At 44.7% G+C, this 57671-nt stretch carries 38 protein-coding genes and 1 tRNA gene (1 of these 39 running past the window's edge); 29 read left to right on the top strand and 10 right to left on the bottom strand.

The annotated features are described in order from the left end of the window. Positions 1-906, top strand: the 3' portion of a protein-coding gene (locus INF28_RS01540; RefSeq protein ID WP_226391714.1) for a glycoside hydrolase family 31 protein. Its footprint begins 621 nt before the window's first position; only the last 906 of its 1527 coding nucleotides appear in the window; its start codon lies beyond the left edge, outside the window; the stop codon is at positions 904-906. A 162-nt stretch (positions 907-1068) separates the two neighbouring features. Here INF28_RS01540 and INF28_RS01535 read toward each other — a convergent pair. Then, a tRNA-Trp gene (locus INF28_RS01535) sits at positions 1069-1144 on the bottom strand. 44 nt (positions 1145-1188) lie between these two features. After that, complete coding sequence (locus INF28_RS01530; protein WP_226391713.1) at positions 1189-2619, bottom strand: hypothetical protein; 1431 nt, start codon at positions 2617-2619, stop codon at positions 1189-1191. 791 nt (positions 2620-3410) lie between these two features. Between INF28_RS01530 and INF28_RS01525 the strand changes: the two genes are divergently transcribed. The 5 genes from INF28_RS01525 (at position 3411) to INF28_RS01505 (ending at position 11887) form a co-directional block, all read left to right on the top strand. Beyond that, positions 3411-6545, top strand: a complete 3135-nt coding sequence (locus INF28_RS01525) for an S-layer homology domain-containing protein (RefSeq protein ID WP_226391712.1) — start codon at positions 3411-3413, stop codon at positions 6543-6545. Positions 6546-6777: 232 nt separating this feature from the next. Further along, positions 6778-7164, top strand: a complete 387-nt coding sequence (locus tag INF28_RS01520; RefSeq protein ID WP_226391711.1) for a BlaI/MecI/CopY family transcriptional regulator — start codon at positions 6778-6780, stop codon at positions 7162-7164. After that, positions 7164-9383: a M56 family metallopeptidase gene (locus INF28_RS01515; protein WP_226391710.1), complete on the top strand. Its 2220-nt coding sequence runs from the start codon at positions 7164-7166 to the stop codon at positions 9381-9383. Before INF28_RS01520 ends, INF28_RS01515 begins: the two co-directional genes overlap by 1 nt. 61 nt (positions 9384-9444) lie before the next feature. Beyond that, a complete protein-coding gene (locus tag INF28_RS01510; protein ID WP_226391709.1) occupies positions 9445-10608 on the top strand; it encodes an S-layer homology domain-containing protein in 1164 nt (387 codons plus the stop codon). Between the two features lie 91 nt (positions 10609-10699). Then, complete coding sequence (locus INF28_RS01505; RefSeq protein ID WP_226391708.1) at positions 10700-11887, top strand: hypothetical protein; 1188 nt, start codon at positions 10700-10702, stop codon at positions 11885-11887. Positions 11888-12044: 157 nt separating this feature from the next. Here the strand turns inward: INF28_RS01505 and INF28_RS01500 are convergent, their stop codons facing one another. The 5 genes from INF28_RS01500 to argH all read right to left on the bottom strand — a co-directional run bounded on the left by INF28_RS01500 (position 12045) and on the right by argH (position 16226). After that, positions 12045-13124, bottom strand: a complete 1080-nt coding sequence (locus tag INF28_RS01500; RefSeq protein ID WP_226391707.1) for a PRK06851 family protein — start codon at positions 13122-13124, stop codon at positions 12045-12047. A gap of 135 nt (positions 13125-13259) precedes the next feature. Then, positions 13260-13715, bottom strand: a complete 456-nt coding sequence (locus tag INF28_RS01495) for a hypothetical protein (protein WP_226391706.1) — start codon at positions 13713-13715, stop codon at positions 13260-13262. A 37-nt stretch (positions 13716-13752) separates the two neighbouring features. Then, positions 13753-13986 carry a helix-turn-helix transcriptional regulator gene (locus tag INF28_RS01490; protein WP_226391705.1) on the bottom strand — a complete coding sequence of 78 codons (234 nt, stop codon included), beginning with the start codon at positions 13984-13986 and terminating at the stop codon, positions 13753-13755. Between the two features lie 133 nt (positions 13987-14119). Then, positions 14120-14770 carry a fructose-6-phosphate aldolase gene (gene fsa, locus INF28_RS01485; protein WP_226391704.1) on the bottom strand — a complete coding sequence of 217 codons (651 nt, stop codon included), beginning with the start codon at positions 14768-14770 and terminating at the stop codon, positions 14120-14122. Positions 14771-14852: 82 nt separating this feature from the next. Continuing rightward, complete coding sequence (gene argH / locus INF28_RS01480) at positions 14853-16226, bottom strand: argininosuccinate lyase (RefSeq protein ID WP_226391703.1); 1374 nt, start codon at positions 16224-16226, stop codon at positions 14853-14855. 150 nt (positions 16227-16376) lie between these two features. Here argH and INF28_RS01475 point away from each other — a divergent pair, with 150 nt between their 5' ends. From INF28_RS01475 to INF28_RS01370, 22 genes are all read left to right on the top strand, one after another. After that, entirely contained in the window at positions 16377-17249 is an 873-nt protein-coding gene (locus INF28_RS01475; RefSeq protein WP_226391702.1) for a methylenetetrahydrofolate reductase, read from the top strand. Positions 17250-17329: 80 nt separating this feature from the next. After that, on the top strand, positions 17330-18460 hold the full coding sequence (gene dnaN / locus INF28_RS01470; protein WP_226391701.1) for a DNA polymerase III subunit beta: 1131 nt from the start codon (positions 17330-17332) through the stop codon (positions 18458-18460). Continuing rightward, positions 18460-19560 carry a DNA replication/repair protein RecF gene (gene recF, locus INF28_RS01465; protein ID WP_226391700.1) on the top strand — a complete coding sequence of 367 codons (1101 nt, stop codon included), beginning with the start codon at positions 18460-18462 and terminating at the stop codon, positions 19558-19560. The genes dnaN and recF overlap by 1 nt, the downstream gene beginning before the upstream one ends. A gap of 18 nt (positions 19561-19578) precedes the next feature. Then, positions 19579-19833 carry an extracellular matrix regulator RemB gene (remB, locus tag INF28_RS01460; protein WP_226391699.1) on the top strand — a complete coding sequence of 85 codons (255 nt, stop codon included), beginning with the start codon at positions 19579-19581 and terminating at the stop codon, positions 19831-19833. A gap of 77 nt (positions 19834-19910) precedes the next feature. Further along, positions 19911-21842: a DNA topoisomerase (ATP-hydrolyzing) subunit B gene (gene gyrB, locus INF28_RS01455; protein ID WP_226391827.1), complete on the top strand. Its 1932-nt coding sequence runs from the start codon at positions 19911-19913 to the stop codon at positions 21840-21842. A gap of 20 nt (positions 21843-21862) precedes the next feature. After that, on the top strand, positions 21863-22486 hold the full coding sequence (locus tag INF28_RS01450) for a hypothetical protein (protein WP_226391698.1): 624 nt from the start codon (positions 21863-21865) through the stop codon (positions 22484-22486). Positions 22487-22637: 151 nt separating this feature from the next. Beyond that, positions 22638-22805 carry a DUF362 domain-containing protein gene (locus INF28_RS01445; RefSeq protein ID WP_226391697.1) on the top strand — a complete coding sequence of 56 codons (168 nt, stop codon included), beginning with the start codon at positions 22638-22640 and terminating at the stop codon, positions 22803-22805. 109 nt (positions 22806-22914) lie between these two features. Continuing rightward, positions 22915-23628, top strand: coding sequence for a 16S rRNA (guanine(527)-N(7))-methyltransferase RsmG (rsmG, locus tag INF28_RS01440; RefSeq protein WP_226391696.1), 714 nt, complete (start codon positions 22915-22917; stop codon positions 23626-23628). 462 nt (positions 23629-24090) lie between these two features. Continuing rightward, the gene (locus INF28_RS01435; protein ID WP_226391695.1) at positions 24091-25635 is read left to right on the top strand and encodes an extracellular solute-binding protein; all 1545 of its coding nucleotides are present in this window, start codon (positions 24091-24093) and stop codon (positions 25633-25635) included. A 47-nt stretch (positions 25636-25682) separates the two neighbouring features. After that, positions 25683-26627 (top strand): ABC transporter permease, encoded by a 945-nt coding sequence (locus tag INF28_RS01430; protein WP_226391694.1) that lies wholly within the window; start codon positions 25683-25685, stop codon positions 26625-26627. A 13-nt stretch (positions 26628-26640) separates the two neighbouring features. Continuing rightward, a complete protein-coding gene (locus tag INF28_RS01425) occupies positions 26641-27537 on the top strand; it encodes a carbohydrate ABC transporter permease (RefSeq protein WP_226391693.1) in 897 nt (298 codons plus the stop codon). A 17-nt stretch (positions 27538-27554) separates the two neighbouring features. Continuing rightward, positions 27555-29216, top strand: a complete 1662-nt coding sequence (locus INF28_RS01420) for an S-layer homology domain-containing protein (protein WP_226391692.1) — start codon at positions 27555-27557, stop codon at positions 29214-29216. 15 nt (positions 29217-29231) lie between these two features. Beyond that, on the top strand, positions 29232-31874 hold the full coding sequence (locus INF28_RS01415) for an S-layer homology domain-containing protein (protein WP_226391691.1): 2643 nt from the start codon (positions 29232-29234) through the stop codon (positions 31872-31874). A 14-nt stretch (positions 31875-31888) separates the two neighbouring features. After that, complete coding sequence (locus INF28_RS01410) at positions 31889-36247, top strand: discoidin domain-containing protein (RefSeq protein ID WP_226391690.1); 4359 nt, start codon at positions 31889-31891, stop codon at positions 36245-36247. Next, positions 36237-40295 carry a sialate O-acetylesterase gene (locus INF28_RS01405; RefSeq protein ID WP_226391689.1) on the top strand — a complete coding sequence of 1353 codons (4059 nt, stop codon included), beginning with the start codon at positions 36237-36239 and terminating at the stop codon, positions 40293-40295. The genes INF28_RS01410 and INF28_RS01405 overlap by 11 nt, the downstream gene beginning before the upstream one ends. 69 nt (positions 40296-40364) lie before the next feature. Beyond that, entirely contained in the window at positions 40365-43862 is a 3498-nt protein-coding gene (locus INF28_RS01400) for a polysaccharide deacetylase family protein (RefSeq protein ID WP_226391688.1), read from the top strand. Between the two features lie 26 nt (positions 43863-43888). Further along, a complete protein-coding gene (locus INF28_RS01395) occupies positions 43889-46138 on the top strand; it encodes a hypothetical protein (protein ID WP_226391687.1) in 2250 nt (749 codons plus the stop codon). A gap of 48 nt (positions 46139-46186) precedes the next feature. Next, positions 46187-46396, top strand: coding sequence for a hypothetical protein (locus INF28_RS01390; protein ID WP_226391686.1), 210 nt, complete (start codon positions 46187-46189; stop codon positions 46394-46396). A gap of 85 nt (positions 46397-46481) precedes the next feature. Beyond that, positions 46482-47570: a glycoside hydrolase family 88/105 protein gene (locus tag INF28_RS01385; RefSeq protein WP_226391685.1), complete on the top strand. Its 1089-nt coding sequence runs from the start codon at positions 46482-46484 to the stop codon at positions 47568-47570. Between the two features lie 48 nt (positions 47571-47618). Continuing rightward, on the top strand, positions 47619-49928 hold the full coding sequence (locus tag INF28_RS01380; protein ID WP_226391684.1) for a helix-turn-helix domain-containing protein: 2310 nt from the start codon (positions 47619-47621) through the stop codon (positions 49926-49928). Then, the gene (locus INF28_RS01375) at positions 49928-53920 is read left to right on the top strand and encodes a heparinase II/III domain-containing protein (protein ID WP_226391683.1); all 3993 of its coding nucleotides are present in this window, start codon (positions 49928-49930) and stop codon (positions 53918-53920) included. Before INF28_RS01380 ends, INF28_RS01375 begins: the two co-directional genes overlap by 1 nt. Positions 53921-54016: 96 nt before the next feature. After that, entirely contained in the window at positions 54017-55315 is a 1299-nt protein-coding gene (locus tag INF28_RS01370) for an FAD-dependent oxidoreductase (RefSeq protein WP_318961697.1), read from the top strand. Between the two features lie 207 nt (positions 55316-55522). On the opposite strand, the gene INF28_RS01365 is transcribed toward INF28_RS01370, so the two are convergent. The 3 genes from INF28_RS01365 to INF28_RS01355 all read right to left on the bottom strand — a co-directional run bounded on the left by INF28_RS01365 (position 55523) and on the right by INF28_RS01355 (position 56938). Continuing rightward, positions 55523-55735 (bottom strand): hypothetical protein, encoded by a 213-nt coding sequence (locus tag INF28_RS01365; RefSeq protein WP_226391682.1) that lies wholly within the window; start codon positions 55733-55735, stop codon positions 55523-55525. A gap of 88 nt (positions 55736-55823) precedes the next feature. Continuing rightward, positions 55824-56369: a flavodoxin family protein gene (locus INF28_RS01360; RefSeq protein ID WP_226391681.1), complete on the bottom strand. Its 546-nt coding sequence runs from the start codon at positions 56367-56369 to the stop codon at positions 55824-55826. A gap of 23 nt (positions 56370-56392) precedes the next feature. Next, entirely contained in the window at positions 56393-56938 is a 546-nt protein-coding gene (locus tag INF28_RS01355) for a flavodoxin family protein (RefSeq protein WP_226391680.1), read from the bottom strand. A gap of 145 nt (positions 56939-57083) precedes the next feature. Between INF28_RS01355 and INF28_RS01350 the strand changes: the two genes are divergently transcribed. Continuing rightward, positions 57084-57416: a winged helix-turn-helix transcriptional regulator gene (locus tag INF28_RS01350; protein ID WP_226391679.1), complete on the top strand. Its 333-nt coding sequence runs from the start codon at positions 57084-57086 to the stop codon at positions 57414-57416. Positions 57417-57671 lie beyond the last annotated feature (255 nt).

Below are 57671 nucleotides of genomic sequence, written 5' to 3'. Positions count from 1 at the left end.
CGGGAAAAAGACATTTTGGTAAAAGACAGCAGCGGACGGATTGCCATACGGGAGTGGTGGAATGGCTATTCCTGTGTGCTGGATTTATCAAACGAAAGGGCCTGCGCCTGGTTTCGGGAAAAATTGGAAGGCGTAATGGAAAAATACGGAGTAGATGGCTTTAAGTTTGATTCGGGAGGTGCATATTTGTACCGGAGAGAGGATCAGACGGCGATCGAGCAGGAGCCGTGCGGCCATACCCGGTCTTTTGACCGGCTCTGCGGACAGTTCGGGTATAATGAACTGCGAAGCGTATGGGACTGCGGAGGAAGGCCGATTGTATGCCGTTTGCAGGATAAGGTGCCGTCATGGGAGCACGAGGAGGGGATTGCCTCACTGATCCCCAATATGCTTTTGCAGGGACTATTGGGATATTATTACGGCTGTCCGGATATGATAGGCGGCGGGAACTATGCGTACTTTGGAGAAAAAGGAGAGGAATTTGACGAGGAGCTGTATCTGCGGTGGCTGGAAGCAAGTGTTTTGTGCCCGATGATGCAGTTTTCCATATCTCCAAAAAGGGTGTTGTCAGAGCAAGGCTTTGAAACGGCATGGAAGGTTACACAGCTGCATCAGGAATATGCGGGAAAAATCATAGAGCTGGCAAAGCAGGCGTCTGTGACCGGAGAGCCGATTATGCGGTATATGGAATACGAATTTCCGGGAGAGGGGCTGGAAACGGTGACGGATCAGTTTATGCTGGGATCTGACCTGCTTGTGGCGCCGGTCCTGAAAAAAGGGGCGGTAAGCCGGAAGGTAAGACTGCCTGCGGGCAGATGGAAGTACGGAAAACAGGTGTTTGCCGGCCCTGCGGTTGTTACGGCGGAGGCTCCCCTGGGAACCCTCCCTGTTTTTCAAAAACTGTAAGCGGAGAAAAAGCAAACAAAAAAGCCACCCTACGGGTGACCGATTTTCTATAGGGCTCCCGCAAAAGCTCTGCTTTTGCGGGAAGAAGGAGGAATGACGGAACGTATGACTGATTTTTCCTTGAAAAAGAAAAATCGGAATGGAGCGAAGTCCATTCCGACGTGGCAGGGGTAGAGAGACTCGAACTCCCGGCACGCGGTTTTGGAGACCGCTGCTCTACCAACTGAGCTATACCCCTTTATTACAAAGCAAGAATTATTTTACCATGGTATATAGATTTTGTCAAGTATTTTTTTCTAAAGGGGAATCAATTTCAAAGCGAATTTTGCGAGCTGCGCGGAGCATGCCGAGTGTTCCCCAGTAAAGGAGAAGGGTTCTGGGGGCAAATAAGGTAGATTCCAGCATGGAAGATACGGAAATACCGATAAGGGTGGCAAAACCGGCGGCAAAATAGATTTTGTATTTTTTAGGGGCGGTAAACAGGGATGTTAGGGCAGAGTGGGCCAACCGCAGAATATAGGTCAGAAAAACGACTAAAATTAAGGCTCCGGCATCAAGAAGCAGAGTAAAATAGACGGGGCTGATTGAAATATGCGCAACGTCAGGAAGCCAGTCCTGGGCTTGGGCAGAAAACGCTGTCGAGTGGTAAATGTCTAAGAAAACATCACGGTTAACCCCGAAGCCATTGAGCCAAAAATTTCGGAATGCAGCAGCCAGATTGGCGAAAAAACTGCCATAGCTACCGGAATGTTGCCACATTTGAGAAAGATTTGTTAGTGCAGTTCGGGTCATTACTGGACCAAGAAACAGCAAAAAAGGCAGATAGCGGAAATCGAGAAAAAGCACCAAAAGAAGAAGTTCTACGGAAAATCCGATAAAAGCCGCTTTGGATTGTGTGGCGGTGATGGTGGTAAAAGCCTGAAGGAGCAAAAGAATAATATAAAGCGCTCTGCGGCTTTTAGAAGAAAATGTTAAAGGGAAAATAAAGGCAAAGGGAAAGAGCAGCAGTATTATTTCTCCAAAGGAAACACCGTCTTTTAGCGTGGCATGGGCCGGAAAGGTATAGGGAAAACGGAGTAGAAGCCCTAAAGCGCACAGAGTACAGAGAAGCAGATAAAAGCAGGCAAGTATACTGTTAAAATCCTTTTCTGAGCGGACGGAAAAGGAAATAAGAAAAAAGAAGGAAATTCCAAGCAAAAGACTGGTCATAGAGCGGGCGGCTTGATAAGGTACGGCAAGAACCAGAAGCCCCCAAAACAGCAAAAGAATCAGACTAACCAGCGCAAATGCAATGCCAGAACGGTTTTGAGCATGGTGCGCAAAATAAAACAGAGAAAGTAAGAAAAAGCTGGTTGTGGCAAACGTATCGGACCATATGGTATAAGGAATAAATAGCATTGCGGCCAGGAAAAGTCCCGGGAAAAAGCTGTTCCAAGGTAAAAGCGGCTGAGGAATCATATTGCCAAGCCGTCGCAGTCCGTGGGTAATGCCGGTGTAAAAGGCGCTGGAATACCATGCATTTGTAAGGTGTGTGGGATCGATTAAATATTGTACTGGTCTGCTTTCAATAATATAGCGGTTAATCCATGTTTTGCACTGCCATAAAAAGCTGGTTAATACGGCAGTTTTTACGGTGGAAAACAAACGGGCAGAAATAAAGGAAAAAATAGTAAAAAGAAAGCTTTCTTTCCAAATTTGAAGAAGTTTTTTCATTCTAATCTCCTTTCTGCCGTAGTGATTGGCTTAAATCGTGGTAAATGTTTTATTATTCTAATAAAATATATGAAAAAATGCAGTTATCAAAACATATTATAAATAGATTCTGCATCTCAAATTTTTTTATACCTCAGAAAAGGAATTGCTTCCTTATATTATATACATATATAGTACAAGATATGGTAACACGCAGAGCCTGCTATGCCATATGTGGGGATAGAGAGGAAAATATTGCAAAACCCTTTTCATAAAATGCAATTCCAGCAGAAAGAATGCAAAAAAGGGGAACTTGTATCAAGGTTATATCGTCAAAATAAATGAAAGCGTAAAACGGATAAGGCAGGAGCTTTTGGTAAAGTTTGTGCAAGCTGATGAGAAACTAAGAGTAGCATAGCACAAAGTTCACAAAAAAGCAAATATTTTTTACGAAGTACTTGACAGAAGGCATAGACGGTATTAAAATGTAGGAATGAAATTAGGATATTACAAACTTTAGAATACATGATTGCAAAAGCTTTGATGTCCTTGCCCGAATTTACGTATTTGCGTGGGAAAAAGGTCGCAAAACGGGAGGGAATGGCAATGTAAATATTTGGTTACTTTGTTACAAAAGTATTAAAATTAAAATTAATTGTTGACATTTAACCCGTTTTAGTGATATAATCTGAACTAAGTTAGTGACTTTATGCCGATTTCCGGATGGAGTCTCTGGCTTCTGCGGTGCCGGGTGAGCCGCAGGTGTAACAATGCAAAAAAATTAAAATTTATATTTTAAGGAGGATTTGAGAATGAGAAATCTCAAAAAGGTAATTGCTTTAGTAGCAGTATTTGCTATGCTGATCAGTACTGTTAGCATCGCTGCTTTCGCTGATACATTTACCGATGTAGCAACGACTGACAATTATGCTGAAGCAATCGAAACGTTAAGTGCGATCGGCATCCTGACAGGTGATGACGAGAACAACGACGGACAGATGGAATTCAGACCTGAAGATACCATCACGAGAGCAGAGGTAACTGCAATCATCTCCAGAATTCAGGGCATGAACAGCGCAGCACAGACCAACACTGTGTTCAACGATGTTCCTTCTGATCACTGGGCTTCCGGTTACATTGCACAGGCTTCCGGCCAGGGTATTGTAAACGGATATGGTGACGGCAACTTTGGTCCTGATGATTCCGTTAAGTATGAAGAAATGATCAAAATGCTGATGGAGACCCTGGGCTACAATCCTTATGCAACAGATAACGGCGGATATCCGACCGGTTATATTACCGCTGCACAGAGATATGGCGTTCTGGAGAACGTTGTAGGCGGCGGAGTTGGCACTGAGGCTCCCAGAGGCATGGTTGCACAGATGGTATACAATGCTATCGACACACCTTTGATGGACAAATATACCTATGGTAAAGATGCTTCTTATGTAATCTATGACAATCTGGATACTTACGGTTATCAGACTCTTCTGACCCGTGACCTGAAGATGATCAAGGTTACTGGTAAAGTTGTTGCAAACAGCTACACCGATTTGACTACTGGTTCTACTTCTGTAGATACTTCTATGGATAAGACCATTGCTGTAAGAGTGGATAACACCACCAACAACTATAACTATGGTTTGGAAGATTACCTGCCTGTAAGAATGAGCGATGGCACCGAGTCTTATCGTTCTCTGAGCATTTATCAGGGCGATGTAGACGCTGATGGATATCTTGGTTATGCTGTATCTCTGTATGCAAGTGAATCCAGCACCAACGATGAGTACACCCTGGTAGCAATTACTCAGAACAGCAGCAGAAACACCAGCGTAAGCTTTACTTTGGATCAGTACTATGATTACGAAGTAGAATCTGGATCTTCCAGCACCAGCAGCAAGAGCACTCTGCGTTATCTGAAGAATGATACCGACAGAAACGCAACCAGACTGAACATTCAGGCTAACCCGACCGTTATTTACAATGGTGTTGCAGGTGTAGCTCTGGAGAACTTCTTCAATGATAAAGTTATTTCTGAAGACACTTCCTTCAGCGGTAAAGTTACCGTTATGGACACCGATGACATTTCTGGTTACGATGTAGTTGTGATCGAAATTGGTGTAAGTGCAGTTGTAAGTGATATTAATACCCGTGATGAAGTTAATTTCATGAACGGTGTTAAATTCCCTGAAATTACAGGTCTTACAACCAAATCTGAAACTTTGAAAAAGCTGTCCTTTGATGCAGAGGATACCAATGTTTTGGTTAATCTGACCAAGAACGGCGAGCCGTATGATTATCAGGAACTGAAAGAATGGGATGTTTTGACCGTTCTGTGGAATGGTGCAGAGGAAGTTTACAACGTAAGAGTTCTTGACTCTGACAAAGCGCTGGTATCCAGCATCACAAGTGAGAGAGCTACCTCCAATGGCGGTAAGGAATTCATGATTGATGGTACCTGGTATGAAGAAGCTGCAGACTGCTACTACAGCGGCAGCAAGCTTGAGCCTGGCGTAAGCGGTAAATTCTTTATTGATGAGTATGGCAAGATTGTTGCTTTGGACAAGAGCATTCAGCCTGAAAATGCAGGCGCTGTTCCCACTGACAACTATGCATATGTAATCAATGCTGCAACCGAATCCAACTCTTGGAATCAGTCCAGCATCAGAATTCAGTTGCTTGACAAGAGCGGTCAGGTTTACGAGGCATATCTGGCTAACAATGCACAGATTCAGAATCCGTCTGATGAAGTTAGATCTATCCTTAGCATTGCAGCTGATGACGATAAGTACTCTTTGAAGATTGATGAACTGACCACAGATGTTGCTGAGAAGTTTGCAAAAGCACTGGTTAACCAGATGGTTACCTATGCTGCAAACAGCAGTGGTGAAGTTAGAACGATCGTAATGCCTTTGGCAAGCGGTGCTTCTGAATTTAGCTATGCAACCAATGACGGCGCGAAGGGCTTCACCGCAGAATATGATGAAGATACCATGAGCTTGGGTAAGGTATTTGTAACTGAAGATACCTATGTATTCTACATCAAGGGTGACGGCGTAACTGTAACCTATGGTGAGAGCGGAAATGTTGCTGACAAGACCAAATCTTCTGTTGTTAAAGCAACTCAGCTGCCTGGCGGCGTAACCTATGGTAACATTGTTGCATTTACTGATGATATTGATAACGACTATGCAAGCGTTGTTGTTCTGATGAACGAAGATGGTGGTACTTCACCTGCTACTAACGTTGCAGTTATTAACAGCATTGGTACTTCCTATGATGAGTACAATGATCAGGTTTACACTGTAGAGTTCTATATGAACGGCGAACTGATGAACGCTACTACTGTGGCTGACATTGATAACGAAGACGCTATTGCGAGTGCAAAACGCGGCGATGTATTTAAGTTCACCATGGATGGCGACACCATCACCAACCTCAGACCGTATCTGGTATTTGCAAGAGGAACCTCTAACAGACCGTTTGACAAGGATGCAACTTCAATTCCTTCTATCGCAACGTTAGAGCAGCCGGCAAGCACCAGCGATGAGGAGATCTTCTTCGGTGCCGTTACCAGTGTTCCGAGAGGCAACAGCAGCATTACACTGGCTCTGTATGACACTGAGACCAAGGCCTTTGACTTTGAGAATACTCAGCTTGTAAAAGAGTTTACCGGCACGAACGTATACGTATACGATCCGATGCTTCGTGAATCCAACAGCCTGGATTATGGTTCTTTAGGCGACGCTGAAGTTGTTGATAAGGAACTGGGCGAGATTGGATACAATGTAGTATTTGAAGATTCTACGGATGATGTTCTGACTCCTGCATTTGGTATGCTGGATTATGTATTCGCAAGATACTACAACAACAGAGCTGCTGATATTGTAGTTTACAAGAACTATGACTTTGGTTCCTATGGATTCGAAGAAGTAGCTGGCGAATAAGAACTTTTTAAAGAGAGACCTTCGGGTCTCTCTTTTTTTTGCAATTATTATTGACTGTTTGGCTTTATAACAAGAAGTGTAGGTAAATTTGAAAATGAAATGTTGGGGCAAGCAAGCGGCAAAAGTAACTGCTTGCTGCTTTTTTATTAAAAAATAATAAAAAATAGATTGACATTTATTGTCTACTATGGTAGACTATTATTGTCTACAACTGTAGAACGAAATACAGAGGGTGATTATTTTGGATAAACCATTGCTTACGTTTGGGGAATCAGAGTTGGAGATCATGAAAGCGGTTTGGAAGGCAAAAGCAGCCTTAAGTGCATCCCAGATAGGCGAGATGGTCAAAGAAAGGGGATGGAAACGGACGACCGTTGCCACATTTCTGGCCCGCCTGGTGGAAAAAGGTGCGTTGAAAAGTGAGAAAATTGGAAAGGCATTACATTATACAGCGCTGGTTTCTGCAAAGGAATACAGAAGGGCACAAGTGAAAATGTTGCTAAAAAATGTGTTTGATGGTTCGGCTCAGGCGCTGATTGCTTCTCTTTTTGAAGAAAAATCTTTGACGGACAAGGAGCTTCAAGAATTGCAGGCTATTTTGAAAGATAAGGAGGGATAATGGTGCTGGTACAGATTGTAAAAGCGCTTTTGATTCCTTCTTTGGCAGGAACGGTGTTGACTGGAATCCTTATTCTTTTCCGACCTTTGACTAAAAAATATTTTAGTGCTGCCTGGCACTATTATATTTGGCTTGCGGTGTTGTTGGTTATGATTTTGCCAATAAGGGTCGACATTTCCCAAAGGGAAGAAACAACGTTATTGTTAAACCAGCAGCAAATTCAGGAGACGCAATTAAAAAAGCAAGAAAGGTCGCAAGCAGCAATAGAGGAGAACACGGTGTTTCAGCAAAGGGGGGGTGACAAACCGGTTTCTCAAAATCACATCGGCCTTTTGAAACAAACCGTGTCCAGCAAAATACAGATGCTTTCCTGGGTATGGCTGACAGGTATGCTGTTTTCCTTCTTGTTTACCATGGCGGCTTATCTGAAACTGATGAAAAAAATACAAAAGGCATCGGTTTCCGCTCCGGATAAAATAGAAATAGAAAAATACATCAAAAGAAAGATATCAATTCGCATTTGCGAAAGCCTGTCCTCTCCATTTCTTATGGGAATTTTTCGTCCGGTACTGGTATTGCCGGCGCAAACATTGACTGCGGTACAGCTGGATCATATTCTGCGGCATGAGCTCACCCATCTAAAGCGGCATGATCTTCTTTGTAAATGGTTTGTCATGATAGTTCGGTGCCTACACTGGTTTAATCCTGCCATCTATTATATTGCGCGGCAAATTAACGAGGAATGTGAGATATCCTGCGATTTGACTGTAGTACAGGAGATGAATCAGGAAGAGAGAAAAAGCTATATCAATACCATTCTCTCTCTGCTTTCGGATGCTAAGACAAAAAGAATCTCTTTGACCACCGGCATGACGGGAAATATAAAAGCATTAAAAAGGAGGTTTACCATGATAAAAAATAGAAAACATACCAGTAAGTTGATGACAGCGTTTTCTGTCTTTGCCGCGGCGGTTTTGGTGTCCGTTTCCGTGTTTGCAAGTGGTGTTTTAACGAATTTTATGGAAAAGAGCAATACCATTACAATTTTTTGTGGTGAAAAAGAAATAGCGCTTTCCAATCAGCCTTTTATGGAAAATAAGCAAATTTATGTACCTCTGCGGGAAGTGTGTGAGAGAACCCAGAAAGATGCGGCGATAAGCTGGGACAATGGCGTGGTGGAACTGGCGCTTGGTGACAATGTTTACCGTCTTTCTATTGGAGAAAACACCATTTGGTCCGTTGCTGAAAACGGCACAGGTTCCGTTCTTTCCCAGGAGGTTTCTGCACCTCCTGTTTTGGCTGATTCTCTGACGTATCTTCCCATTGGAAGTCTAAATACCATTTTTTATGGTAAGGAAGATCCGGGTGCCGATGGATTTCATTATGTCATGTATGATCAAAATGGGACAGAAATAGGAAAAAATGGTTACTGTTTGTATTTTGTGACAGATAATACTACTTCTTATGCGTTGAAAATTCCTGTTAGTTGGATAGGAAAGTATGTGGTGCAGGAAACAGGGGACACGGTTGCCTTTTTGCATAAAGCAACCTATGAAAAATATGGAGAAGGGTCAGGCACACTATTTTACCTCCTGCGAAGTACAAGTGGACTCAATGATGATATAGGAAATCAAGTTTTGCTTTTGGAAAACAACGGCATAAGCTGGATTTTTGGAACCCCCACCGATGTGCAGTATCCCATATGGAATGATAGAGATGAAGCGGACGTTGTGATTGCGGCGGAATATGAAGCGATGCAGAAAGACCTTGCTTTTATCAAAGACAGCTTTTCTGTTGCCGGCGCTGTAAGCGGTCCTTTTTCTGCTGAGGAGGTGGCAGAGGCAAGGGCTGTCGTGGAGGAATACTTTCGTGCGGGAAACGCCAAGGACAGACAGGCCATTTTTGATTGTATGACCCAAGCGGATGCGCCTTATATTCAAACGGCAAGCGACGACAAATCGTGGGTCACTGTTAAGGAAATTCGATACGATCCATACGACGCCGGAAGAGAAGAATATGTCATATATGGCAGAGGGACTGTCACAAATACAAGTCTTGCTGATGTCATTGTTTTCCGGGTGGATTATGATGTAAGCTTTCCCGAGGGAACAAAGCCGGAAGAAATAGGAGCGTGGCAGGAAGCGTACCGGGATTGGAAAATGATTTTGATTCGGGATGGCAAAGACGGTAAATGGCTGATTGACGATCAGGGGTATTAAAATTGAAAAAGGGACAGAATCCTGCTATACTGAATACAAATTAAAGAAAAGAAGGGTTTTTATGAAAAAATTGTTATCTATACTTTTGTCAGCGACGTTGTTTTTGTCTATGCCTGCCGGCGTTGTGGCAGAAGATACAGAAATAGAGGTCATGTCTGACTGGGCGGTAGAAAGTGTCAATCAGGCAGAAGCGTTGGGGATTACCGAGGCGGATAAAAACTATGATTTTACTGCGCCCATTACCCGTGAGGATTTTTGTGAATTGATTTTTAACACTATTATTGCTGCGCAGGGGCATTTTACTGTGACAGAAATCCCGGTTCCCTTTGTGGATACGGATAATTATAAAGTGAAAACGTTGTACCAGCTGGGTGTGATCAACGGCAAGTCGGAGACTGCGTTTGCGCCGGGCGATCTGCTCACCCGGGAAGAAGCGGCCGTTATGATCATCCGCATGATCAATACTGTTATGCCCATGGCGGCAACCGAGATGTACTTTGATTATGACGACATGGATCAGGTTTCAGACTGGGCCTTAGAGGCGGTGCAGGTGATCAGCAATCTGGGTTTTATGCAGGGCGTGGGGGAAAATCGGTTTGCGCCGCAGGAAACCTATACTGCAGAGCAGTCCATTGTCACTTTGGTACGGATTTATGACGCCACTCGTAAAATATATGAATACGAAACCCCTCTTGGAACCATTACTACGGACGTGGATTGTCAATCTGCTTCCAACTGGGCGATTGAAACAGAAGCGAGAATAGATTTGGTGCAAGATACGGGGAATTTTGAAGCAACGCATGTGATGATTGAAAAGCCAGTCAAGGCGTTTACCAACCAGTTAAGTACGGTATGTATTAGCTTTGATGATTTTGCCGAACTTTTCGGGGGTACTTGGACCATAGCAGACAACCGGTTTGCCTTTACCTACGACACGGAAACGATGCCTGAGGTAGTTCCGTATGTGCCTTTGGAAACGCCGGATGGGGCGGAATGGCCGAATAAGACCGAGGCCGTAGATTGTATTTATTTTGGATATTTTTCCGACCATATTCCTATTATCATAAACGGAGAAGAAAGAACCGTTCATGGTCAGGATGGCGGCAAAGTCTTTGATTCCGGTATTACCATGTATGAAAATACCCTTTATATTCCGGTACAGATGGTGGCAGAGCTGATGGGATATGACATTGCCTCTTTGGATGTTTTTTTAAACGAATCATGATGAACAAATGATAGAAAGGAGAAACAGTGTGTCGGGTCTTTTGAACAAACGCTGGCGGTTTTTGATTTTTTATAAAAGGGGTGAGCATTTCATGAAAAAGATATTATCGGCATTATTGATGTTTCTTTTGTTGTTACTTCCTGTATGTTTTGTAGCAGCAGAAGAAAGCTGCGGTTACATTTATTCCACGGATATTTTGACCTTTGTAAACGGCGCGCCCATAGAGGGGTATAATATCGGCGGCAGAACGGTTGTCATTGCGGAGGATCTGGAAGATCAGGATTATGGCTTTACCTGTGATTATAATGAAGATGCCAGAAGCCTGTCTTTGTATTCCATGTTCCGCAAACCAGTCGATGCAAAAGAAGAAATTGTCCGGGACATGCCGGGCAGAATTGTGGGTGAAATTTATCCCACGGATATTACTGTGACCTATAACGGCATTCCGGTGACGGGTTACAATTTGGGCGGCCGTACTGCTGTCTGTCTGGAGGAGTTGGGAGATTTGACCGACAGTCCCAATGCGGAGTATGGGTATTCTAAGTATCTTGGAAAATATTTATGGGATGGGGAAAACCGAACGCTGTCCTATGACAGTTATTTTTCGAATGCACGGCAGGTTCTTTTTGCGGATGACATGACACGGTTAGAATATACTTTTGCGGATAATGTGCTTTATATCTGGCCCAATGATATGAAGTATGCGGCGCAGTTTGTTTCTGCCTGCGGGGAAGAACACCGTCCCTGTGCGGATAAAAGCGTGGGAGATCCTTATGCGTATTCGGAGACATTTGCAAAAAGCAGATATTGTATCCAGCCCTTGTATCTCAGCATTGATGGCCAAAAGCAAGAGATCGGAACCGTGGTTTCTGTTTATGTTCCCGAAGCAGATACAAATAGGACCTATTTGACGTTCTCGGATGCAGACAAAGCCGCAGAAAAAATCAAAAGCGTAAGAATGCCCCAGAAAACCTATCAGGAGGCCTATGCATATTTTACAGATCGATTTCAGGTGGTAGATAAAATAGAAAAGCCGCCCTATACCGCTATGGTTTTAAAAGAGGAAGACGGTGGGCCGTTTATTGTGATCTTAAATCAAAACGGCGGATATGTTTGTTTTTATGATTATACCAAGGAGCCACAGAAAACACTGACCATCAAGTGGGATACCGAAACGGAAAATGCCATTTGGATAGGGATGTATCCTGAAGTAGATCCGCATGGGCAGGTTTCCACATTGCATAGCGTTTGGGAGATGGGCTGGCTTCATTTTGATTAAAGAGAGATAAAAAATACTTTCGGAAAAGCCTCCGAAAGTATTTTTTGTTTCATGCATTCCGCATTTTCCGCAGCTACCAGTGTGGGATTGGGGTTGTTCATCTCTTCCCAAAAGCACCTGTTAGTCTTTTTTAGAAATCTTATTCAGAGATAACGAATTATAACAACCCCATATCCTCCATCAGGTCTGCAGTGATTTGCTCTATTATGGAGAAGTCCACTGCCCCGATATAGATTTCTTCCAACCGGTCGTGCAATGTTTTAATTTCCTTTAAAAGCCCTCTGGCTTTTCGGATTTTATCTTCATATTCCCCGTCAAGACGCTCTAAATCGCTGGCATAGCGTTCATCTGTTCCGGGCCGGACCGCTTCCTGATAAAGATCAATGAGTATGTCGCCTTCCCGGCATGGGAAAATTTCGTGGGGCGCCGTGGCATCAAAAATACAAGCCTTTCGCTCCCGCAGAATGACCATGTCCAGACTGTCTGCGTCAAACGCGCAGTGGTACAATTCCGTATCAATTTTTTCTTGTTGAGCGGCCTCCGCAATGGTTTTCATTAAAGTAGATTTTCCGGTGCCCGGTCTGCCTTTGATAAAATATCGGGCAGCGATGGGTTCCGTCAATGCTTCCAAGAAATTGATTGAGCCCTTAGGCGCCAATGCGCCAAAAAAGCGGTCTGTTGACGCTCCTGTTCCGCTTCCCGGACCAATAATTTCTTCTGCCAGGGATTCGGCAATCTCATTAATGCGTGCAAAATTTGTGTTTTCTATGTAAATATCCTCGATTTTGTCATGAATTGTCTTACCCTCTGCCAATAGGCGGTAAATCCGGTCATAGCGTTTTGCAATTTGTTCTTTTAAAGAAAAGATTTCTTTTTTGCGGCTTGCCAGCATTCCGCTATCCCAGGCAACGCCTAAGTTAACATATTCTTCGACTGCACCGGGGGCAGAAGGTTCTAAAACATGAGGAGCTGTGCCGTCTGCCACGGCCGTTTTTCTGCCGCTGAGAACAATGCCATCTAGTGACTGCGGGTCAGAACTGCAGTAAATCCGTTCGGTAATTTCCCCTTTTTTTCGTGCGGCTTCCCCAATCTTTTTCATTAAAGTCGACTTTCCGGTTCCAGGGCCGCCTTTTAAAATGTAAACCCGGTCCATTTTTGCCATGGCTTGGGGAAAATAACTGACAAACCCCTGAGCGGCATTGGCGCAGACAAAATATTCACGAATCTCTTTGGTCATACAATCACCCTTTCCTGATTTTCTCTGCTTTATCCTATGCTTTTTTCTTTGGGCTGGTGCGTGTCCCAGGCAACAAAAAAACAGCGGTACGGTGTCTTTGGGGCACCATATCGCTGTGCTTGCAGATAAAAATTATTAATGAAAACGGCTGTATATCAAGTATACTGTCATTTTTAAAATAATGGCCGCGATAAGTATGGTAACAGAAACATAAAAGGCCGGCATATTTAAAAGCGCGGTGGTGACGGTAATAAAAAGCAAAAGAAAGAAAAGAATATCAAATACAATCCCGCCGCTTTTATCATGTAAATATTGATTTCGTTCATCTTGTTCTAAAAGCATTTGTTCCTTCAAGAGTAGACTGTTTTTCAATAGTTTTTTCCAATAAATCATTCTGCAAATGACATAAATCAAACCTCCAAAAAAGATAAGTCTGCTGGAAATACTGGCAAAACTTGTCATCTTTCTTGCGTCTCCGCCTATTTCGCCCATGACAACCATATAGATGAGCATAGCAATGATAAGGAGCCATAATATGCGGATACGCCCCTTGATTTTGTCTGTATAGCTTTGTTGGTTCCAAGGTTTCATAGTTATCCCTCCGCGCTATGTTTTCATAAAAATAAAGTTATGATAAATTCTCATACCTTTTATCATCCATTTCTTTATTTTCTTTTAAGCAACATAATTCCTCAATGGTTACATCAAAAACTTTGGCCATACGATAGGCTAACATCAAAGACGGGCTGTATTGTTCTTTTTCAATTGAAATAATGGTGCGGGAGGAAACATGAACGAAATCAGCTAATTGCTGTTGTGTCATATTTGCCGCTGTCCGCAGTTCTTTGACCTTTGTTTTCATAATGCCCTCCTTTGATATGAAGCTAACTTCATGTTAACACTCTTTTATCCTTTTGTCAAGAAAAAAAGGACGGTATGACCGATAAAGCATACCGTCCTTTTATTTCATTTTTTCCGCCGTGTTTTCTGGCTATTTATTTCTGTACGCTTTCCCAGTCTTTCAGAAAGCGCTCTATTCCGATATCGGTCAGCGGGTGCTTGGTCATCTGCATGATTACCTTATAGGGTACGGTGGCAATGTCCGCACCCAAGCGGGCTGCGTCGATCACATGAATTGGGGTGCGAATGCTGGCTGCAATAATTTCGGTTTCAATGGCGTGCATTTTAAAAATATCGGTGATTTCTTTAATCAGGTTCATGCCGTCCTGGCCGATGTCGTCAAGCCGTCCCAAAAACGGGCTGACATAGGTGGCGCCTGCGCGAGCCGCCAGGAGTGCCTGTGCCGCTGAAAAAACCAGGGTCACATTGGTTTTGATCCCCTTTGCGGTTAGCTGTTTGACTGCCGCCAGACCTGCCGGAAGCATGGGAATTTTAATGACCAGATTGGGATTGTTGATTTTCCCTACCAAATCCAGCGCCTCTTTAACCATACCCTCTGTTTCCAGGCTGATCACTTCCGCGCTAATGGGGCCGTCCACAATGGAGGTAATCTCTTTGACGACCTCAATAAAATCCCTGCCTTCCTTTGCAATCAGGGACGGATTGGTGGTTACGCCGCAGATCACACCCATATCGTTGGCCTTTCTGATCTCGTCTACATTTGCTGTGTCAATAAACAGTTTCATTGTGTGAATCTCTCCTTATTTTATGTAGTATATATGTGTTGTATTGTGAAAGAAAAATCTTTCATATATTTTTTTGCGTATATTATGCTTCTTCTTTTTGATAGGCCTCAATGGCGGCCTTTACGGTTTCTGCTGCCGGCCCGCCGGGCAGTTTCCGTTGGCTGACGCAGGTGTGAAGGGAAACCGCGTCATAAAAATCTTCTTCTATCAGAGGGGAAAATGCTTTCAGCTCCTGTATGGACAATGCGTCAATGACGGTATCTTTTTCAATGCAGTAAGCAACCATCTTTCCGACTGCCGCGTGGGCGTCACGGAAAGGAAGACCTTTTTTTACCAAATAGTCCGCCGCATCGGTGGCGTTGGTAAATCCCCCTTTGGCGCCGCGGAGCATGTTATCTTTTTTCACCCGCATGGTGGCAAGCATTTTCTCGAATACTGGCAGACACATTTTAACCGTATCCACTGCATCAAAAATCTGTTCCTTATCTTCCTGCATATCTTTGTTATAGGCAAGAGGCAGACCTTTCATCATGGTCAGAAGTCCAGTCAGTGCGCCGTAAACCCTGCCGGTTTTTCCCCGTACCAGTTCGGCTACGTCCGGGTTCTTCTTCTGTGGCATAATGCTGGAGCCAGTGCTGTAGGCATCGTCCAGTTCAATAAAGCCAAATTCATGGGAGCTCCAAAGGATAATTTCCTCTGAAAACCGGCTCAGGTGCATCATGATGGCAGAAAGGTCAAAGGCCAGCTCACAGACAAAATCCCGGTCGGAAACCCCGTCCAGACTGTTTTTGGTAATGTCGTCAAATCCCAGCTTTTCTGCCACAAATGCCCGGTCCAAAGGATAAGTAGTACCTGCCAGCGCACCGCTCCCAAGAGGCATAATATTAAGCCTTTTGCGGCAGTCAGAAAGCCGCATTCCGTCCCGGCGCAGCATTTCATAATATGCCATGACATGGTGGGCCAAGGTAATGGGCTGGGCTTTTTGTAAATGGGTATATCCCGGCATTACTGTGGTCAGGTTTTCCTGCGCAATGGTAAGCAGGGTCTTGCGCAGAGCTTTGAGCAGGGCGGATATTTCGTCAATCTCATGACGCAGATACATACGGATATCCAGCGCCACCTGATCATTTCGGCTTCTGCCGGTATGGAGACGCTTACCTACATCCCCGATACGGGAGATCAGAATGGTCTCGATATTCATATGAATATCTTCTGCGTCAATTTGAAACTCTATTTTTCCGTCCTCAATATCCTGCCGGATTTCTCCCAGTGTTTTTACAATCAGAGCCGCGTCTTCTTTTGGAATTATCCCTTGACGACCCAGCATCTCTGCATGGGCCTGACTGCCCTCAATGTCCTGGGCATACATCCGGGCATCAAACCGGATGGAGGAATTAAAATCGTCTACCAGTGCATCAGTGGCCTTAGAAAACCGGCCGCCCCATAGTTTTGCCATAATTTTCTTCTCCTTGTGTTTTACATTCCTATTTTTTTATTATACCACGTTTTATCGTACAAGGCAATAGGAACGCAAGAAAAGACTTGCGAAAAAAATGCAGAATATGTTATAATATACAAAAAAACAGGAGCAAGGAGAGAAGAAGAAATGAAAATCAGCAAGCTGCTGCATGATAAAGAAGTAACCGTATCTTGTGAGCTGTTTCCGCCGAAACAGGGAACCGAACTGGAAAAAGCCAAAACCGTAGTGAGGGATATGGCGGCGCTAAAACCGGATTTTATGAGTGTGACCTATGGCGCAGGCGGCACTAACAGCCTTTTTGCCGCAGAAATCGCTGACGAAATTCAAAATGGCAATGGGGTAACTGCCTTGGCGCATTTGACCTGTATCGCCGCAGAACGCCCGCAGGTGCTGGAGACCCTTGGCCGCCTCCGGCAGATGGGAATTGAAAATATTTTGGCGCTTCGAGGGGATCTGCCTGCCGCAGAAGGGATTTCGCTTTCCTCCTGTTATCATCATGCCAGTGACTTGATGAAGGAAATCCGGGATTTTGGCGGATTTTGTATTGGTGGCGCCTGCTATCCGGAATGTCATCCGGAATCGAAATCCTTTGATGAGGATTTAGACAGCCTGAAGAGAAAAGAAGAAAGCGGCTGTGATTTTTTGACCACACAGATGTTTTTTGATAACGATATTCTTTATAACTTTTTATATCGGCTTTTGCGGGCGGAAATCCGTATTCCCGTGATTGCCGGGATTATGCCGGTGACCAATGCCAAGCAGATCCGGCGCATCACCACTTTGTCGGGAACCCTTTTGCCCCGTCGGTTTCGTATGATTGTGGATCGCTTTGCTGACGATCCTGCTTCCATGAAAGAGGCGGGCATTGCCTATGCCACGGAACAGATTATTGACCTTTTGGCAAACGGTGTCAACCATGTTCATATCTACACCATGAACCGGCCGGATATTGCCGGTTCGATTCTGAAAAACCTGTCTTGCATTATTGGAAAATCTTAAAAATCTCTTGCTAATTAATATGCGATATGGTATAATAATAAGGTTAGAGGAATCGTAAAATTTTCCCGTTAGAGACTACAATGAAGGAGAAATTTTCCATGAAAATCCTGTGTGAATGTGACAGATTGAACGAAGCAATTTCAGCGGTGTCCAGGGCGGTTTCTGGGCACAGCAGCTTAGGCGTGCTGGAGGGTATTTATTTTCGTGCCGAAGCAGATGGAACGGTTACCTTGATTGGCAATGACCTTGAAATCGGCATTGAAGCCAAGATTCAGGCTTCTGTTTCCGAGCCCGGCGAAGTGGTGCTTAACGCCAAGCTTATCGGCAGTATTATCCGGACTCTGCCGGCGGATCAGGTTAGCATTGAAGTGAACGAAAAAAACCTGGCATTGATTCGCAGCGGTGCATCCCGGTTTGAAATTGCCGGTTTGCCGGCGTCAGAATTTCCAGATCTTCCGCTGGTGGAATCGGAATATTCTATTGGCATTCCAGGAAATCTTCTCAAAGAGATGATTTCGCGTACCATCTTTGCCGTTGCTGTCACTGATAATAATCCCATTTTAACCGGCTGCCTTTTGGAAATCGAAAAGACTGGGCTTACCATGGTGGCGCTGGACGGTTATCGGCTGGCTTTGCGCCGGGCGGCTATGGAAAATGATTTTGAAGAAAAACGGATGGTAATTCCGGCCAAATCCTTGAGTGAACTGGCCCGAATCCTTGGCGATACCGAAGAAGAGGTGCGGGTGAATGCCACCAGCAGGCATGCTATTTTTATGTTTAGCAATTACCGTTTGGTCACCCGGTTGATTGAGGGCAATTATATTAATTACCGCAGCGTGATCCCGGCGGATTATGACATTGAACTGCTCTGTCCCTCTCATAAGATGGCAGAGTCCCTTCAGAGGGTATCTTTGATCATTTTAAATGATGTGGTAAAAAGCCCGGTAAAGTTCCGGATTGAAGATGGGAACATTAATATTTCCTGTGCTACCTCCGCAGGGTCTGTGGATGACAATATTCCGGTTAATATCAAAGACGCGGCGCTGGAAATTGGTTTTTATCATCGGTATCTTACCGAGGCGTTCCGGGTGATTGATACAGAAGAGGTTTGCATGCGCTTTAAAGCGGCCACCAGCCCGCTTGTGATTCTGCCGCCGGAGGGCGATGATTTTCTCTATCTCGTTTTGCCGCTGCGGCTGCGGGCGGAATAATGCTGGCGCATCGGCTTGTCCTGGAAAATTTCAGAAATTATACCGCACAGGAATTGGAATTTTGTCCCGGCGTGAACATTATATATGGGGACAATGCCCAGGGGAAAACGAATATTTTGGAAGCCGTGTATCTTTTCTCTATGGGAAAGGGCTTCCGAGCAAAGAAAGATGCTGAACTGGTGCAGCACGGCAGGGAGGAAGCCCGTGCCGCTTTGACATTTTCCGATGCCGGAAGGGACTGGGAGGCGGAGATTCGCCTTTTCCGTTCACGAAGGAAAGCAATTTCTGTCAATGAGGTGCCCATTCGATTGACCAGCGAATTGATTGGACGGTTCCGGGTGATCTATTTTGGTCCGGAATATCTTGGCCTCATCAAAGAAGGCCCCCGTCAGCGCCGGCGTAATACAGATATTTTGATCAGTCAGTTGCGCCCCCGTTATTTTTCGGCGCTTTCTGATGTAAAAAAAATTATAGACAGTAAAAATGCGCTTTTGAAGATGGAACGTCCCAACAAAGCCATGCTGGAAATTCTCAACGAAAAATTGGCGTCTATTTCCGGCGAATTGATCGCCTGGCGCAGTCAGTACATTCAGAAACTGAACCAGTACGCTGCGGCTTTGCAGAACGAGATTTCCGGTGGCAGTGAAACGTTGTCTATGGAATATTTGTCCTGCATTGGCGCTGCAGATGGTTTGAGTGCAGAGGAGATTACACAAAAGCTCCGGCAGCGGCTGGAAAATGTGGAGAGAAGAGAATTGGAAAACCGGGAAACCGCGGTGGGTCCGCATCGGGAGGATATTGCTTATTTGATTAACGGCCGGGAGGCCAAAAGCTTTGCGTCGCAGGGACAGCAGAAAACCATTGTGCTGTCACAAAAGCTCAGTGAAGTGGCCTTGATGCGGGAAGAAACCGGGGAAGCGCCTGTTTTGCTTCTTGACGATATTATGAGTGAGCTGGACCGTAAACGGCAAAGCTTTGTGCTAAGTCATATCCGGGATATGCAGATTTTTATTACCTGCACGGATACAGAAGGATTTGCACTTCGGGAAGATACCCGGCTTTTGAAAGTGGAAAATGGAACGGTTAAAATCGTTTCTTAAAATGCAGGAGGAATCTTTATGTATCTGCACCTTGGCAGAGATACCGTAGTCAATACCAAAAATATCATTGCCATTTTGGACTTGGAGAGTACATCCATGTCCAAAAGTACGAGAAATTTTTTGAAAATAGTAGAGGAAGAGGGCTTTGTCCGAAATGTTTCGGAAGAAATCCCCCGAACCGTGGTTTTGTGTGAGATAGACGGTCAGTCTGTGGTCTATATTACAAATATCTCATCAAAAGCGTTGGCGGGGCGGACAGAGCGCTGGGCGTAAGAAGAAAGGTGGAAAAAATGGCACAGGATTACAGTACAGAAGAAAACAGCAGGGAGATCCCGCTGACAGAAGGACACATGACCAGCGTACCAGTAGACACGGAATATGATGAAAACCAGATTCAGGTACTGGAAGGCCTGGAAGCGGTGCGGAAACGTCCTGGTATGTATATTGGCTCTACAAGCAGCCGTGGCCTTCATCATCTGGTGTATGAAATTGTGGATAACGCCATTGATGAAGCACTGGCAGGCTATTGTACCCGGATTGAGGTAGTGATTGAAAAGGATAATTCCATTACGGTTACGGATAACGGCCGTGGTATTCCAGTAGGGATTCACCCTAAGGAAGGGGTTCCGGCGGTAGAGCTGGTATTTACCAAACTGCACGCGGGTGGTAAGTTCGGCGGCGGCGGATATAAGGTATCCGGCGGTCTGCACGGCGTGGGTGCATCGGTGGTGAACGCGCTTTCCGAATTTTTAGAGGTGGAAATTGCCAACGGCGAGCATATTTATTACCAGCGTTATGAACGGGGAAACCGCTGCTCAGAATTACAGCAAATTGGGGATACGGCTAAAACTGGAACCCGGGTGCATTTTAAGCCAGACGGTCAGATTTTTGAAGATTTGGTTTATCAGTTTGATACCCTTTTGCTGCGGCTGCGGGAACAAGCCTTTTTAAATGCCGGAATCCGTATTGTGTTAAAGGATGACCGGGATGACGCGCCGGAAAACCATAAAGAAGTAGACTTAAGATATGAAGGCGGCATCAAGGAATTTGTTCAATATGAAAACCGCAACAAAGAGCCTCTGCATCCGGATGTGATTTATGTCAATGCTGTACGGGAAAACTGTGAGGCTGAGGTGGCCATGCAGTATAACGACGGCTACAGTGAAAATATTATCAGCTTTGCCAACAACATCAGCACAACTGAAGGCGGTACCCATGAAACCGGGTTTAAAGCCGCACTGACGAAGGTGATCAACGACTACGCCAGAAAATACGGGTTCTTAAAGGAAAACGACGACAATTTAAAGGGCGAAGATGTGCGGGAAGGTCTTACTGCGATTATCAGCGTAAAGGTAACCGAAGCGCAGTTTGAAGGCCAAACCAAGACCAAGCTTGGCAACAGCGAAATGCGGTCTATGGTAGAAAAGATGGTCAACGAGAAGCTGGGAGAGTTCTTTGAAGAAAATCCGTCGGTAGCTAAAATTGTGGTAGACAAGGCCATGACTGCCTCCCGGGCAAGAGAAGCGGCGCGGCGTGCCAGGGAAAATACGCGGCGCAAAAGTGCGCTGGAGAGCAGTACTCTGCCGGGTAAGCTGGCAGATTGTTCGGACCGTGACAATACCTATACCGAAATCTATATTGTCGAGGGTGACTCGGCAGGTGGCAGTGCTAAGATGGGACGTGACCGGCGTTTTCAAGCGATTCTGCCTCTTTGGGGTAAAATGTTGAACGTGGAAAAAGCACGTATCGACAGGGTTTATGGCAATGATAAGCTGATGCCCGTCATTACGGCGTTGGGCGCAGGAATCGGAGATGAATTTGATGTCAGTAAAATCCGTTACGGGAAAGTTGTTATTATGGCCGATGCCGATGTGGACGGTGCTCATATCCGCACACTGATGCTGACCTTTTTCTTCCGTTTTATGCGGCCGTTGATTGAAGAGGGTCACGTTTATATTGCACAGCCTCCCCTTTATAAAGTAAGTCGTGGAAAACTGGAAAAGTATGTATATAGCGATGACGAACTGAAGCAGGTGCTCAGCAACGAGTTTGCAGACGGCAAACCGCCGGCCATTCAGCGGTATAAAGGTTTGGGTGAAATGAATCCGGAACAGCTCTGGGAAACCACAATGAATCCGGAAACCCGGATCATGCTTCAGGTGAATCTGGAAGATGCCCGCCAGGCAGACGAGACCTTTACTATCTTGATGGGAGACAAGGTGGAACCCCGCCGGAAATTCATTGAAGATTATTCTTCTACGGTTGTCAATCTGGATATTTAAGACGAAAGGAAGTGCGCAGAATGATTAAACTGGAGCGTACCAGTGTGATGAATTGGGAGGGTGCCATCCGCGGTGCCCGGAATCCCATGAACAGCTGGAATCGCATAGACAGCGCCTATGACAAATCAGGCAATTATATTTTAGGCCCTAATGACCTGGATCTTGCCCGCCGTCTGTGCAAAGCCGGCAGTGATCACCGCAAATTTCTGCGCCAGATTTTTGTGTCTGTGGATATTACTGCACCCATGTACTGGTGGAAGGAATTTGACACCTATAAAGTAGCGACCGTGGCCAATTCCACCAGCACCATGCATAAAATCCACAGCAAGCCGTTTTCTTTGGACGATTTCAGCCATGACCAGATGAGCGCGGAGGCCATAGATGCCATGACAGCGCTGATTGCGGTTTTGGAAAAAAAGCGGCTTCGATTTGTGGAAATGAAGGAGAAAGCGGATTGGTATGATATGATTCAGCTTTTGCCGTCCAGTTATAATCAAACCCGTACGGTGACCATGAATTATGAGAATTTGCTGAATATGTATTTTGCCCGCCGCAGCCACAAGCTTGCTGAGTGGCATGTTTACTGTGACTGGATTTTGACGCTGCCATACACAAAAGAGCTGTTTTTGCAGAATCAAGAGTGAAGAAGCGGCTATAAAACCCTTGTTTTGACAAATAAAAACAAGACTCGAATAAAAGAAAAGGAAAATATGATTTAACAGATATTTTGCTTGACAAAAGAGGAAAATTATATTATGATAAACAAGTAATATCAAGATGAAGAGGTGAAACAAAATGGCTTATACAATCAACGATGACTGCATCAAATGCGGCGCTTGCGCAAGCGAATGTCCGGTATCCTGCATCACCGAAGGCGATGACAAATATGTGATCAACGCGGATGAGTGCATTGAATGCGGCAACTGTGCAAATGTATGTCCTGTAGATGCGCCTCAGGCGTAATTGGTTTTTGCCAATCATAAAACTACAAACAAATGGGTGTGCAAAAGCACACCCATTTTACATATTTCAGCATGGATTATTTTGAAGAAACGGGAAGAGGAGAGAAGCGATGGATCAGGAAATATTTTTAAAGGGAATGTCCCGGCTTGGCGTTTCTGTGACAGAACAGCAGCTGCAGCAGTTTCATACATATTCTGAAATGCTGAAGGAATGGAACGAAAAAATGAATCTGACGGCTATCACGGAGGACAAAGAAATTGCCGTAAAACATTTTTTGGATAGTGTTCTGCCGTTATATACATTGCCGCTTCCCGAAACCGGGCGAATGATCGATGTGGGCACAGGAGCAGGTTTCCCGGGACTGCCGATGAAAATTATGCGGCCGCAGTATGAAATCACCCTGGCAGACGCGCTGAAAAAACGGGTTGGTTTTTTAGAGGCTGTTTGCGGCGAATTGAATTTGTCCGGCGTGTCTTGCGTTCATGGCCGCGCGGAGGAAATGGGAAAGCAGAGCAGGTGGCGTGAAACTTTTGATATTGCTGTATCCCGGGCGGTTGCCAATATGACCGTTTTGTGTGAATATACCCTTCCGCTTGTTCGTGTGGGCGGCGTCTTTGCGGCGCTCAAGGCGGAAAATGCGGAGGACGAGCTAAACCATGCCCGGCCTATGATTGGTGAATTGGGCGGCAAAGTGGAACAGGTTTTAAAAGCCGCACTGCCGGAAAGCGATATTGTCCGCACGCTGATTCTGATACGGAAGGAAAAAAATACGCCATCCCGGTTTCCCCGCAGAGCGGATAAAATCAAAACAGCCCTGCGCTGAGAAATACTTTAACATTGAGATTTGTTTTTTAAATAGAAAATGGCTTGTCTTGAGGTAAAAACCTCGGGAACAAGCCATTTTTCTTTCATAAAAGAATTTCTTGCCAAACTGCGCAGTGTGGCAGGAATTTTTATTTGTAAAGAATTGATTTTTCAAGCTACAAAATTTTTATTCAAATAAATTTTTAAGGTGTATTTTTGATTTGAGAGAAGCGGTGAAGAACTGTTTGATTTGTTCAGTTCAGGAGATATACAAACCACTTTCTGTTTTACAGAGTGCTGCCGGAAACGACGTAATATATTGCTGATGCGACGGCTTTTCCCGCAATAAAAAAAATAGTCAGATAATCAAAAAAACAGTCACTGTACTTCTCTTTTGGCGCGTGCTAAAATAAAATCACAAGATTTATTGCCGTAATGCGGCGGAGTGTATAAAATTTCAATTAGAAAGGATAGGTAGGATATGAAAATGAAAAAAAGATGGTACGTTGGAAGCTTGGCAGCAATCATGGCGGCAGCTATGCTCAGTGGCTGCGGAGGAGGGGAGCAGGCGTCCACCGGCGAAGGGGAAAAACTGACCTGCTGGATGCCTTTGACCAGCAATGCGGCTATGTTGGTTTCAAACTATGGAGAAACCGCATTGGCACAGGAACTGATCAAACGAACCGGTGTTGATATTGAATTTGTACATCCGCCCCAGGGACAGGAAAGTGAGAAATTCAGTATAATTGTTGCTTCCGCTAATTTGCCGGATATCATTGAGTATAACTGGCTGAACTATCCAGGCGGACCGGCTAAAGCGATCAAAGAAGGCGTTATTATTGATATTGCCTCACAGCAGAATTTGGCGCCCAATGTGTTTAAATATCTTAATGAGCATCCGGAAATAAAAAAATTAGCTACGACAGATGCCAATGAATTATTTGCGTTCCCCTTTGTGCGCGGCGATGAGAGCCTTTGTTTTTCCGGCGGAACCATTATCCGTGGAGACTGGCTGGAGGAGCTCGGTTTGTCTATGCCTGAGACAATAGACGAATGGGAAAATGTTTTGACACAATTTAAGGAGAAAAAGGGAGCGCAGGTTCCGTATTCTTCTACTTCAACCGGAAACTTTGCCTATGCGTTTAATACAACGACAGACTACTATGTAGAGGATGGCAAGGTGAAGCATGGGGTGCTGGATCCTGGGTTTAAGGATTATTTGGTTACCATGAATCGTTGGTATCAGAAAGGCTTGATCGACCCCAGCTTTGCAACATTAGATCAAAAAACAATAGAAGCAAATATTATCAATGGCCAGAGCGGTGCCACCACGGGTTCTATCGGATCTGGAATTGGTAAATGGATGGCGGCAGCGCCTTCGGATACCTACTCGTTAGAAGGAGCTCCGTTCTTATCATCAGAAAAAGGACAAAAGCCCAAATTTGGTACATATCAGCTGCCGGTGACCGCTTCTCTGACCGCATTTGACGCCATTTCCACCAGCTGCAAAAATGTAGAAGCCGCTATGAAGTTTTTGGATTACGGGTACTCAGAAGAGGGGTATATGCTCTATAATTTTGGAATCGAAGGTGAGAGCTATGAGATGATAGATGGTTATCCGACTTATACGGAGATTATCACCAATAATCCAGAAGGGCAATCTATGACGGTTGCACTTGCAAACTATACCCGTTCTTATGCAACCGGGCCATTTGTACAGGATAAGAGATATATGGAGCAGTATGCCGCATTGCCGCAGCAGAAGCGTGCTTGGGAAACCTGGTCAAATACAGATGCAGCGGCACATTTCCCGCCCCATTTGTATATGCAAGAAGATGAACTGACAGAATATGCTCAGCTGAACAGCGATGTTGGCACCTATTTAACGGAGATGATTTCCAAATTTATCATTGGTGCAGAACCGTTAGATAATTTTGATACAATGATACAGGAGTTAAAAAACAGAGGGATTGAGCGTGTTTTGGAAATGAAGCAGGCGGCTTATGACAGATATCTTACAAAATAATCCTGGCATCTTGCGCAATAGGATATCTTGTGAAAAGGAGAATTTTGATGGAATTACTGGCATCTAAAAAAAGGCAGAAGGGAAAAGCGCTGCAAAGCTGGCGAAGAGATTTTCGTAAAAATGGTTCGCTGTACTTGCTGGTGCTCCCTGTCGTTATATTTTATTTTATCTTTAACTATATGCCTATGTATGGCGTACTCATGTCTTTTCAGGATTTTTCACCAAGATTGGGCATTGGGGGAAGTGAATGGGTAGGATTGCAGCATTTTCGGCGTTTTTTGGGTTCTACAGATTTTCAGCGTGTTTTCTTTAACACGCTGAAAATCAGTTTCAGTACCTTAATCTGTGAATTTCCTACTCCCATTTTATTGGCACTCATGCTGAATGAAATGCAAAATCGACACATCAAAAAAGTTGTACAGACGCTTTCTTATTTACCGCATTTTATTTCTTTGGTTGTTATCTGCGGTATGATTAAAACGTTTGTGGCAAATGATGGGTTGATCGGCAGTGTGATAGCTCAAATGACTGGAAACAATTCCAGTCTGCTTATGCAGGCAAATAAGTTTCTTCCCATCTATGTGCTGTCCAGCATTTGGCAAGCAGTGGGCTGGGAAAGTATTATTTATTTAGCGGCGCTGGCGGGCGTGGATCCACAGCTTTATGAAGCGGCAGAGATTGACGGGGCCGGAAGAATTCGAAAAATAATCAACATTACACTGCCTTCCATCAGCACAACCATTGTAACCATGCTGATTTTGCGGCTTGGAAAAGTTATGAATGTTGGCTATGAAAAAATTATTTTGCTTTATAATGAAGTGATTTACGATACCAGCGATGTCATTTCGACTTATGTATATCGTATGGGTTTTGAAAATCAAGATTGGGGTTACAGTGCGGCAGTTGGCTTGTTTAATTCAGCCATTAATCTTGTTTTGCTTGTTTTTACAAATACAATTAGTAAAAAAATGAGCGGCACCAGCTTGTGGTAAAGGGGGGATAGAGGTGAAACGTGCAAAAAACAAAATCAAAAAATCTGCGTTCGACAAATGGTTTGATGTCATTAACACAACTTTATTGATTCTATTAGGTATTATCATGCTCTATCCTATGGTATATGTCTTGCTGGCTTCTTTCAGCGATCCCATTGCGTTTATGCGGCATAAAGGGGCTTTGTGGTGCACACAGGGCTTTTCCTTTAGTTCGTATGCAAATGCCTTTGAAAATCCCATGCTGCTCAAAAGTTATGGAAATACTATTTTTGTCGTTATTGTCGGTGTTGTGCTGAACTTAGTTCTGACTTCCTGCGGTGCATATTTCCTGTCCCGCAGAGATGTAAAGCTGCAAAAGGTCATTGCCATTTATATTATCATTACCATGTTTTTCAGCGGCGGAATGATTCCGTTTTATTTTGTCGTCAGAGGACTGGGATTGGAAGATAGCTTATGGTCGCTGATACTTCCTGTCGGTATCAATACTTTTAATTTAATGATTTTGCGGGTGGCATTTGCGGCGGTTCCGGTAGGGCTGGAAGAATCTGCAAAGCTGGACGGCGCTGGACATTTAACTATTTTATTCCGTATTATTTTGCCGGTATCAAAAGCAAGTATTGCTGTCATTGCACTTTATTATGCCGTCACCCATTGGAATTCGTGGTTCAATGCCATGCTCTTTCTCAATGACCGCGATAAATATCCACTGCAGCTGGTATTGCGAGAAATTTTAATCAATAGTGACACCTCATCCATGACAATGGGAGCAGCTGCTTCTGACTTGGAATATGTGGGCGAAACCGTCAAATATGCAGTTATTATCATATCAACGGTGCCGATTCTTTGTATATATCCATTTATTCAGAAATATTTCACAAAAGGCGCCATGATCGGCGCAGTAAAAGGTTGATTGGAGGGAGTTTGAATATGAGACAAAGGTTGAAACAGGGAATTGCATTCTTATGCGCAGTGGGCCTGTTGGGCGGCGCAGCCCAGGCTAACACCTTGATTGATTATGACACCAATACGCGTACACTGCAAATCAAAGGAGATTTTAGCGGCTCCTCTATGGGAACAGCAACATTTACGATTCTTCCGGTTGGCATGAATCCGGAGGACGTAGATCTGAATGCGGCAAATACAGTGGATATGCTTTATCGTACATTGGCCGTACAGGATGACGGCAGTGTAAATAGTACCATTATTTTGCCGGAGGAATTTGAAAACGGACAATATGTACTTCGCACTTATCAGGAATCCTTGCTTAGCACAAATTACTTTGGTTTTGTGGGAACGCCTATTTCGGAGTCTGAGCTGCAGAAAATCAACGGCGCTACAAGCCAAAGCGAAGTTCTTTCCGCATTGCAGTCTCTTGCGGATCTGGGATTGGAAAGCAGTGTAATTAAAGATTATGGAAATTCCATTGCAGAGTACGTATTTTTAAATCGGCCAAGTGATGGTTATAGCAGTACTTCTTTGATGGAAGCGGTTTGTATGGGAGAAGCTATGGGACGTTTGGCAGCAAAAGATATCGGACTGGAAGAGATGCTGACAGCGTACTCTGCTTATGTGGAGATAGATTATGAAGAGGACTTTGTCTCTTTGCCAGATGATGTTCAGAGTGAAATGAAGCGTTTGTTTGCGCAGATGGAGCAGCCCGCAGGGGACTTTAATACATTGTTTGCTGAGACTTTAGAGCTGGCGCAGATGAAATGTGCAGACTCTTTCCTGGTTTTGCAGCAGCTCTATCTTGCGTATGCCGAGCGCAATCAGATCTCCTTGGAGGGATATCAGAATCTGGCAAATGAATATATGCAGGATCAGGTGTTTGTAAAACTTTTGAACAGAATTTCTTCTGTTTCCAATATGGAGGCTGTGCAGGAGCTTTTCCGCACAGCGGTCAGCGAGGTACAGCGTGAGGGCGGTTCTGCCGGAAGTGTTGTCGGAGGAATCTCTGGCGGCGGTTCTGGCGGCGGCTCTGGCGGCGGAATTTCCGGCAATTCTGTAACCTATTTGCCGACGGAGAATGAGCAGCTTGAGGGTTCTCAGACAGAAACAGCGGGAGCCTTTACGGATACGGCGCAGCACTGGGCAGAAGCGTATATTTTGCAAATGAAAGAATTGGGCGCAATCAATGGGTTTGAAGATGGCAGTTTCCGCCCTGATCAAGCAGTAACGCGAGCTGAATTTGTAAAAATGATGTGTGAATTGCTGGATCTGCCGGCGGAAGAAGGGTCGCTTTTTGCAGATGTTGCGGCGGACGATTGGTTCTATGGTGTGGTTTATGCGGCATATGAAAATGGATTGATTCAAGGCACGGGTGAAAACATGTTTTCACCGAATGAAATGATTACCCGTGAGGATGCTGCGGTGATTATGCAGCGGACCTGGCCCATGGCCGCCGGAGAAGAAGCTGCTTTTGCGGATGCATCAGAAATTTCTGATTATGCCGTGGAAGCCATTAGCGCTTTGACCGGGGCGGGTGTTTTGACCGGATATGAAGATCACACGATTGCTCCAAAGGCATCTTTGACACGTGCAGAGGCGGCGGCAATTCTTTGCCGTATCTTGGAGAGAGTAAACGGATAAAGGAGGAGAAAGACAATGATGACGAAGAATAATCGAAAACTTATGGCTTTGCTCCTTGCCATACTATTCACCTTGCCGGGAATTTTTGCTACGGCAGAAGAACCTGCTGCAGAGGAGTCTGCGGAAGCAACTGCGGCAGTTTCACCGGACAGTGACAGGGATACAGAGATTGCTGCGGTTATGGAGTATGTTTTAGGGGAAGATTTTTTCACAGAAGATACGGTAACCAGAGCAGAATTTACTGGTGCATTGATGCGGGCGTTTGCCATTCAAATTGACGGATTTAACAGTGTATTTGCTGATGTAACGGAAGATACTCCATATGCAGCTGAAATTAATGCGGCATATGCGGCTGGAATTATAAGTCAAGCCGAGAACTTTGAACCATTGGCGCCGGTGCAGTATGAACACGCAGTCAAAATGGTAATTCACGCATTGGGCTATGAAGCTGCAGCGGCTTCTTACGGCGGTTATCCGGAGGGGTACATTCGTGCTGCACGCAATATTGATTTGTTAAATCAGGTACCTCGTGAAGCAGGGGCTATGTCGGTCAACAGTGTTCGGTCCATTTTGTATAATTTGCTGACCTCTACCATCCGTTTTACCGGAATCACAGAGGATGGATATGCACGCTATGAGAAAACAGAGGTTGACTATCTAGAGTCTCTTTATCACCTCCGCCGAACAGAGGGCGTCATTACTGCGACACAGTATAATTCCTATCGTCCGGGCACATCTTTTTCAGAAGAGCCAAGCATTGAAATCGATGGCATACGTTATGCAAGTACAGAATGCTCGCCGGATCTGTTGGGAAGAAATGCCTGCGTTTATTATGACAAAGATACCAACTACGCCGAGATAATTATCCCCGTTTATAATCGGGAGGTAGAAGTGGACTTGGAGGACGTCAGCAGTTTGGATAAAGAGGGATTGGTATGTTATGATTCCAATTCGGGAAAAAGCCGTTCTTATCAAACCGCTGGAAGTATTTTGATATACAATGGACGTGCCGTTGAGACTTTGGATTTTTCAAGTGTTTTAGAAAATTCAGGTTCTGTTCGTTTGGTTGACAATAACTGGGATGGAAAATATGAGTATGTGTTTATTACCTGTTACAGCTATTTGTATGTAGACAAAGTGGATGGATGGAGCGAAAGCATTTCGGATCTGCATGCAACAGAAAACAGCATTCAGGCAAATTCTTCTGAAACAGCGTTGATTTTGCTTGGCGTTGATGGAGAAAAGCTGGAGTTTGAGGATGTAAAAAGCGGAAATTTATTTTTAATTGAGCGGTCTATGGATGACGTATTGATTACCGCCCGCTTGTGTGCAGGACAGATCACAGGAACCATTACGCAGGTGACCGGCGACGATGAAATTTATATTGATGAAGAAAAATATGTCCTTTCTTCTTACGCAAAAGCGTATTATTCGGCGCAAATGATACCGGGAAACGAGGGGGTTTTCCTCTTGGGTTATCATAACGAAATCGTGGTAGTAAACAGCGGCGGCAGTGATATGGTGTATGGATATTTGATTGATGCAGCGGAAGATGGAGGGTTCAGCGAAGGCATTCAGTTAAAGATTTATACACAAGGAGGAGAAATTAAGATTTTCCATTTTGACAAGATTCGTTTAGATAATGGACTGAAAAAGGTAGACGGAAAGACGGTTTTGTCAGCGCTCAGCGAAAACAATGAGGTAAAACCGCAATTATTGCGGTATAGCGTCAATGAAAAAGGAGAGATTACACACATTGATTTGGCGGCTACCGATTTTGACTTTGCTGAGCAACCGGAAGATGAAAGAGACAGTTTGCGCCGTTATTCCTTTACCAGCAACGGTGCGGCAGTGACGTCCTTTAATTACCGCTCCGGCGGAAAGTCTTGTGCCCCTTATTTTAATTTGAACGATACTGTTGTATTTTCTGTGCCGAAAGATGATACGGTGAAAACAGCAGAGCCGGACAAATTTCTTATTAGTGATGCAGGAAGCCTGACCAGCAACCGCAACTATGCGTTTGAAGTCTATGACTTAAACGAATACGGGACGGCAGGAGCGGTGGTTCTCAAAGGCGAACATGTGACGCAGGCAAAAAATTATATGATCGAAAGCGTTGCCCATGGCATTCTGCCTGACAACACAGAAGGAACGATCATTTATACCTATGGCTCTCAAAGTTATAAAACGTTCTATATTCCGGAGGAGATCGAGGAAACCTTGCCAAAGGAACTGTGCGCCGGTGATATTATTGAACTGATCACCGATGAAGACAATTTTGTTCAGCAGATTACGGTGGTCTTTGATGCCTCTTCTGGATTGCCTGTCCCCAATACGGCGGCTGGCGGAAGTGTGCGTTTTGAAGTTCCGTCCAATATCAGTTATTTTTATGGCGCACTTTATGCGGTAGACAGCACCTATGCCTATTTGAGCAAGACGGCGGATGGCAGCGGAGGATATCTGTATGATTTCCCTAATTTGATTAATTTAAAGCTGCAGACCAGCAACATGGCAATTATCAATGCAAATCGTAATGAGATTCGCCCTATTACGATAAAAGAACTCAAAGACTATAAATCGTTTGGCAATGAAAATTACTATATTGTGGTTTATCTGAATTACCAGGCGCCCAATGCCGTATATGTCTATGAACGTTAGAAAGGATGGTAGCTATGAGCAAATCAACAAAACGACTGATTACTTTTTTGATTCTGATTGCATTTGGCAGTAGTATCGGTATGCCATTTTCGGCTTTGGCGGCAGAACAGAAGGAAGATACGGTTTTTATCTATTCGGAACCTTTTGACGGGGCAGAGACAAACGGGACACCGGAAACAGTGACGGTAGCCGGGGCAAAAACAAGAGTCATAGAGGTGGATACAACAGATAAGAAGTTTCAGATTATGCCCGGGGCCAAAACAACCATTACGGCTCCTTACTCCACCCAGAGCAAAAAATATATGATTAGTATGGATCTCAGCGGGGATGGAAAAATCAGTTTGGATTTGCTGCTGAAAACCAGCACATCCAATTCTACCCTTCTTACCATTCGGAACAATGTTATTCTGACCAAAGAGGGAAAAGAGGTTGGCAGTGTCAATCCAAATGATTTTACACGGTTGGCAGTTGCGCTCAATTTGAAATCGGGAACCTATGACATTTATATTAACGACAAATTGGTTTTGAACCGTTGGAAACTGCCCACAAATGCAAATTTTAATGGATTTTCTCTTGTCAGAATTGCAGAAATGACAGAGAACCTTTATTTAGACAATTTATATGTTTATGAGGGAACAGAGCCGGTAAGCAAGCTGCCAGCTGCTGCTTTCAATCCGGAAGGCCAGGAGTTTTTGGATTATACAGATGATTTGGGAGATTTTAGCTTTTTCAAGAGTGACTATATTACCCACCGGTATGTGGGATATCCAAATACAACGATTACTCCTAAAACAAATGAGATTATCTGTGAAAAATTTGATTACAAAAATCCCAATAAGGGCGATAAAATTATTTTCAACAAAATCACAGAAGAAGACCTGTTTATTGATGTTACCTCAAAAATTTTTACAACCTATCGAAGCTCCAACGAGTATAAGCATTTTAAAATAGCAGGAGAGTTCATGTGCGACTTTGATGGGGACAGCAGTTTGTATATATATCAGCTGCGGGACACGACAAGTTCAAGCAGTCAAGTCAATCTGTATCCCATTACGATCGACAGCGACGGCAGTGTTAAGCTGATTAACGGCCAGACCCTGAGTGGCGTAGCCGCAAAAGGAAAATGGTTCCGTGTTACCATGTATTTGAATTTGATTGATCATACCATAACGATGTTCTTAGATGGGGACAAAGTATTGGATAATGTGGCGATCTCTAACACGTTAAATACGCTGAATATGATCCGTGTTCAATGCAGAAGCGGGCAGTATACCGGCTCAATGGAAGCCCGCCATCTGGAGTTTACCGGTTTGGCGCAGCCCTATGCAGGACAGCCGGAGGGGGAAGAAACCCGGACGTCTATGTTTAGCAGTGACCAACCTATTGTGGATTATTTAAAGGACAAAATTACCTTCCATTACTATGGAAAGAATATTTACAGCAATGGCGGCAAATTTGATATGACGGCAGAGCCGGTTTATCAAGACGGAGAAATGTATGTAGCTTTAGCGGACTTCAATCGTGCTTATGGGTCTTCTGTCACATTGGCAGGAGACAGCGTCAGCGAAGGCGACAAAACCGTTGCCTTGACCAAAAAGCCGATCAAGCCAAATGGTGTTGATTTGATCCCGGTTATGGAAACAGCATCGTCTTTGCTTGGATATAATGTATTTGACGATACCAACGGACTGGTGATTACTTCGTTAAATAAAATTTACTTTGATGTGGAAGACGAGGTGCCCTATTATAAGCGTGAGATACATACCGGTTATATCGATCGGTTTAGTTCTTTGCAATACATTTATGACTATCTCTTGTTTGATCGTCCCACCAGAGAGACGTTGCTTGCAGACTTTAATGCGGCCACGGATAATGGAGCCAAGCATCCCCGTATTATGGCAGGTGCAGATGATTTTGAACGCATAAAAGAGCAGGCAAAAACCGATGAATATATGAAAAAAGTGGTGGATGATATTATCGGAAAGGCGGACAGTGATTGTGAAGCAGCGCCGATTAGTTATGTCTATCAGGATGATTTGCGTACTACAACAGTGGGAGATCGTCTGCGTGACCGTATGTTCCGTGTTGGATTTGCCTATCAAATGACGGGGGATCAAAAATATGTGGATTGCGCTTGGGCAAATTTGAGTGCACTGGATCATTTCCCGGATATTAACCCTGGACATCCGATTGACACGGGATCTTACGGCATGGGCATTGCAATAGGATATGATTGGTTTTATAATGCTTTCACAGAGGAGCAGCGCCAGAACATTCGGGATAATGCCATGCGCCTTCATATTACGGTTATTTCCGAAGGATTCTATGGACGTTCCCCGGTACGAGGAGGCCCTGATGGAAATATCAACGTTATTGGTTATTACAATAAATGGATCAGTAACTACAATGCCTGGGTAAACGGCGGAAGCGTTTGCATGGCGCTGGCGTTTATGGAGGATTTCCCGGAAGTTTGTACCGATATGCTTTGGCACAGCATCCGAAGCTTTGAATACACCTTCAAAAACTTATATCCGGATGGTTCATGGGTAGAAAGTACCAACTACTGGATGATTGTTGCAAGAAGCATTGCATACGCATTTGCTACCTTACAGGAAGTTTATGGAACAGACTTTAAATTGTCGTGCTTCCCTGGAACAAAGGAAACGGGACCTGCAAACCTGGCGCTGCGCAGTATGCTGGGCTCTTATAACTATCATGACTGCGGTTCAGAGAGTTCCTATGCGAATTTCCCAATGGCATTTTTGGGGGTTTATTTTGATCAGCCGGAGCTGTTGGCAGCACGTAAGGCAACGATTACACGGGGTTATGACAGCCGAATGACCAATAACACTGCAGATGTGTTTGACGCTTTGTTCTATGATCCGTCTGTAACGATTGATCAGATTAACATCATGCCCCGCATATATACTACCCGTGGCTTGGAGATGTTTGCGGTTCATGAGGACTATACCAAATATGACGGACTTTTCCTGGCGGCACACGGCGGTCCGGTTACCTTCTATCATTCTCACAATGATAACGGTGACTTTAACTTTGACCTCAATGGTGTTCGCTGGGCCTGTTCGCTGCCGGCAGAGGATTATAACTCGAGCTTGTCTTCCTCTCAAAAGTACCGTGTGCGGACCGAAGGGCACAACACCATTACCATCAACAATGGCAGTACCCTGAATCAGATTGGGGATACATATGATCCTCTCATTAAGAGTGAAGAAGGAGAGGGCGGCGCATTTGGCGTTTATGATTTGAGTGAATCGTATGCTGATGCAGATAAGTTTTTGCGTGGTTTTTATGTTGGTGACAATTACCGCAGTTTGACCATTCGGGATGAAATTGAGCTGAATAAGGATAATTCAGAAATTTACTGGTTTATGCACACCCAGGCGGCTGCACAGGTGATTGACGACCGTACAGTGATTCTTTCCAGTAATGGGCAGTCTCTCACCTTAAACTTTGAAACAGACGCAGACACGGCAGAGGTGTCGATTATGGATGCAGTGCCGCTGGAAACTTCTCCGCAGGGGGAAGGGCAAAATCCAAATTCCGGATATCGTAAAGTTGCGATTCGCCTGGTTGGAAGCGGAAAAGTAAATCTGACCGTTCGATTGGGTGAATTTGCGGGGGTAGTAGACCAGACTCCTATTGATGAGTGGAAAGCGCCCGGATACTCTGATCAACTTGCAGGCAATGAAGATTACAGCTATATTCTTCGGATAAATGGTATGGAGTATGATGGCATTTCCAGTGTTCCTGTTGTGGATCCGGAAAATTTGCCGACCTTCGAAATCGTGCCGAAGTCAGATGGAATGACAGCAGAAGTGGTAGTTTCTGATTCGCTGACAACAGCCAATACCGTGCGTATTTATAATGCCGATAAAACACGGTATAAAGTATTTATCTTGCCGTATAGTACCATGCAGGGTATTAAAGATATTGCTTATGATGAAATTCCGATTGTCGACTGGTCCGTTTCTGCAGAGCCAGAGAAAGAAAACATTGGAAAAAATATGTTTGATAATGATTTTGCTACTCGTTGGACGACGCTAAACACTGGAGAAAACGCAGTCTTTGATCTTGGATCCGTACAGGAAATTGACGGGCTGGCGGCAGGCTTCTGGCAGAGTGGAGCAAGACAATATTACTTTGATTTGTATGTTTCTGATGACGGCACCAACTGGAATTTGATTGATACTTTCAGCTCTGAGCTGGGTGCAGAAGATTATCAGGTATTCAAGTTCAAAGATGTGTCAGGCCGGTATATTAAGCTGGTTGGCCAGGGCAATAGTGCAAACGTCAATACCAATGTATTGGAATTGCGTATAGTGCGGCTAAAGGAGGCGTATCGTGTTGATTAAACAGAAGCATTATTTTAAAAAAGTTATGGGGATTTTATTGGCTGCCGCTGTACTTTTGAGTACAGCGGTGCTCCCGACGGCTGCGGCGGCAGAATCGATGGTTATTGAAGATTTTGAAACAATTACGGACATATCTCAAAACGCTATCTTCATATATCGCCCCACCAATCAAACCACAGATCCTGCCCAAGCTTATGCAAATATTGTTGACGGTGCCCTGCATTTTGGCAAAACAGTGGGAGGTGTGCATGAGCTCCGGGTTGATTTGGCCAGTGCAATCGGATCCATGAAAGACTATACCGTCAGTTTTGATTATACCGGAACGTTTTCGGGAAGTTCGATGAACATCAAGCTGGGCGGATGCTTTGCTTTTGAAAATGCGGCCGGTGCTGGTGTTGGCCATCCCAATCCTCCCGCAGAAGAGGAGTATCGGCACGTATTCCAGTGGTGGAACGGGGATCCAGCTGTAAAAAGCTGGGATAAGACAAATATGACCACCTATGATTTATCAAAACCTGTGCGCATTGATTTGGCAGTAAGAAATCAGGAAATGGTAGACGTTTATATCAATGGTGAGTTGATTCGGGAAGGTTTGCTCTATCGAGAGTCGCCTTTTACGCAGCTGCATCTTCAAATGAACAATGGCTTACGGGGAGAAGCTGTGCTGGATAATTTAACCATAACCGAAGGCAGCCAGCCGCCGGTATCAGAAGATGTGCTTTACACCCAGGATTTTTCTAATATTTTGGATATTTCCGAGGATCCGGTCCTTTATCTTAAACCGGGAAGTTCAGATGCTGCGGCCACAATAGAAAATGAAGTGCTGAAATTTGGCAAGACAGAAAAAGGGGATGGAAAAGAAGCATGGGTTGGTGCGGAATTTGCTGATCTGCTGACAGGTATTGACGATTATCTGGTATCTTTTGATTTGCAAAATAATTTGGAAGAAGGCGGAAGCTTTAACCTTCGGCTGGGAGGCTGTATTGTGATCCGCCCCCAGACAGATAATACCATTATTGTTGGATGGCATGATGGCACTGCCTGGCATGAGGAAGACAGGACAAAATATGATGCAGAAGGCGGCGCAAACATTAAGCTGGTTATCCATGGGCGCAGCTTCATGGATGTTTATGTCAATAATATTTTGGCAGTTGCCGATGTTCCGCAGCGGCAGACGGCTTCTTATACCAAGCTGGATTTTGAGATGAGCAAAAATACCGTCGGGGACATTTATTTGGATAACTTGCTTTTGACCACAGATACGACCGTAGAAGAAGAGGAACCACCGGCTGAAGAAGAAATTGAAAATGCGGTAACTGCCAGCGATATGCCTGTTGTAGGTGCACCGGAGGTTGCAAAGGAGAATTTTGATCTCTATCTGGCCATCGGCCAGTCCAATATGGCGGGCCGTGCCGAGCTGGAAGCGCAGGATAGAATTTTTATCCCCAACGCATACCTTTTTAATGCAGATGGTGCATGGGAAAGAGCACAGGCGCAGTACTACGAAGGTAAATGGGAAGGCATGAACCGGTATTCTACCGTACAGAAAAATGATCTGCAAGGCCTCAGCCCCGCTTTCTATTTTGCCAAAACATTGGCGGAAACGGTTGGGGAGGAGCATAAGATCGGTATCATCAGCAATGCACGAGGAAATACAAAGCTTGCCCAATGGCAAAAGGGATATACAGCAGATGCGGGAATAACAGCAGAGGATCAGGCGGACTATGATTTGTATGAAAATGCTGTAGAACGTGCAAAGGCAGCCGTTGCCGCCGGAGGAACGCTGAAAGGTATCATTTGGCATCAGGGCTGTGCGGATTTGGGAACCGATACAACCACATACATTAATAATTTTAAGCAGATGATAGAAAATCTGCGCACGGATTTGGGCGCTGCAGATTTACCGGTTATCATTGGTGAGATCCCGGGGTATGGCAGAGATACCACAACCATCAATAACCGTATGTCTTTCAACCAGCGGATTATTGCCAAACTGCCGCAGGAAGTCAGCAACTGCTGGGCAGTCAGTTCGGCAGGAAGCCGGGACAAAGGTGACCTGACGCATTTTGATGCAAAATCGCAGAGACGGCTGGGTAAATTATATGGTCAGGTAGCGTTGGAGCAGATTTATGGCATTGCACCTGAACTGGACAATGCGGTGCCGCTGCAAAATGTGACAGCTGGCGGAACAAACGGCGCTGCGGCAGCTGACACGGTTGCAAATATACAGGATTGGAGCAATGCGTCTACTTATTGGACAGGAGCAGTGGGAGACAGCTGGGAAGCAGATTTCGGCGGCTCTCTTACGCTGACAGAACTGCGTTCATATTTCCGTGACCCGTACAATACTGTGGTGCAATACAAAGTTTATTTGAATCAAAACGGTGTATGGAATCAAGTGATTGACAACAGTGGAATTACCGCATACGAGACAGTGGATATCAATGGCGCAGTGGTAGATGTTTTTGAAACGCCCGTATTGGCAGATGCAGTTCGGTTTGAAGTCACAGGGGTTCTAGACTATAACGGCCAGGCGATGGATAGTATGGGCAGCCATGAATTTGTTGTTTATACCTCCGATTTGATTCAGGGAACAAGAGTGGCTTTTCTCGGATATTCCGGGGAGGCAGAAATTCCAGTCAGCGAAGCCGATACGATTGAACTCACTGCGGCTTCTCCCAGCGGCATTCAGGACATCAAAGTCTATGCCAATGGGGTTTTAATACAGACGCTGACGGAATCCCCCTATTTGCTGAACATCAGCGAACTGGGAATCGGCAGGACAGAACTTCGGGCAGTGGCGACAGCAAAGGATGGAATTACGGCGGAGGCAACCCTCAGTTTGACCATTGCAGGACTGCTGGATCATTCGCTGGTGGAAGACAGCACCTTTGAAACAGAGACAGGCACTACGCTGAAATCCGGCATTTTGCTTTATCCGCAGCGTGGTTATGTCAAGGTAGAACAAATTGATGAAGAGCATGGCAACAGTTTGCTGGTGGGCATTGAAACAGTCAATGAGGAATATTCATCGGGGAATTTACCGTATATCAATATCCCGCTGGGAGGAATTGCGGATGAATTTTCGGTATTCTGTGATCTGTATGTGGATGCAAAGGATACTTCGGGAGATAAGAGATTTTCCCTCTATCAGGCAAGCGGCAATGAAATGGTTCTATTGCGGTTCAGAGATCAGATGACCCTGAGCAACAGCAATACCAATCCAGTGGATTATGAGACAGGCAGATGGTACAGTTTCCGTATTGATATTGATATGGCCAACCATACGGCGGTCGTTTTCCGTGATGAAGAACAAATTGGCACCATTGCTTTGGGTGCATCTATGACTGCGGCAAACTATATTCGCCTGTACGGGCCTCGTAATGATACCGTCCCGTCCTATACGGCGATCGACAACCTGCGCATTGTAAAATATTTCCGGATACCGTCTATTCTCTCGGTGGATGAGGATAATATTGTGTCGGCAAGCGCAGAGAGTTTTACCGTCCAGCTGGATGACGTGGTGTATGGCAGCAGTGTCAATGCAGAGAGTGTTTGGCTGCAGGATAATATGGGCGTCAAAACCTCTGTCAAGGATGCGAAATGGTCAGAGACGGATAAAAGCATTACGGTTACACCTGCCCGGAAACTTGCATCGGGAAGCAGTTATCAGTTTGTGTTGGGCGGCGATGTGGAATTGAGCGCCGGCGTGCCCATTCGCTATCCTGTCCGTGCGGCGTTCCGCACCGAAGCAGAAGGGGTAGAGATTCAGGAAGCACTGATTAGCGAAGAAGCTGGAACAAAAAAGGCGGAGGTTACCCTTTATAATGCAACCGACTCGGCAGCAGAGGGATTTGTGGTTATGACCCTCTGGAATGGCAATGAATTCTGCGGTATGGCAGTACAGGCCTGCAATCCGGCAGCGGGTGCAACCCAGGAGATTGTCTTAACGCATGCGGCTCCGGCTGGTGCAACCGTTGAGCTTGTGGTGTATGACAGCCTGGATTTACCCCAGATGCTTTGCGGCAGTGTCTACAGAGGACAATGATGCTTTTGGTTTGCCGCAGGGATTTTTCCCTGCGGCAATAAGGTAAATTTTTGGGAAGGAGTGTGGCTTATGAAAAAAAGAATTTTAGGTGGTATCATATTGACAGCTATGCTGTTTTCCTGCACTTTTTTTCCAGCTGCTGCGCAGGAGCAGCAGACGGTGGTTTGGTCACAGGATTTTGAGAGCGGCGCCATAACCGATGCCTCCGGAGCGGCCGCGCTGAAAGCGGCCGACGATGTTTTTGAGAATATCAAGGAATCCCCATTGGCCAATACAAAGGATGCAGTGGTACAGGAATATAACAAGACCCGATATATTCAGGATTTTGAAGCAATTTCAGAAGCGGATATCGGAAGCAGCGGCGCAGAAAAGACCGCCAACGGAGTTGTCACACGGAGCGGCCGCAGCAAAAAGGAGGAGGGTTTAACCGTAACGGTAAACCGAAAAACAAACTCCGAAAGTTATGACGGTGTGTGGGAAATTGCCGGGAATCAGCTGCACTTTCGTAAAACTGTTTCAGGAATCAGTAGCAACATAGCATACTTTGATTTTGCCTCCCATATACCGGAAACTGGTGATTATGAAATTGCGTTTGACATAAAGCCCGGCCTGCAACAAGCAAACACCAATGTCATCATCGCATTGGGTGCAAATTTTTCTGTTACGGCGTCTACCTCTGACGCCACACAGTGCAACCTGGGATATCATAACAAAACAGAATGGATATGGACAGAGCAGACCTATGATTTCAGCGATTTTCGGCATCTTAAGCTCCGAGTCAAACGCCAGGCAGAGGGTCTGCCGCTGGTCGATTTCTATCTGAGAAATGCAGATGGGGAAGAGGAGCTGATTTTCAGCGATGTGCCCTATCGGTATGCTTCTACCACCAAAGAAGTCACTCGCCTGGAGCTTATCGTTGGGAGATCGCTGACCGGAGATTTTTATTTTGATAATTTCTGCCTATCTCAGACAGAGGTGCCCGATGGGGAAGGACATTTTCTTGAGATGTCCAAGTATACCAGAAATAACCCGTCCTTTAGCCTTACGAATTTTTCACAAAAACTGGGAGGCGCAAAATCCTATACGCTCACCATGGATGTCAAGCCAAGCTTAATCCGAGGAAGTGTGAACCTGGCGCTGGGGGTGTTTTTGGAGCTGACCTACCGTGACCCCCAGACCTATTCTATCTCGTGTAAAACGGGTACTTTATCCGAATTGCAGCCTTTAAAGGACGGACTTCCCATGAATCAATGGATCACAGTGAAGTTTGTGGTTAAAAATGAAACAACGGCAGACGTCTATGTGGGCGGAGAATTGATTGCGCAGGATTTACAGCCCCGGCTGAAAAGCGAAGGCGCACAGATTCCCTATACCAATTGGAAAAATTTTGGCGTGCAGCGAAACAACGCAATGATTGGTGCGGTTTATTTTGACAACTTTGCGCTGTACGCCGAAGCCAATGTTGGCGACCCGGTGGTTTTGGTAAATGGTGCAACGGATGATAAATTTGCCAAAGGGACCCTGCAGGTAAAGCTCCCGGTACAGGCCTTTCAATCCACCAAGTCTGTGCAGCTTCTGGTTGCACAGCGGGACGCATCAACCGGGACATTGATGCAAGCGGCACTGGAGGATGCAGATATTACTGGAAGCGGTCAGGTGGAAGCCTCCCTGGAAATTACAGAGCAGGAGGGAACACTGGTGCAGGTATATATCTGGGATGGAGACGCCCAGCGGCCGTTGATTCCTGCCATCACCATGGAGCCATATTCCGAGACAAAAATTGAAAAAGTACAGCCTGTTTATCCCAGTTATGGAAGCCGTGCAGTGACCTTTAGCTATGATGACGGTGTTGTGCAGGATGAGCGTCTTGCCGCCTTGTTTGAAAAATATGGAATGAAAGCTACTTTTAACATCGTACCAGGCAAGGTGGAGAATGGACAGGCAAATGTGCTGACGGAAGAACAGATGAAGACCGTTTATCAAAATCACGAGGTGGCAAACCATACCTATTCCCACAGGCCGCTCTTTTTGATGGAAGGGGAAACTTCTCAGGATTCCCAAGGCGGCACGCTGAAGGGCGTGTCGCTGGAAACAGCTGTGGAAGAAATAGAAAAGGGAAGGGAGTGGATTTTGGATCATTTGGGTGTCACTGTGCAGGGACTTGCCTGGCCCAATGGAGCTCCGGGGAATCGCACGGATTATCAGGAACTGCAGAATGCTGTCCGGAGCGGGCATTTCTATACCCGATGGAAAGAAAGCGGAGACTTTGCCCTGCCGGAAAACTGGCTGGAATGGGATTCTACCTGTCATCATCGTTCCATGCCTCAGTACACAGAAAAATTTTTGAGCATGGAAAACGGCGGTGATCTGCAATGCTATTTTGTCTGGGGGCATGCATACGAGTTTGATCAAAGCGGCGCAGCCCTGACCTGGGAAGAAATGGAACAGCAGCTGCAAAAGCTTGCGGCAGAGCCGGATATATGGAAGGCGTCCAATGGTGAGATTTATACATATTGCAATGCCGTTCAGATGCTCCGACAGGAAGGAAACATACTGAAAAATCTATCTGACCTTACCTTGTATGCCTATGTCAACGGCCAAAAAATTTCCATTCCCGCCGGTGAAAGCTGGCAGTATGGAGACAATACCGAACGGCCGACAATTGCATGCTGGGGAGATAGTCTGACTTACGGCCAAGGAGCCACAAAACAGGAAAATGCGTATCCGGAGGTGCTTGCGCAGCTTTCCGGCTGTCAGGTATATAATATGGGTGTTCCGGGAGAGACCGCCATGACCATTGCGGCCCGTCAGGGTGCAGTAGAGATCGTACTACCGGAGGGATTTACCATTCCGTCCGTTGGAAGCGTGGAGATTCCCCTTGCAGATATTGTTATGGACGGGAAAACAGTGCATTATCTGCCCACGGAAAATGACGGGAAGGTGATCCCCCGAAATGCCGAACTGGGAGGTTGGAACCCTGTCACCATTTGCGGAGTTAAGGGAGTGCTGACTGTGGGGGTGGATTCCACGGTTTGGCCCAGAATGCTGAGCTGGGCACGGTTTACCAGAGCACAGGCCGGCACTAAAGTCCAGGTAGAGGCGGGAGAAAAACTGCTTTGCTATGGACAGTCTGTGGAAGCGGATGTAAATGTGTTTTTCACAGGAACCAACGGCGGATGGAACACCGGCAACACTGTGGCAGAGGACAATCCCGGTGATGCGGAAGACTTGGCGGCGCTGATTCAAAGCCAGATTGCCAAAACACCCAATCCGGATCAATATGTTGTGGTTGGATTGATTGGCGGGAACGAAGCGGATTGGGTGCAAACAAAACAAATTCTTCAGGATGCATTTGGGGAGCATTACCTGGATGTAAAATCATACTTGGCCAGTGAACAGGCACTTCGGGATGCGGGGATGGTACCCACCGAACAGGATCGGACAGATCTTGCAGAGGGGCGGGTTCCCACTTCCCTGCGGACAGATTCGGTACATTTAAACGATGCAGGCTATCGGCTGCTTGCTCAAAAAATTTATCAAAAAATGATGGCATTAAAATATATATAAAAAATTATAGTATCGGAGAGAGAAAAATGAAAAAACCTATTATTAGTTTTTTGGTTGCATTAGCTATCATGTTTTCTGTGCTGGGCTTACCCGCCTATGCAGCGGAAGAAGATGCTGGTATCGTGGTTTATCAACAGACTTTTGACGATATTTTAAACAGCCAGGGCGTTGGTTTGACCGATGCCAAGATCAAGGAGAGAGATACCACGTTTGCTATGCTTGGAAGCAGAAGCGAGTATGGTGCAAGCGCGGCAGTTGTCCATACGGTTCATGAAGGAAGCCGCATTATTGAAGATTTTGACAGCATTACTTCACTGGATCAAAATAAAGTATTGACCCTTACCAATAATGTTGGCGCAGATGGTGCGCAATGCTATATTAAAGATAAAACGCTGGAAATAGTGAAAACGGGAACGGGAACCAGTAAGACGGTGGTTCTTAAAGCGGAATTGGGCGGATATGCAGGATCTTCTCCATCTTACGCCGTGGAACTTGACCTTAAGACGTTGTTTGATAACGAAGGATTGACGGTGCAGTTTACCATAGGCGCTGATATGGCCTTTCGGCAGGTGAAAGAACAGGGAAACAAGTGTACGTTTGAATGGTGGGATGGAAGCTGGGTCAAAGATGAAGAAAATTTATATGATTTGACTGATTTTCAGCATCTCACTTTTGTAGTCAATGCGGACAAAACGGTGGATGCCTATATCGGCTCCGGGGCAGAAAAGAGACTGCTGAAGGAAGGGATGCCGCAGCGTGGTAGCACTTCATTTACCACCCTGTCGTGTATCATGGGAGCTTCGCTAAAAGCAACCACGTATGTAGATAACCTTACATTTACTCCTTTGACGGAGCAGGAAGAAGGGCAGGATACATTTCAATATCCGGTTTTGCGGCTGGAAAAAATGGCAAAAGGAACAGGGTCGGCCGCAGAAAGCAAAATGACCTTGGATCCGTATCTTTGCGGCGCCAAAGAGTATACTTATTCGTTTGACCTGCAGTTAAACGCTTCTGCCGGATACAGCGTCAATATTGCCAATGGGGCTTTTATACAGCTTGCTTACACCGATAATGGATATGATGTGAAGGAGTATATACCAGATGGTACCGGCGGGGCCGTGGCCAATGAGGCTTTAGGGACCTATCCCTTTGATAAGCCTACGAATATTGCCTTTCGTATTCATGCCGATGAGGGGACAGCAGATCTGTATATTGATGGGGAAATGATTCAGGCTGGAATCAAACCCCGATATAATTATCGGTTTGAGGACTGGAGATTTACCATCAACAACTCTTCGGTGGGTACGGCCTATTTGGATAATTTCACGCTGACTCTCCATGATGTAGAGGCAGTAACAACTTCTGCAACAAAGGATACCGCCCAAATTGATTTTGAGGATTTCACCCCTGGTGTGCTTCAAACTGGAACCGGCGGTTTTGTCGCAGACAATACACCTGCACTTGGATTGATTTCTGTGACCAATGCACCGGAAGATACAGAAGGAACCAGCGCAGAGCATGGCAAGGCGCTGCGGATGTATAGCGCAATTAAGGGAGACAGTGCACATCCGTCTACCTATAATCTGTCACGTAATTATAAGCATTTGCTGACAGATGCGCTGGAATACACCACTTCCTTTGACCTTTTGCTCACTGGAGATCAAAGTTATAATATTGCAGAAAGAAGCACAGGCGGCGGTGGATTTAAGCTTAATTTTGATTTGGCGCAGGGCATTCTGATTAAGTATCAAATATTAGATCAAGAGGGGAAGGCAGAGTGGATAACCGCAGAACAAAAATTCACTCCCAACACCTGGTTTAACGTGAAATATGTGGTCAATACAGAGACGCAAACGGCTGATTTTTATTATAACGATACATTGATTGCTGAAGATTTGCCTTGCATTTCCAATAGCCCGTTTGGCGGATTGGTTATTTCCACCAACAACGGGACGGTTGGTGAACTGTGGTTAGATAATTTCAGTATGACAGTGAATCAAAAAGCGGCTCCAAAATCTTCTGTCAGCGGCACAGTAGAAGGCGAAAATTTACAGCTTTCGGCTTATGTGTCAGAAGATGAAACAGGCGCACAGGTGTTTGTAGCGTATTATAATACAGATGGAAGGATGACAGGCGCTGTCGTAAAAGATTGTGCGGCCGGACAGGAACTAAAGGAAAGCGTCTCGGTTCCTGCCGATATAGCGGAAATTAAACTATTCCTGTGGTCGGATTTGGAGCCGCTGTGTGAAGCGACGGCCATCTCTGTTTCGCAATGATAAACGGACAAGTGGTAAATCCATTTGCTATGCTGCAAAGGAAAAACCATGATAGTTCGTAAAGAGTCCATCCGTGCGGGGTTTTCAAACCCCGCACGGCTGGCCGTTTTTGGGGCAGTCATCAAAGTCAGGACTTTGCAGACGTACCAACTGCCCTGTGGAAATCATGAGAGAACCGCTTTGGTGCGTTTGCTGATAGGAATAAAAAACGCTTCTCTGATTTGCCGTTGCTTTTTGATGTATCACGAACAAAGATAAAAGAAAGGGCTCCTTATCTGCCCAGGATAGGGTGCAGAAAAATTATAATTGCTGAGAAATATGGGCGGAAAGGCTATGAAATTTTATGAATAGTATCAAGGAATCAAAAAAACCGATTGAATTTGCCTGCGAAATGTGCGATACTGTAATTCGTACCTATTCTGTGGAAAATTTACCTGGTCCAAAAGATCGTTTTAATTATATTCAAGGGGTTTTTCTGTTAGGAATGCAGCGTTGTTATCAGCTGTGCGGCAAGCAGGAATATCTGGATTATATCAAAGCCTGGATGGATTATATGATAGAAGATGACGGTACCATCCGGTGCCAGCAGGCGCTGCTGGATGATTTTATGCCTGCGGTGCTTTTGATTGATTTATACCGCTCGACCGGGGAGGAAAAATATAAAATCGCACTGGAAAGCACCATTTGCAGGCTCAAGCACTGGCACAAAAATCGTTACGGCGGTTTTTTTCATAAAGAAATTACGCCCAATCAAATGTGGCTGGATGGCCTTTTTATGGCGGGACTGCTTCTGACAACCTATGCAGAAGAATTTGATCAGCCGGCGTGGCTGGACGAAATGTATGATCAGGCGATGCTGATGCGAAAATATATTTGCGATCCCAAGACGCATTTGTACTACCACGCCTGGGATGCAGAGCATGTGCAGGAATGGGCAGATCCAAACACCGGACTGTCATCTGAATTCTGGGGCAGAGCCATGGGCTGGGTGGCGGTTGCACTTTGCGATATGCTGGATCATTTTCCCAAAACGCACCCCGGCAGACAGGATCTTATTGATATGCTTTCTGAATTGCTGGAGGCAGTGGCAAAATATCAGGATGCCGAAAAAGGACTTTGGTATCAGGTGATTAACCGGGGAGATGACCCGGAAAATTGGTGTGAAACCTCTTGCTCTTCTCTGTTTGCTTATGCGTTTCATAAGGCAGTACGCATGAACTATATTCCGGCTCAATATGCCGAGACAGCACAAAAAGCCTATGATGGAATTGTGCGTATTTTGCGCAGAGATGAGACAGGAATTGTCATTCCCGAAATTAGTGTTGGAACAAATGTAATGGATTATGCCGGGTATATTGCCCGGCCGCGGATGGAAAATGATAATCATGGGACGGGAACTTTCGTGCTAATGTGCTGTGAATTTGCACTTTGACCGTTTCATATGGTACGGAAAAATGAGGCTAACGGTAAGGAGAAATCTATGAAGTTATTTACATCTGGAGGAAATCATAAAATTGTTTTTGCTTGGTTTGTCTCTTATATGCTTATCCTGTTTTTTACAAGCTGTGTAAACTTTATTGCGTATATTCCAATTGAACAACGTATGGAAGAACAGAATAATCATTATGTAACGGAGCTGCTGGAAAATCGAAAAGAAGAGATGGATAACCTCAGAACGCTGGTGAACAATGCCGCTGTTGAAATTTCCCATAATGAGACCATCAACAGACTGGCATTTTCTACGGAAAATCTTTCGGGCAATAATTACTATCGTGTGGTAGAGGCGGCAGAGGCTCTTGCGGTGTATAAAACCATTGAAAGCGAATTCCAAAACGTGTATGTCTATTTTCATAAGCTGAATTATTGTGTAGGATTAAATACAAGCAATATTGCACAGTCCTATTTTAAGGTGCAGTTTGGAGATCGGCAGATCAAGCAGTCGGATTGGATGAGCTTAATGATTGAAAATCACAACGGAGAGTTTATTGCGCTGCCTTCTGAAAGCGCAGATTATCCCGAAACGGTGCTATATCTGCTATCCCTTTATGGAACAGAACGTTTTGTGCCTGCTGCAACCATTGTAATAGAAGTAAATAGTGATAAATTCACGCCTGCATCAGGTGCAGAAAGCTATAATGAAGCATTTTTCATTATTAACGCAGAAGGAAAGGTCTTTCCGTTTGGAAATCCCACTGAGGAAGCACGAGTACAGGAAATTGCCGATACCTATGGCGTTGCGGACGGTATTTCCACTGTCGGCAAGCAGATTATGATTGCCAATCATTCCGAAAACAGCGAATGGAAGTATCTCTATCTGGTGGACAAGTCGGTTTTTCAAAGCGGAATTCGTGCTGCCCGGCGATGGATTATTACACTGAATATACTGGGCATTTTTGTGGTAATCTTCATTGCCTTTTTATTTGCTCGAAAAAATTATCAGACGGTTCAGCAGATTATCAACCTGTTTGGTTCACCCCAAAAGTCAGAGGAGTCCGGTTTCCGATATATTGAAAGCCGTATCTCTGACATTGTTGCTGAGAATCAGGCGTACAGCAAGATTACAGAAAAGCTGCAGGATAACGTAATTCGCAGCGCTTTTCTTTCCCGTCTGCTCAATGAGCGGGTACATATCAGCAACAAAGAGGAAATGTTAGATTCTTTAGGAATTTCTTTCCCGTATCCATTGTTTCAGGTAGTATTATTTTATATTGAGATTAATGATGATATGTTCTTTGACAACAAAAACGATGATACCGAGGAATCTTATCGTTTAGCACGGTTGATACTTACCAATATTTTGGGAGATTTGCTGGCGAAGGAGGAAATTGTTGCAGAATATTGTGATGTTGAGGGAATGCTTGCTGGGATAGTCAATTTAAAAACAGAAGAACATATTGATAAATTTAAAAAAATCATACAGAAGTTACAAGAATTTCTGCTTAGTAATTTTAATATTCGATTTATGGCAGGCATGAGTGACTCGTATACAAATTCCGATGATTTGCCGCACTGCTATAGCGAAGCGATGTCCTGCATGGAACAGTATTTCTTTTCAAGCAATGATGTGGTTACTTATTCTGAACTGGAAAATACGGAATTGACGGATTGTTACATTCCAAGAAACATGGAAGAGCAGCTGGTCAATGGAATGAAGGTTGGAAATTATGAAATATGCGTAAAAGTATTGGATCGGATTTTTCAGGAAAATATTTTTGCCTCCAATCAATCTGTACAGGCGGCAAAAATTGTTTTATACGAGCTGACAGCCATCATGATTCGCACCATTGCTGAACAAGGCATCATTGATGATGAAAATGCAATATCGGATTTGATTCATATGGTGGATAACATTGGCGTGAATATGGACGCCAAAGAAATTACACGTCGCCTGCAAGGCGTCATGCAAAGCTTTTGTACCAAACATAAACAAGAAACGGTACAAAAAACAGATATATTGACCGATCGGGCCAAATTGTTTGTGGATGAACATTATATGGAACCAGCATTGACCGTTGCGATGATTGCAGAGAACTGCAATGTGAGCATGGCATATCTTTCCACTAATTTTAAGAAAAGGTATCAGAGCGGACTTTTGGAATATATTAATTTGGTGAGGATTGAGCATGCCAAAAAAATTTTAGAAGATTCCAATGACACCATGGAACGTGTGGCAGAGCTGGTGGGATACAGCAATATGCGCAGCTTTTTCCGAATGTTTTCAAGATATGTGGGGACATCACCGAATCGTTACCGTGCTATGATGCTGGCAAAGAAAAAGGAGAGTACGTAATGAATAAGAGGGTATTGTGTTGGGTAGCTTTTTTGATCCTGCTGTGCAGCGGTACTGTTTTGGTACAGGCCTTGGAAGACGGCACGGCGGTGTATGAACAAAACTTTCAGGGCATGGCTGGTTTTGACGGTGCCCAAATCAAGGAAGCCGATTCTCTTTTTTCTTCTATTGGAGAAGATGCTTCTTTGGGCGCTTCTGCACAGATCATTGACAAAGCGACACTTGGTCTGCCCCTTTACATAAGTACGCCAGGAGGAGAAATGCCTGCGTTTACAGATGATTTGGGAGATTTTAGCTTTTTTAAGAGCAATTATATCACACACCGATACGTCGGATATCCCAACACAACCTTGTTCCCGAAATCCAATGAAATTATATGTGAAAAATTTGACTACAAAAACCCCCAAAAGGGAGACCGTATTATTTTTAATAAGACAACAGATGAGGATTGTTATATTGACGTTGCCGCAAAAATTTTTTCTACCTATCGCAGTCAAAAGGTATACCCATATTTCAAACTGTCCGGAGAGTTTCGGTATGCGTTTCAAGGAGACAGCAAATTGTACTTGTTTCAGCTGCGGGAAAACCGTGGAAGCGAGCAGGTCAATGTCTATCCGGTGGCCATTGATAAAAATGGAAATATGACCTTGTTTCATCAGCAAACCGTGAATCAGGCTGTCCAGCAGGGAGAGTGGTTTCGCATTACGATGTATTTAAACTTGGAAAACCATAAAGTGACGCTTTTTCTGCAAGGGGAAAAAATATTAGACAACGCAGATTTTGACAGCAACCTGGAAGTGCTGCATATGATGCGTATTCAGTGCCGCCCGGGTGCATACACCGGAACCTTGGAGTGCAGAAATGTGGAATTTACGGGATTGGATAAGCCCTATGCAGGGCAGCCGGAAGGTGAGGAGACCCGTACATCTATGTTTGGAGATGATCAGGAAATCCGGGATTATTTGGCAGATAAAACCGCCTTTCATTATTACGGAAAAAATGTCTACAGTCATGGTGAAAAATCGGATATGACCGCAGAGCCGATTTACGAAAACGGGGAACTTTATGTTGCGCTGGAGGATTTTAATCGTGCTTATGATTGCGCTGTTGTCCTGAACGGGAATCAGGCCGTTTTGGGAAATCAAAGTGTTGAGCTGAAGAATGAGATCCAAAATGCAGCTGGGGTTCGTCTGGTGCCGGTGCTACAGCTGGCGTCTGCACTGCTGGGACAGTACGTATTTGATGATACCAATGGCTTGATTTTGACCGCCGCTGAACCGCTGCCCTTTGACGTTGTAGATGAAACCCCTTATGATAAGCGCACAATCAACACCGGTTATATCGATCGCTTTACCCCTTTGCAATACATTTATGATTTCCTTCTTTTTGATCGGCCGACAAGAGAAGCGTTATTGGAGGATTTCAATACAGCAACGAATCACGGGGAACAACACCCCCGCATTATGGCAGACGCAGATGATTTTGCCCGTATCAAGACGCTGGCGGAGACGGATCCTTATATGGAACAGGTTGTCAATGATATTATCAAAGGTGCAGATGATGATTGTACACAGTCTCCCATCCGATTTGAATATCAGGATGATTTGCGAACCACCACCATGGCAGATCGGCTGCGGGATCGTATGATGCGCTGTGGTTTTGCTTATCAGATGACAGGGGAGCAAAAATATGTAGATAGTGCCTGGAAAAATTTAAATGCGTTAAATGATTTTCCGGATATTAATCCGGGGCATCCCATTGACACCGGATCCTATGGTGCCGGAATTGCAATCGGGTATGACTGGTTTTATGACGCTTTGAGTGAAGAACAGCGTCAGAATATCCGGGAAAATGCGCTGCGGCTTCATCTGACAGTGATAACGGAGGGATTTTACGGACGTTCCCCGGTACGGGGCGGCAATGATGGCAACATCAATGTCATTGGCTATTATAACAAGTGGATCAGCAATTACAATGCGTGGACCAATTCGGGAAGTCTGATGATGGCTCTTGCGTTTATGGAAGATTATCCGGAGGTATGCAGCGATTTGCTTTGGCATAGCATCCGCAGCCTGGAATATACCTTTAAAAATCTGTATCCAGACGGTTCCTGGGTAGAGAGCACCAATTATTGGACCATTGTAGCAAGGTCTATGGCATATGTTTATACCTGCCTGGAGGAAGTCTATGGCACCAATTTCAAGCTCTCCAATTTTCCGGGAACCAAGGAGACGGGACCTGCCAATCTGGCGCTTCGCAGTATGGTTGCCTCTTATAACTATCACGATTGCGGAGAAGAAAATTCTTATGCCAATTATCCAATGGCGTTTCTGGGACAGTATTTTGATCAGCCGGAACTGCTTGCTGCTCGCAAAGCGACTCTGATTCAGGGATATGACGGACGGATGAAAAAAATCACCGCCGATGTATTTGATGCGTTGTTTTATGATCCGGCGGTGACTATAGATCAGATCAAAACAATGCCCCGTATGTATACCACCCGTGGATTGGAAATGTTCTCTGTACACGAGGATTATACGGATTATGACGGACTTTTTGTGGCGGCGCATGGCGGGCCGGTTTCGTTTTACCATTCCCACAACGACAATGGTGATTTTGTCTTTGATCTCAATGGCGTGCGCTGGGCATATTCTCTGCCAGCCGAAGATTATAATTCATCCTTGCCGGGATCTGAGCGTTATCGAATGCGGACAGAAGGGCATAACACCATCACCATCAACAATAACAAGGGCATGAACCAGCGGAGCAATACGTATGCCCCGCTCATTGCTGCGGAGGAAGGTGAAGACGGCGCCTTTGGCGTTTATGATTTGAGCGAATCCTATGCTGATGCAGATAAGTTTTTGCGTGGTTTTTATGTGGGGGAGAATTACCGCAGCTTAACCATTCGTGATGAAATTACGCTGAATAAGGATCATTCGGAAATTTACTGGTTTATGCACACCCGGGAGAATGCGCAGGTGGTGAATGACCATACCGTTTTGCTTACCTCTCGCAGCGGCAATCAAAGTCTGTTTCTCAGCTTTGAGACAAGTGCCGAATCGGCAGAGATTTCTATCATGGACGCAAAACCCTTGCCATCGTCTCCTCAGGGAGAGGGACAAAATCCCAATACGGGAGTGCGCAAGGTTGCCATTCGTCTGATAGGCAGCGGCAAAGTGACATTGACAGTGCGTTTGGGCGAGAGTGCCGGTGAGGTAAATCAAACGCCCATTGCGGATTGGAGCGTTGCTTCTGATGTGCCGGAACCGCCTGCGGGAGAAGGCGACTTGGTATTGGCTTATGGAAAAGAAATAAATGGTGGAGTTGCGGCAGTGGAGATGAAGATGGATTTCTCTTCACGGTTGGGTGTGTCTCAAAATTATGAATTTTGCTTTGATTTATATCCCAAACTGACGGCAGGTTCCTTTAATTTTTATTTGGGCAGCTACTATCAGCTGGTGTATCAGGAGGATGGTTACACCTTGCGTTATAGACAGAAAGATGATGCCGATTTTACAGAAGCGGGAACATATAAAATGAAAAAATTTATTCCCATTCGAATTGTTGTGCAGGATAAACAAACCGCCGACCTCTATATTGACGAAGAACTTGCAGTTGGAGGACTGTCGGCACGAGACAGGTTTGATTTTACCAAATTTGGATTTGTGCTCAATAATGGAATGAAAGGAAATGTTTATTTGGATAACCTCAAGCTTGTGACATATGATTTATCAGGCAATGATTTGGTATGTTCTATAAACGGGGACTCTTTGAAGATAAAAGCTGCACTTGCAGATGAATATAATCTTCCCCGTGTGATGATAGGATTCTACCAAGATGATGTATTGCTTGATTCCATCATGCTGGAGGATTTTATAGACAAGCGTTTAGAAAAAAGTCTTCCTCTTCCAGCAGAAGGCACAGAGGTCAAAGTGATGCTTTGGGACAATTTGTGTCCTCTCTCGGATGTAAAAAAGTTAGTTGTGTAGGGTAAAATTGCTTTGCGCAGTAAGTTTTGACGAAACGGTTTGAATGCCGGTAGAATGTGAATGGAATGCAGAAGACAGAAAGGATAGGTCAGCAGCATGAATCAAATCAAATATGAAAAGCAGATAGAGGTTCGATACGAAACGGACGTTTGCGTTGTCGGAGGAGGGCCCGCTGGCGTTGCTGCGGCGGTCAGCGCCGCAAGAAACGGGGCAAAAGTATGTCTGTTTGAAAAGGAGCAGTGCTTTGGCGGGGCGGCAACGGTGGCCAAGGTGCCGGCTTTTATGCGGTTTTCAGACGGAGTACATTTTCTTGCAGGGGGGATTGGCCGGGAAATTTTTGACAAGCTTTATGGCAATATCGATGATACAACCATAGAATTTTCAATTCCTGTAGAAAAGCTGAAAACAATTTATGACGACATGGTGTGTGAGGCTGGAATAACGTTTTTGTTTGATACGGCTTTGCTGGATGTGCAAATGTCCGGAAATACGGTAGAGTATGCAATTTTACAAGGACATGAACAGATTTTTGCGGTGAGGGCAAAGTATTTTATTGATGCTACGGGAGACGGGTTTTTGTCTGTGGCGGCCGGAGCGGATTTTGCCTTTGGAGACAAGCAGGGAAACACAATGCCTGCGACCCTGTGCAGTATTTGGGGAGATATTGATTGGAGCCGGGCGGTGGTAGAGCTTGGGCGTGACCCGGATAATCGTTGCCTAAAGCAAGCGTTTGAAGATGGCGTTTTTACAATAAAAGATCCGGGTTTACCAGGAATGTGGCGTTTTGACAGACATTACGGCGGCGGAAATATTGGACATGTTTTTCATGTGGATGGAACAGATGAAAAATCTATCACAGACGGAATCGTGCAAGCGCGAAAACGAATGCGGGAATATGAATACTATTATACGCATTATTTGGAGGGTTATGAAAATGCCAAATTGCTGCTTACGGGGGATATTTTAGGGATACGGGAGACGCGACGTATTGTATGCGAGTATATGGCTCGCTTAGAGGATTATCAAAATCACGCCGTTTTTGCAGATGAGATAGGCAGATATTGTTATCCCATTGACATTCATTCCCATACCATTGGTGTTAAGACAGAAGAGGGAGAATTTTATGCCCAAGGATATCAAAAAGGAAAGAGCTATGGAATTTCTTATCGGTCTTTGCTTCCTAAGAAATTAGACAATGTACTTGTTGCCGGAAGGTGTGTTGGCGCAGAACGGGCGATGATGGGATCCATGCGAGTCATGCCATGCTGTTTTATTACAGGTATGGCGGCGGGAACCAGCGCCGCTCTGGCAAATAAGGCAAATGCAGCGCTGCGGCAAATAGATATGCATGTGTTGAGAAGTCTGCTGATTCAGCAAGGTGCATATTTACCCTAAATATTGAACTAAAGTGTGAAACAAAGCTATAATAGTTTATTAATAGATTTTTGTTGAGACAACTCCGGGTTTTGTGTAAAGTGTTTACGACACCTCCAAGATGATATATAATAATATATCATTTTGGAGGTTTTAAAAATGCCAAGGTACAAATTAAGTCCGGAAGAACGGGCAGCAGAAAAAGAAAGAAAAGAAAATTTAAGAAAGTTAATGCAAGGAATAGATGTCAAGAATTTTGATAGAACTTTCCGCAATTCCATTCAGCGCAACATTGAACTTTGCAGCCTTATCTGTATCACGGCCTCTTGTGTTTCTACAGGTAAGTGCGGCTTCTGCATTTTCCTTGCCCGGAATCGTAAGAACCACCTTAGGATACTGTGGCAAGATTCGCAGATCCGTCAGGTTTTTGTGTACAGACAATAGTTATCGGGTTGGGAGAGGTCCGTTGCGATGCCTTCGGCAAAGTGGTTTTTTCATGTGTATCAATACCTTTCTGCATAAAACTGTGTTAAATAGATTTTCCCAGATCATAGGCCTGTTGAAGTTCCGGCTTGCCTTTGATATCACCTACATCCATGTTTCCTCCTGCCAAAATATGACCGAGGTTTTTCCATCTGAGATGTTCCATAAGATGATCATAGTAAAGTACGGCGTCAGCAAAACCATTGCCTTCTGCCGCCATTAACAGAGCTGATGATTTATTTTCTCTGAGAAGATTTTCTTCTCCTTCTTCCAGTGCAAACAAACGGTCAAGAGCTGTTTTGAGTTGTCCGCTGATTGTCCAATAATATAAAGGACTTGCAAGAATAATGATGTCACTGTTTTTAACTTCCGGATAAATTTTCGCCATATCATCCTTTTGAACACAAGGACATTCCTTGCCGCTGTGTCCGCCAAAGCAACCCTTACAACCGTGGATATCCATGCTATTGAGAAAAAATTCTGTAACTGTGTTCCCGGCGCTTTCTGCGCCCTTTGTAAACGCTTCTACAAGAGTAGCGGTGTTTCCTTTTTTACGAGGACTGCCGTTCAATATCACAATTTTTTTATTCATTGATCATAGACATCCCTTTCCAATTAGATTTTATCTGCCAGCGCAGCCGCTTGCAGGCAACCATCTGTCTTATCAATATCTCCCACATTCAAAACACCCGGAATCAGCACTTCTCCTATCATGTTCCATTTGTTAAGTGCAGCGGTACGCTCTATAGGAACTCTTACTCCGTCCAGAACAGTCATATCATTTTCCTCACAGCAGGCAATCAGAGCGCAGCCCTTTCCGAAAATATCTTTACCGCCAACGACCAATGAGTAGATACGATCAATTACACCCTTGATTTGAGACGGTATAGAATACCAGTAAACCGGCATAGTGAAAACAATTACATCGGATTCCAATATGACTGGCGCAATAGTATTGAAATCATCGTCAAAAGAACAAGCCTTTCCGGTTTTAAAGCATGTCTCGCAAGCGTGGCAACCGCCAATTTTCATCATTGCGGCATCAAATCTGGTTACGCTATGCCCTTTTGCTTCGGCAGCTTTGATAAATGCATCCGTCATAGCGAAACTGTTTCCGTTTTTTCTGGGACTACCCGTGATTACAACAATTTTTTTACTCATATAAAATTCCTCCTTTTAGGCTTAAGTTTGACATGTTTTACTATTCATGCTATAATTATATCAAGAATTAATAAAAAAACAAGTACGCACATTAAAGTGCGATACTTACATCAATGTCTAATACTTACCTATAGGAGAGTGTAATATGAGCGAACGTTGTATTTCTAATGAGACTTTGGGGACTACCGGATTTAGTTATACCCTTTCACTAATAAATGGAAAATATAAGATGACCATACTTTATACACTTATGGAATTTGGAGTTGTACGCTTTAATGAAATGAAAAAATATATAGGAGAAATTTCCTATAAGACGCTTAGTTCCTCTTTAAAAGAATTAGAAGCAGATCAGCTTGTTCATAGGGAAGAGTATCCACAAATCCCACCAAAAGTGGAATATAGCCTGACCGACAGAGGAAAATCTCTAATTCCTATCTTAGATAGTATGTGCGAATGGGGTGACAAAAACAGAATTTGAATTACGCTTTAAAAAGAAGATTTGATATATAGTAAATGTATCATGGTACAGATTTATTCTCACACCTTTTTATAATTTCATTTTTCTCATTGGTTAACCTCTATCCAACCACGCGACTATCGCGTGGTTCAGCGTGTCGATAAAGTATCGACACGCTGGCAGATGCCGAAAAAGGAAGTTAGATTTTCCGTAATCGCTTTCGTCGGCGTACAAAGGTACGGTAGAGAGCGATTGCGGGAAAAGCAAGCAATGACG

This window comes from Ructibacterium gallinarum (assembly GCF_014982785.1).
GTDB classification, from domain to species: Bacteria; Bacillota; Clostridia; order Monoglobales; family Monoglobaceae; genus Ructibacterium; species Ructibacterium gallinarum.
The sequence above is the reverse complement of the archived record's forward strand: the minus strand, read 5'-3'. Positions and strand labels throughout refer to the sequence as shown.

Excerpts from the sequence above, each read along its gene's own strand:
- INF28_RS01530 (WP_226391713.1), bottom strand. The coding sequence starts at position 2,619 with ATGAAAAAACTTCTTCAAATTTGGAAAGAAAGCTTTCTTTTTACTATT.
- INF28_RS01525 (WP_226391712.1), top strand. The coding sequence starts at position 3,411 with ATGAGAAATCTCAAAAAGGTAATTGCTTTAGTAGCAGTATTTGCTATG.
- INF28_RS01515 (WP_226391710.1), top strand. The coding sequence starts at position 7,164 with ATGGTGCTGGTACAGATTGTAAAAGCGCTTTTGATTCCTTCTTTGGCA.
- INF28_RS01510 (WP_226391709.1), top strand. The coding sequence starts at position 9,445 with ATGAAAAAATTGTTATCTATACTTTTGTCAGCGACGTTGTTTTTGTCT.
- INF28_RS01505 (WP_226391708.1), top strand. The coding sequence starts at position 10,700 with ATGAAAAAGATATTATCGGCATTATTGATGTTTCTTTTGTTGTTACTT.
- INF28_RS01500 (WP_226391707.1), bottom strand. The coding sequence starts at position 13,124 with ATGACCAAAGAGATTCGTGAATATTTTGTCTGCGCCAATGCCGCTCAG.
- INF28_RS01495 (WP_226391706.1), bottom strand. The coding sequence starts at position 13,715 with ATGAAACCTTGGAACCAACAAAGCTATACAGACAAAATCAAGGGGCGT.
- INF28_RS01490 (WP_226391705.1), bottom strand. The coding sequence starts at position 13,986 with ATGAAAACAAAGGTCAAAGAACTGCGGACAGCGGCAAATATGACACAA.
- fsa (WP_226391704.1), bottom strand. The coding sequence starts at position 14,770 with ATGAAACTGTTTATTGACACAGCAAATGTAGACGAGATCAGAAAGGCC.
- argH (WP_226391703.1), bottom strand. The coding sequence starts at position 16,226 with ATGGCAAAACTATGGGGCGGCCGGTTTTCTAAGGCCACTGATGCACTG.
- INF28_RS01475 (WP_226391702.1), top strand. The coding sequence starts at position 16,377 with ATGAAAATCAGCAAGCTGCTGCATGATAAAGAAGTAACCGTATCTTGT.
- dnaN (WP_226391701.1), top strand. The coding sequence starts at position 17,330 with ATGAAGGAGAAATTTTCCATGAAAATCCTGTGTGAATGTGACAGATTG.
- recF (WP_226391700.1), top strand. The coding sequence starts at position 18,460 with ATGCTGGCGCATCGGCTTGTCCTGGAAAATTTCAGAAATTATACCGCA.
- remB (WP_226391699.1), top strand. The coding sequence starts at position 19,579 with ATGTATCTGCACCTTGGCAGAGATACCGTAGTCAATACCAAAAATATC.
- gyrB (WP_226391827.1), top strand. The coding sequence starts at position 19,911 with ATGACCAGCGTACCAGTAGACACGGAATATGATGAAAACCAGATTCAG.
- INF28_RS01450 (WP_226391698.1), top strand. The coding sequence starts at position 21,863 with ATGATTAAACTGGAGCGTACCAGTGTGATGAATTGGGAGGGTGCCATC.
- INF28_RS01445 (WP_226391697.1), top strand. The coding sequence starts at position 22,638 with ATGGCTTATACAATCAACGATGACTGCATCAAATGCGGCGCTTGCGCA.
- rsmG (WP_226391696.1), top strand. The coding sequence starts at position 22,915 with ATGGATCAGGAAATATTTTTAAAGGGAATGTCCCGGCTTGGCGTTTCT.
- INF28_RS01435 (WP_226391695.1), top strand. The coding sequence starts at position 24,091 with ATGAAAATGAAAAAAAGATGGTACGTTGGAAGCTTGGCAGCAATCATG.
- INF28_RS01430 (WP_226391694.1), top strand. The coding sequence starts at position 25,683 with ATGGAATTACTGGCATCTAAAAAAAGGCAGAAGGGAAAAGCGCTGCAA.
- INF28_RS01420 (WP_226391692.1), top strand. The coding sequence starts at position 27,555 with ATGAGACAAAGGTTGAAACAGGGAATTGCATTCTTATGCGCAGTGGGC.
- INF28_RS01415 (WP_226391691.1), top strand. The coding sequence starts at position 29,232 with ATGATGACGAAGAATAATCGAAAACTTATGGCTTTGCTCCTTGCCATA.
- INF28_RS01410 (WP_226391690.1), top strand. The coding sequence starts at position 31,889 with ATGAGCAAATCAACAAAACGACTGATTACTTTTTTGATTCTGATTGCA.
- INF28_RS01400 (WP_226391688.1), top strand. The coding sequence starts at position 40,365 with ATGAAAAAAAGAATTTTAGGTGGTATCATATTGACAGCTATGCTGTTT.
- INF28_RS01395 (WP_226391687.1), top strand. The coding sequence starts at position 43,889 with ATGAAAAAACCTATTATTAGTTTTTTGGTTGCATTAGCTATCATGTTT.
- INF28_RS01390 (WP_226391686.1), top strand. The coding sequence starts at position 46,187 with ATGATAGTTCGTAAAGAGTCCATCCGTGCGGGGTTTTCAAACCCCGCA.
- INF28_RS01385 (WP_226391685.1), top strand. The coding sequence starts at position 46,482 with ATGAATAGTATCAAGGAATCAAAAAAACCGATTGAATTTGCCTGCGAA.
- INF28_RS01380 (WP_226391684.1), top strand. The coding sequence starts at position 47,619 with ATGAAGTTATTTACATCTGGAGGAAATCATAAAATTGTTTTTGCTTGG.
- INF28_RS01375 (WP_226391683.1), top strand. The coding sequence starts at position 49,928 with ATGAATAAGAGGGTATTGTGTTGGGTAGCTTTTTTGATCCTGCTGTGC.
- INF28_RS01370 (WP_318961697.1), top strand. The coding sequence starts at position 54,017 with ATGAATCAAATCAAATATGAAAAGCAGATAGAGGTTCGATACGAAACG.
- INF28_RS01360 (WP_226391681.1), bottom strand. The coding sequence starts at position 56,369 with ATGAATAAAAAAATTGTGATATTGAACGGCAGTCCTCGTAAAAAAGGA.
- INF28_RS01355 (WP_226391680.1), bottom strand. The coding sequence starts at position 56,938 with ATGAGTAAAAAAATTGTTGTAATCACGGGTAGTCCCAGAAAAAACGGA.
- INF28_RS01350 (WP_226391679.1), top strand. The coding sequence starts at position 57,084 with ATGAGCGAACGTTGTATTTCTAATGAGACTTTGGGGACTACCGGATTT.